52 protein-coding genes, 1 tRNA gene and 1 riboswitch (1 of these 54 cut by a window edge) are annotated in these 55,572 nt (G+C 66.9%); of the genes, 25 read left to right on the top strand and 28 right to left on the bottom strand.

Translation table 11 applies throughout. The features are described from left to right. The 3 genes in view from KQ910_RS09330 to KQ910_RS09340 are tightly spaced (at most 25 nt apart) and all read right to left on the bottom strand, a layout consistent with a single transcriptional unit that may run on beyond the window. On the bottom strand, positions 1-215 hold the 5' portion of the coding sequence (locus KQ910_RS09330; protein ID WP_216958667.1) for a YybH family protein. Its footprint begins 253 nt before the window's first position; only the first 215 of its 468 coding nucleotides appear in the window; its start codon is at positions 213-215; its stop codon lies beyond the left edge, outside the window. Positions 216-227: 12 nt separating this feature from the next. After that, positions 228-1,067: a S49 family peptidase gene (locus KQ910_RS09335; protein WP_216958670.1), complete on the bottom strand. Its 840-nt coding sequence runs from the start codon at positions 1,065-1,067 to the stop codon at positions 228-230. Between the two features lie 25 nt (positions 1,068-1,092). Then, positions 1,093-1,884 (bottom strand): tRNA1(Val) (adenine(37)-N6)-methyltransferase, encoded by a 792-nt coding sequence (locus KQ910_RS09340; RefSeq protein WP_216958673.1) that lies wholly within the window; start codon positions 1,882-1,884, stop codon positions 1,093-1,095. Here KQ910_RS09340 and KQ910_RS09345 point away from each other — a divergent pair. The 7 genes from KQ910_RS09345 to trpA all read left to right on the top strand — a co-directional run bounded on the left by KQ910_RS09345 (position 1,883) and on the right by trpA (position 8,639). Next, positions 1,883-2,902 carry a polyprenyl synthetase family protein gene (locus KQ910_RS09345; RefSeq protein WP_216958688.1) on the top strand — a complete coding sequence of 340 codons (1,020 nt, stop codon included), beginning with the start codon at positions 1,883-1,885 and terminating at the stop codon, positions 2,900-2,902. The genes KQ910_RS09340 and KQ910_RS09345 overlap by 2 nt on opposite strands. Before the next feature lie 121 nt (positions 2,903-3,023). Continuing rightward, positions 3,024-4,508: a glycerol kinase GlpK gene (gene glpK, locus KQ910_RS09350; RefSeq protein ID WP_216958691.1), complete on the top strand. Its 1,485-nt coding sequence runs from the start codon at positions 3,024-3,026 to the stop codon at positions 4,506-4,508. Positions 4,509-4,564: 56 nt separating this feature from the next. After that, positions 4,565-5,317 carry an orotidine-5'-phosphate decarboxylase gene (gene pyrF, locus KQ910_RS09355; RefSeq protein ID WP_216958694.1) on the top strand — a complete coding sequence of 251 codons (753 nt, stop codon included), beginning with the start codon at positions 4,565-4,567 and terminating at the stop codon, positions 5,315-5,317. Between the two features lie 10 nt (positions 5,318-5,327). Then, positions 5,328-5,966 carry a phosphoribosylanthranilate isomerase gene (locus KQ910_RS09360; RefSeq protein ID WP_216958697.1) on the top strand — a complete coding sequence of 213 codons (639 nt, stop codon included), beginning with the start codon at positions 5,328-5,330 and terminating at the stop codon, positions 5,964-5,966. A 12-nt stretch (positions 5,967-5,978) separates the two neighbouring features. Continuing rightward, positions 5,979-6,530 (top strand): RidA family protein, encoded by a 552-nt coding sequence (locus KQ910_RS09365; RefSeq protein WP_216958699.1) that lies wholly within the window; start codon positions 5,979-5,981, stop codon positions 6,528-6,530. 58 nt (positions 6,531-6,588) lie between these two features. Then, positions 6,589-7,803: a tryptophan synthase subunit beta gene (trpB, locus tag KQ910_RS09370; RefSeq protein WP_216958702.1), complete on the top strand. Its 1,215-nt coding sequence runs from the start codon at positions 6,589-6,591 to the stop codon at positions 7,801-7,803. Between the two features lie 2 nt (positions 7,804-7,805). Further along, on the top strand, positions 7,806-8,639 hold the full coding sequence (gene trpA, locus KQ910_RS09375) for a tryptophan synthase subunit alpha (RefSeq protein ID WP_216958705.1): 834 nt from the start codon (positions 7,806-7,808) through the stop codon (positions 8,637-8,639). A 114-nt stretch (positions 8,640-8,753) separates the two neighbouring features. Here the strand turns inward: trpA and KQ910_RS09380 are convergent, their stop codons facing one another. Next, positions 8,754-9,392: an MBL fold metallo-hydrolase gene (locus KQ910_RS09380; protein WP_229600363.1), complete on the bottom strand. Its 639-nt coding sequence runs from the start codon at positions 9,390-9,392 to the stop codon at positions 8,754-8,756. Between the two features lie 53 nt (positions 9,393-9,445). Between KQ910_RS09380 and KQ910_RS09385 the strand changes: the two genes are divergently transcribed. From KQ910_RS09385 to KQ910_RS09395, 3 genes are read left to right on the top strand one after another with little or no spacing between them, the layout of a single operon-like run. Then, a complete protein-coding gene (locus tag KQ910_RS09385) occupies positions 9,446-10,690 on the top strand; it encodes a D-alanyl-D-alanine carboxypeptidase family protein (protein ID WP_216958710.1) in 1,245 nt (414 codons plus the stop codon). A 37-nt stretch (positions 10,691-10,727) separates the two neighbouring features. Then, entirely contained in the window at positions 10,728-11,621 is an 894-nt protein-coding gene (gene accD, locus KQ910_RS09390) for an acetyl-CoA carboxylase, carboxyltransferase subunit beta (RefSeq protein ID WP_216958713.1), read from the top strand. A 13-nt stretch (positions 11,622-11,634) separates the two neighbouring features. Beyond that, entirely contained in the window at positions 11,635-12,933 is a 1,299-nt protein-coding gene (locus tag KQ910_RS09395; protein WP_216958714.1) for a bifunctional folylpolyglutamate synthase/dihydrofolate synthase, read from the top strand. A gap of 12 nt (positions 12,934-12,945) precedes the next feature. Here the strand turns inward: KQ910_RS09395 and trxA are convergent, their stop codons facing one another. From trxA to KQ910_RS09460, 13 genes are all read right to left on the bottom strand, one after another. Next, a complete protein-coding gene (gene trxA, locus KQ910_RS09400) occupies positions 12,946-13,263 on the bottom strand; it encodes a thioredoxin (protein ID WP_068195424.1) in 318 nt (105 codons plus the stop codon). Positions 13,264-13,349: 86 nt separating this feature from the next. Next, positions 13,350-16,865, bottom strand: coding sequence for a double-strand break repair helicase AddA (gene addA, locus KQ910_RS09405; RefSeq protein ID WP_216958717.1), 3,516 nt, complete (start codon positions 16,863-16,865; stop codon positions 13,350-13,352). Next, positions 16,862-19,810, bottom strand: coding sequence for a double-strand break repair protein AddB (gene addB / locus KQ910_RS09410; RefSeq protein ID WP_216958720.1), 2,949 nt, complete (start codon positions 19,808-19,810; stop codon positions 16,862-16,864). The genes addA and addB overlap by 4 nt, the downstream gene beginning before the upstream one ends. Next, a complete protein-coding gene (locus KQ910_RS09415) occupies positions 19,807-20,499 on the bottom strand; it encodes a nucleotidyltransferase family protein (RefSeq protein WP_216958723.1) in 693 nt (230 codons plus the stop codon). The genes addB and KQ910_RS09415 overlap by 4 nt, the downstream gene beginning before the upstream one ends. Next, on the bottom strand, positions 20,496-21,503 hold the full coding sequence (locus KQ910_RS09420) for an aminoglycoside phosphotransferase family protein (RefSeq protein WP_216958726.1): 1,008 nt from the start codon (positions 21,501-21,503) through the stop codon (positions 20,496-20,498). The genes KQ910_RS09415 and KQ910_RS09420 overlap by 4 nt, the downstream gene beginning before the upstream one ends. Further along, positions 21,490-21,933: a tRNA (adenosine(37)-N6)-threonylcarbamoyltransferase complex ATPase subunit type 1 TsaE gene (gene tsaE / locus KQ910_RS09425; RefSeq protein WP_216958741.1), complete on the bottom strand. Its 444-nt coding sequence runs from the start codon at positions 21,931-21,933 to the stop codon at positions 21,490-21,492. The genes KQ910_RS09420 and tsaE overlap by 14 nt, the downstream gene beginning before the upstream one ends. Positions 21,934-21,984: 51 nt before the next feature. Next, positions 21,985-23,376 (bottom strand): adenosylhomocysteinase, encoded by a 1,392-nt coding sequence (gene ahcY, locus KQ910_RS09430; protein WP_216958743.1) that lies wholly within the window; start codon positions 23,374-23,376, stop codon positions 21,985-21,987. 157 nt (positions 23,377-23,533) lie between these two features. Then, complete coding sequence (locus KQ910_RS09435) at positions 23,534-23,845, bottom strand: HPr family phosphocarrier protein (RefSeq protein ID WP_369408311.1); 312 nt, start codon at positions 23,843-23,845, stop codon at positions 23,534-23,536. Then, entirely contained in the window at positions 23,842-24,246 is a 405-nt protein-coding gene (locus tag KQ910_RS09440; protein WP_068189501.1) for a PTS sugar transporter subunit IIA, read from the bottom strand. The genes KQ910_RS09435 and KQ910_RS09440 overlap by 4 nt, the downstream gene beginning before the upstream one ends. Positions 24,247-24,254: 8 nt before the next feature. Then, the gene (gene rapZ, locus KQ910_RS09445; RefSeq protein ID WP_216958746.1) at positions 24,255-25,172 is read right to left on the bottom strand and encodes an RNase adapter RapZ; all 918 of its coding nucleotides are present in this window, start codon (positions 25,170-25,172) and stop codon (positions 24,255-24,257) included. 33 nt (positions 25,173-25,205) lie between these two features. Next, positions 25,206-25,664: an HPr kinase/phosphorylase gene (locus tag KQ910_RS09450; RefSeq protein ID WP_216958749.1), complete on the bottom strand. Its 459-nt coding sequence runs from the start codon at positions 25,662-25,664 to the stop codon at positions 25,206-25,208. Next, entirely contained in the window at positions 25,661-27,457 is a 1,797-nt protein-coding gene (locus KQ910_RS09455) for a sensor histidine kinase (RefSeq protein WP_216958752.1), read from the bottom strand. The genes KQ910_RS09450 and KQ910_RS09455 overlap by 4 nt, the downstream gene beginning before the upstream one ends. Then, positions 27,426-28,121, bottom strand: coding sequence for a response regulator transcription factor (locus KQ910_RS09460; protein WP_369408312.1), 696 nt, complete (start codon positions 28,119-28,121; stop codon positions 27,426-27,428). Before KQ910_RS09460 ends, KQ910_RS09455 begins: the two co-directional genes overlap by 32 nt. A 121-nt stretch (positions 28,122-28,242) precedes the next feature. On the opposite strand from KQ910_RS09460, the gene KQ910_RS09465 reads away from it, so the two are divergent. The 7 genes from KQ910_RS09465 (at position 28,243) to KQ910_RS09495 (ending at position 35,456) form a co-directional block, all read left to right on the top strand. Beyond that, on the top strand, positions 28,243-28,983 hold the full coding sequence (locus KQ910_RS09465; protein WP_216958755.1) for a HugZ family pyridoxamine 5'-phosphate oxidase: 741 nt from the start codon (positions 28,243-28,245) through the stop codon (positions 28,981-28,983). Positions 28,984-29,142: 159 nt separating this feature from the next. Next, positions 29,143-30,750, top strand: coding sequence for a phosphoenolpyruvate carboxykinase (locus tag KQ910_RS09470; RefSeq protein WP_216958757.1), 1,608 nt, complete (start codon positions 29,143-29,145; stop codon positions 30,748-30,750). Positions 30,751-30,801: 51 nt separating this feature from the next. Beyond that, positions 30,802-32,655 carry an adenylate/guanylate cyclase domain-containing protein gene (locus KQ910_RS27180; RefSeq protein ID WP_216958760.1) on the top strand — a complete coding sequence of 618 codons (1,854 nt, stop codon included), beginning with the start codon at positions 30,802-30,804 and terminating at the stop codon, positions 32,653-32,655. Between the two features lie 90 nt (positions 32,656-32,745). Further along, positions 32,746-33,930: a DUF3300 domain-containing protein gene (locus tag KQ910_RS09480; RefSeq protein WP_216958763.1), complete on the top strand. Its 1,185-nt coding sequence runs from the start codon at positions 32,746-32,748 to the stop codon at positions 33,928-33,930. Continuing rightward, entirely contained in the window at positions 33,927-34,856 is a 930-nt protein-coding gene (locus KQ910_RS09485) for a DUF2950 domain-containing protein (protein ID WP_216958766.1), read from the top strand. The genes KQ910_RS09480 and KQ910_RS09485 overlap by 4 nt, the downstream gene beginning before the upstream one ends. A gap of 28 nt (positions 34,857-34,884) precedes the next feature. After that, a complete protein-coding gene (locus tag KQ910_RS09490; protein ID WP_216958769.1) occupies positions 34,885-35,106 on the top strand; it encodes a YMGG-like glycine zipper-containing protein in 222 nt (73 codons plus the stop codon). A 14-nt stretch (positions 35,107-35,120) separates the two neighbouring features. Continuing rightward, positions 35,121-35,456: an HdeA/HdeB family chaperone gene (locus tag KQ910_RS09495; protein WP_216958772.1), complete on the top strand. Its 336-nt coding sequence runs from the start codon at positions 35,121-35,123 to the stop codon at positions 35,454-35,456. Between the two features lie 10 nt (positions 35,457-35,466). Here the strand turns inward: KQ910_RS09495 and KQ910_RS09500 are convergent, their stop codons facing one another. Together KQ910_RS09500 and KQ910_RS09505 are read right to left on the bottom strand one after the other, a co-directional pair. Further along, positions 35,467-36,360, bottom strand: coding sequence for a methionyl-tRNA formyltransferase (locus tag KQ910_RS09500; RefSeq protein WP_216958775.1), 894 nt, complete (start codon positions 36,358-36,360; stop codon positions 35,467-35,469). 6 nt (positions 36,361-36,366) lie between these two features. After that, a complete protein-coding gene (locus tag KQ910_RS09505; protein WP_216958778.1) occupies positions 36,367-37,116 on the bottom strand; it encodes an SDR family NAD(P)-dependent oxidoreductase in 750 nt (249 codons plus the stop codon). 99 nt (positions 37,117-37,215) lie between these two features. Here KQ910_RS09505 and KQ910_RS27185 point away from each other — a divergent pair, with 99 nt between their 5' ends. Together KQ910_RS27185 and KQ910_RS09515 are read left to right on the top strand one after the other, a co-directional pair. Then, positions 37,216-38,574 (top strand): glycosyltransferase family 4 protein, encoded by a 1,359-nt coding sequence (locus KQ910_RS27185; protein WP_216958781.1) that lies wholly within the window; start codon positions 37,216-37,218, stop codon positions 38,572-38,574. Positions 38,575-38,582: 8 nt separating this feature from the next. After that, a complete protein-coding gene (locus KQ910_RS09515) occupies positions 38,583-39,917 on the top strand; it encodes a glycosyltransferase family 4 protein (RefSeq protein ID WP_216958784.1) in 1,335 nt (444 codons plus the stop codon). On the opposite strand, the gene KQ910_RS09520 is transcribed toward KQ910_RS09515, so the two are convergent. Continuing rightward, positions 39,898-40,515 carry a glutathione S-transferase family protein gene (locus KQ910_RS09520; RefSeq protein ID WP_216958787.1) on the bottom strand — a complete coding sequence of 206 codons (618 nt, stop codon included), beginning with the start codon at positions 40,513-40,515 and terminating at the stop codon, positions 39,898-39,900. The two genes, KQ910_RS09515 and KQ910_RS09520, sit on opposite strands and share 20 nt — an antisense overlap. 135 nt (positions 40,516-40,650) lie before the next feature. Next, on the bottom strand, positions 40,651-43,572 hold the full coding sequence (gene polA / locus KQ910_RS09525; RefSeq protein ID WP_216958790.1) for a DNA polymerase I: 2,922 nt from the start codon (positions 43,570-43,572) through the stop codon (positions 40,651-40,653). A 59-nt stretch (positions 43,573-43,631) separates the two neighbouring features. On the opposite strand from polA, the gene KQ910_RS09530 reads away from it, so the two are divergent. Next, positions 43,632-44,549 carry an ABC transporter substrate-binding protein gene (locus KQ910_RS09530; protein WP_216958793.1) on the top strand — a complete coding sequence of 306 codons (918 nt, stop codon included), beginning with the start codon at positions 43,632-43,634 and terminating at the stop codon, positions 44,547-44,549. Here KQ910_RS09530 and KQ910_RS09535 read toward each other — a convergent pair. Next, positions 44,536-45,513 carry a Bug family tripartite tricarboxylate transporter substrate binding protein gene (locus KQ910_RS09535; protein ID WP_216958795.1) on the bottom strand — a complete coding sequence of 326 codons (978 nt, stop codon included), beginning with the start codon at positions 45,511-45,513 and terminating at the stop codon, positions 44,536-44,538. The genes KQ910_RS09530 and KQ910_RS09535 overlap by 14 nt on opposite strands. A 119-nt stretch (positions 45,514-45,632) precedes the next feature. Continuing rightward, positions 45,633-45,740, top strand: a riboswitch (yybP-ykoY riboswitch). A gap of 104 nt (positions 45,741-45,844) precedes the next feature. Here KQ910_RS09535 and KQ910_RS27190 point away from each other — a divergent pair. Then, positions 45,845-46,423, top strand: coding sequence for a TMEM165/GDT1 family protein (locus KQ910_RS27190; RefSeq protein WP_369408313.1), 579 nt, complete (start codon positions 45,845-45,847; stop codon positions 46,421-46,423). A 133-nt stretch (positions 46,424-46,556) separates the two neighbouring features. Here the strand turns inward: KQ910_RS27190 and KQ910_RS09545 are convergent, their stop codons facing one another. The 3 genes from KQ910_RS09545 to KQ910_RS09555 are packed head-to-tail and all read right to left on the bottom strand — an operon-like array spanning position 46,557 to position 49,506. Continuing rightward, positions 46,557-47,438, bottom strand: a complete 882-nt coding sequence (locus KQ910_RS09545) for a fumarylacetoacetate hydrolase family protein (protein WP_229600364.1) — start codon at positions 47,436-47,438, stop codon at positions 46,557-46,559. Further along, positions 47,435-48,604: a CobW family GTP-binding protein gene (locus KQ910_RS09550; RefSeq protein WP_216958801.1), complete on the bottom strand. Its 1,170-nt coding sequence runs from the start codon at positions 48,602-48,604 to the stop codon at positions 47,435-47,437. The genes KQ910_RS09545 and KQ910_RS09550 overlap by 4 nt, the downstream gene beginning before the upstream one ends. A 23-nt stretch (positions 48,605-48,627) precedes the next feature. Further along, positions 48,628-49,506, bottom strand: coding sequence for a CHAD domain-containing protein (locus KQ910_RS09555; protein ID WP_216958804.1), 879 nt, complete (start codon positions 49,504-49,506; stop codon positions 48,628-48,630). A 193-nt stretch (positions 49,507-49,699) separates the two neighbouring features. Here KQ910_RS09555 and KQ910_RS09560 point away from each other — a divergent pair, with 193 nt between their 5' ends. The 4 genes from KQ910_RS09560 to KQ910_RS09575 all read left to right on the top strand — a co-directional run bounded on the left by KQ910_RS09560 (position 49,700) and on the right by KQ910_RS09575 (position 52,940). Next, positions 49,700-50,215 carry a flavin reductase family protein gene (locus KQ910_RS09560; RefSeq protein ID WP_216958808.1) on the top strand — a complete coding sequence of 172 codons (516 nt, stop codon included), beginning with the start codon at positions 49,700-49,702 and terminating at the stop codon, positions 50,213-50,215. A gap of 63 nt (positions 50,216-50,278) precedes the next feature. Then, a tRNA-Gln gene (locus tag KQ910_RS09565) sits at positions 50,279-50,353 on the top strand. 71 nt (positions 50,354-50,424) lie between these two features. After that, positions 50,425-51,429 (top strand): SGNH/GDSL hydrolase family protein, encoded by a 1,005-nt coding sequence (locus KQ910_RS09570; protein WP_216958811.1) that lies wholly within the window; start codon positions 50,425-50,427, stop codon positions 51,427-51,429. Then, the gene (locus tag KQ910_RS09575) at positions 51,429-52,940 is read left to right on the top strand and encodes an SGNH/GDSL hydrolase family protein (protein WP_216958814.1); all 1,512 of its coding nucleotides are present in this window, start codon (positions 51,429-51,431) and stop codon (positions 52,938-52,940) included. Before KQ910_RS09570 ends, KQ910_RS09575 begins: the two co-directional genes overlap by 1 nt. A 197-nt stretch (positions 52,941-53,137) precedes the next feature. Here KQ910_RS09575 and KQ910_RS09580 read toward each other — a convergent pair whose 3' ends face one another. The 3 genes from KQ910_RS09580 to KQ910_RS09590 are packed head-to-tail and all read right to left on the bottom strand — an operon-like array spanning position 53,138 to position 55,445. Then, the gene (locus KQ910_RS09580) at positions 53,138-53,992 is read right to left on the bottom strand and encodes an alpha/beta fold hydrolase (protein ID WP_216958816.1); all 855 of its coding nucleotides are present in this window, start codon (positions 53,990-53,992) and stop codon (positions 53,138-53,140) included. A gap of 5 nt (positions 53,993-53,997) precedes the next feature. Continuing rightward, positions 53,998-54,561, bottom strand: coding sequence for a DUF488 domain-containing protein (locus tag KQ910_RS09585; protein ID WP_216958819.1), 564 nt, complete (start codon positions 54,559-54,561; stop codon positions 53,998-54,000). Then, the gene (locus KQ910_RS09590; protein ID WP_216958821.1) at positions 54,558-55,445 is read right to left on the bottom strand and encodes a LysR family transcriptional regulator; all 888 of its coding nucleotides are present in this window, start codon (positions 55,443-55,445) and stop codon (positions 54,558-54,560) included. The genes KQ910_RS09585 and KQ910_RS09590 overlap by 4 nt, the downstream gene beginning before the upstream one ends. Positions 55,446-55,572 lie beyond the last annotated feature (127 nt).

Here is a 55,572-nt window from a genome sequence, read left to right on the forward strand (position 1 = left end):
TCGCGGATCGTGCCCCACACGTTGCGCCACTGCTTCTGCTCGGCCAGCTCGCGACCATGCATGAAGTCGGTGAAGGTGCCGAAGGCGATCATGTCGTCGGCGAAGATCGGCCGCGCGCCCTCGTAGTCGACGTCGCGGCAGTGCCTCGACAGCGTGTCGAACCACTGGCGCACGGCGGCGAGATCGTCGGCGGTGACGGGGGTACGAAGGTTCATCGCAAGTCTCTCCTAGAGTCCGAAACGCTGCCAGTGCGCCCGCTCTTCCAGGGCGGCGAGCGTAGCGGGTCCGATCATGTCGATGCCGCCGCCGAGCCCACCTTGCAGGCCGAAGCGCGACAGCAAGCGGCGACGCGGACCGATGACGGGCAAGCGCACCTTGTCGCCGTATCGTTGCTGCAAGGTCGCGCGCAACTCGCCGAACCCGTCTACCAGGCCGAGGTCGATGCCGCGCCGCGCCGTCCAGAACTCGCCGCTGAAAAGGGTGTTCTCGTCGCCTTTGAGGAGCCTGCCGCGCCGCTCGCGGACCCAGTCTTTGAAGCCGTCGTGGATCTCCGCCTGGAGGCGCTTGAGACGCACGACATCCTCCGGCTGCTCCGGGCGAAAGGGATCGAGCATCGACTTGTTCTCGCCCGACGTATGGACGCGGCGCTCCACGCCGATGCGCGTCATCAGGTCCTGGAAGCCGAAGCCCGAGCTGATGACGCCGATCGAACCGACGATGGAACTGGGATCTGCGATGATCTCGTCGGCGGCGCAGGCCAGCCAGTAGCCGCCGGAGGCGGCCACGTCCTCGACGAAGGCGATGACGGGCAGGCCCTTTTCGCGGGCGTGCAGCCGGATGCGCTGCGCGATCAGAGCCGACTGGACGGGCGAGCCGCCCGGCGAGTTGAGCGCCAGGGCGACGGCCCGGGCGCCGCGCGTCTCGAAGGCCCGCCTGAGCAGCGGCGCGACCGATTCAATCGACAGGCTGCGGCCTCCCAGCAGGCCGCCGTTGGCGATGACGCCGGAGAGGCGAACGACGGGCACGACCGACCCGCGGCGAAAACGATTCCTGACCCAATCCAACATGGCGGGCACTGTCGCGGCGCCGCCTCTAGAAGGCAAGCGGCCGGCCGTGGCGCAGGATCGCCTCGGCCTCGTCGGTGTAGCCGCCCTCAGGCCGGTGCAGCACCAGCGGTTCGGCCTCCCGCCGGCGCAGGCCCGACCCGCGGCGGGCACGGACCAGCACGCGCGCGGCCGGCGGCAGGCGCTTCACGGTGACATCGCCCCAGCCAAGTCTGGCCAGGATTGCGACGATCTCCTCCAGCCGATCGCTGCGATGTATGGCGAGCAGGGTTCCTGCAGGTTTCAGCGCCCCGGCGGCCACCGTCAGCCACCGGACGAGGTCCGCGCTCGATTCGACGGTCGCCAGGGCCTTGCTGCGATCGGGGGACGGATCGGCGACGGCAGCGGCCAGATAGGGCGGGTTGGTCGTGACATGGTCGAACAGGCCAAGGCCGTCCGGGAGCGGCGCCGCCAGATCGTGAACGAGCGTTCTCACGCGGTCCCCGGCATGGTTGAGTGCAACATTACGCTCGGCCAATGCGGCCAGCTCCGACTGCAACTCTATACCGGTTATCTGGCAGTCCGGCACACGCGCCGCGATGCAAAGGCCGACGGCGCCGACGCCGGCTCCCAGATCGAGCACGCTCTCGCCGGCCTTCGCTTCGGCGGCCGCCGCGAGCAGCACCGCATCCACCGCGATCCGGTATCCGCGTCGGGGCTGCAAGAGTTTGACGCGGCCGCCCATTACCGTGTTTTCGGTCGGCGCGGATTCCATGCTACTCATCTGCTTCGATAACATGTCGCAATAACAGGCTTCATCGGAGAGTTGGTCTCCCGTCATGGCAACCGTCGTCTCCCTCGAAGGCAAGCGCAAGTCGCCCAGCCTCGAACCGCTATTGGCGTTGTGCACCGACGACATGGCGCGGGTCGATCGCGAGATCGTCGCGCGCATGCGGTCGCAGGTCCCGCTGATCCCCGAACTCGCCAACCATCTGGTCGGCGCCGGCGGCAAGCGCATGCGCCCGTTGCTGACGGTCGCCGCGGCGCGGCTGTGCGGCTACAGCGAAGCCAGCGATCGTCACATCAAGCTCGCGACCTGCGTCGAATTCATCCATTCCGCCACGCTGCTGCACGACGACGTCGTCGATGTGAGCGCGCTGCGCCGCGGCAAGCCCACCGCCAACACGGTGTACGGCGACAAGGCCTCGGTGCTGGTCGGCGATTTCCTGTTCACGCGAGCCTTCGAGCTGATGGTCGAGGTCGGTTCGCTCGATGTCCTCGGCGTGCTGTCCAATGCCTCCTCGACGATCGCCGAGGGCGAGGTGCTGCAGCTCGTCAGCCAGCGCGACATCAGTACGCCTGAGGCGACCTATCTCGAGATCATCAAGGCGAAGACCGCCAAACTCTTTGCCGCAGCGGCCGAGGTCGGTGCCATGGTGGCCGGCCGCAACGGCCCCGAGCGCGTGGCGCTGCAGAGTTTCGGCATGAATCTCGGCATCGCCTTCCAGCTCGTTGACGATGCGCTCGATTACTCGGGTCGCGAGGCCAAGCTCGGCAAGTCGGTCGGCGACGACTTCCGCGAGGGCAAGATCACCCTGCCGGTGATCCTGGCCTTCCTGCGCGGCGGCGCCGTCGATCGCGAATTCTGGAAGCGCACGATCGAGAAGCTCGACCAGCGTCCCGGGGACCTCGAACAGGCGTACAGCCTGATCGAGCGCCATGGCGCGCTGGCCGACACGCTGGAGCGGGCGCGCCACTATGGCGCCATGGCACGCGACGCGCTGGGCCTGTTTCCCGGCACGCCGCTCAAGGCCGCGCTGCTCGAAGCGGTCGATTTCGCCATCGATCGCGCGCACTAAAGCGCCTTCGGCGAAGCTGAAGGCGCTGGCGGGCGGCAGCGCTTGTAATCAAGCGCGAGAGCCCGCACGGAACGTACAAAGACGAAGATGCCAGCCAAAAGCTGGTGTGTTCTAATCCGGCATGCCCGTCCGCCACGTCCTCGCCATCGACCAGGGTACGACCAGCACCCGCGCCATCGTGTTCGACGACACGGGACGCCCCGTGGCCTCGGCGCAAAAGGAACTACCCCAGATCTTCCCGAAGTCCGGCTGGGTGGAGCACGACCCGGAAGAGATCTGGTCGGCGACGGTCGAAGTCTGCCGCGGAGCGCTCGCCAAGGCGAAACTCGATCCGAAGGCGCTGGCGGGCATCGGCATCACCAACCAGCGCGAGACGACGATCGTCTGGGACCGCGCTACCGGCAAGCCGATCCATAACGCCATCGTCTGGCAGGATCGTCGCACCGCCGATCGCTGCACCGTTCTGAAGAATGACGGTCACGAGAAGCTCTTCACCGACCGCACCGGCCTGCTGCTCGATCCGTATTTCTCGGGAACGAAGATCGCCTGGATCCTCGACCATGTCGCCGGCGCCCGCGCCGCGGCGGAGAAGGGCGCGCTTGCGGCCGGCACCATCGAATGCTTCCTGCTGTGGCGCCTGACCGGCGGCAAGGTGCATGCGAGCGATGCCACCAATGCCAGCCGCTCTCTGCTGCTCGACATCCGCAAGGGCACCTGGGACGCCGAGCTGATGAAGATCCTCGGCGTGCCGGCCTCGATGCTGCCCAAGGTGGTCGACTGTTCGGGCGAGCTGGGTGTCGCCGATGCGAAGATCCTGGGTGCAGCGGTGCCCATTCTCGGTATGGCGGGCGACCAGCAGGCCGCCACCGTAGGACAGGCCTGCATCAAGCCCGGCATGGTGAAGGCGACCTACGGCACCGGCTGCTTCGCGCTGCTCAATACCGGCAGTATCGCTGTGCATTCGCGGCATCGGTTGCTCACGACGATCGCTTATCAACTCGACGGCCGGCGTACCTATGCGCTCGAGGGCAGCATCTTCATCGCGGGTGCAGCCGTGCAGTGGCTGCGGGACGGCCTGAAGCTCATCGAGAAGTCCTCGGACGTGGAGAAGGTCGCCGCCGCGGCCCGGGATGGTCATGGCGTCTACATGGTGCCGGCCTTCGTCGGCCTCGGCGCGCCGCATTGGGATCCCGAGGCGCGCGCCGCGATCCTCGGCCTGACGCGCGATTCGGGGCCCGGCGAGATCGCCGCGGCCACGCTCGATTCGGTCTGCTACCAGACCCGCGACCTGCTGGAGGCGATGCGCGGCGACGGCGCCCAGATCGACGAGCTGCGGGTCGATGGCGGCATGGTGGTGAACGATCCGCTGATGCAGCGGCTGGCCGACACGGTGGGCACGCCCGTCGAACGACCGGAAGTGACCGAGACGACGGCCCTGGGCGCGGCGTTCCTCGCGGGCCTTGCGGCCGGCCTGTGGCCCTCGCTGGAGGCCCTGTCCGAGACCTGGGTGCTCGACCGGGCTTTCAAACCGGCCGAGGACAGCGCCGCCCGCGACCGGCGCTATGCCGGCTGGAAGGACGCGGTTCGCCGGGTCCGCAGCGGCTGAGCCGCGCTGAATTCCCGATTGCTGGTAGGGGGCGTGGCCATTAGGTTGCGCCCGCCATGAAGACCTGCGCCAATCCCGTCTACTGCAGCATCGACACCACCGATCTTGCGCATGCCACCCGGCTGATCCAGAGCATCGCCGGTGGGCCGAAGCCGGCCGTCGGTGGCATCAAGCTCGGCCTCGAATTCTTCCTGGCCCATGGCGCGCCGGGTGTGCGCTACGCCTTCCCGATGCCGGTCCGCGCGACCGGCGTGGGCTTCTTCCTCGATCTCAAGCTGCACGACATTCCCAACACGGTGGCCGGCGGCATCCGCGCCGTGGTCGAACTCGCGCCGACCTTCATCACGATCCATGCGGGCGGCGGTCGCGAGATGATGAAGGCGGCGGTCGACGAGGCGGGTGCGCAGGCGGCCAAGCAGAACGTCGCGAGGCCGAGGCTGCTGGGCGTCACCGTGCTCACGTCGCTAGACCGGTCCGATCTCGAGGCGACCGGCGTCAACGCCGATCCGTCGGACCAGGTGGTGCGCCTTGCGGCTCTCGCCCAGGAAAGCGGCCTCGACGGCGTAATCTGCTCGCCGCTCGAGATCGAAGCGCTGCGCAAGCGCTGCGGTCCCGACTTCGTGCTGATGGTGCCGGGCATTCGCCCCGTCGGCAGTGCCGCCAACGACCAGAAGCGGGCGATGACGCCGCGCCAGGCGGTCGATCTCGGCGCCACCAACCTCGTCGTCGGCCGGCCGATCTATCAGTCAGCCGATCCGCGCGCCGCCGCCGAAGCGATCGCGCGCGAGGCCGGCGTCAACGACCTGTGATGGTCGGGCCGTGACCGTCGAAGCCAAGATCTGCGGACTGTCGACGCCCGAAACGGTCGATGCGGCCGTCGAGGCCGGCGCGAGTCTCGTGGGCTTCGTCACCTTTCCGCGTTCGCCGCGCCACGTCGAATCGCTCGATCTGCTCGCGGCGCTCGGCAAGCGCGTGCCGCGCTCCGTGATCCGTGTCGGCCTGTTCGTCGATGCCGACGATGCGCTGATCGATGCGCGCCTGGCGACGGGCGCGATCGACATGCTGCAGCTTCACGGGTCGGAGACGCCCGAGCGGATCGCCTCCCTCAAGGCGCGGACGGGCAAGCCGGTGATGAAGGCCATCAAGGTCGCGGTGCCGGCCGACGTCGATCGCGGCATCGCCGCCTATGCCGGCGTTGCCGATCGCCTGATGTTCGACGCGGCCGATGGCACGCTGCCCGGCGGCAACGCAACGGCGTTCGACTGGTCGATCCTGTCGGGGCGCATCGTCCCGGTGCCGTGGTTCCTCGCCGGCGGGCTCACGCCGGCCAATGTCGCCGACGCCGTGCGCGTGACCGGTGCGCCCGCCGTCGACGTTTCTTCTGGTGTGGAATCGAGCCGCGGTGTGAAATCGATTGAACTTATCCGCGCCTTCGTGGGCGCAGTAAAAGCGTTGTAAGGAGCAGGCGGCATGAAGATCGAAGAGCGGCTGAAGGAACTCGGCATCGAGTTGCCCGTGCCGACCACGCCGTTGGGCAGCTACGTCAATGCCGTGCGCACCGGCAACCTGCTCTACATGGCGGGCAAGGGGCCGGGCCTGCCGGGCAAGCCGCTGCCGGTGGGCAAGGTGGGGCGCGACTTCTCGCTCGAACAGGCCAATCGCCTCGCGCGCGACACCGGCCTCAGCATCCTCGGCGCCCTCAAGGCCGAACTGGGCGACCTCGATCGTGTGAAGCGGATCGTCAAGGTGCTGGGCATGGTCAACGCCACGTCGGAATACGGCAGCCATCCCGAAGTCATCAACGGCTGCTCCGATCTCTTCGTCGAAGTGTTCGGCGAGAAAGGTCGCCATGCCCGCTCGGCAGTCGGCATGGGCTCGCTGCCGCGCGGCATCCCGGTCGAGATCGAGGTGATCATCGAGATCGAGGACGATGCTCCGCCGCCGCGGGTCGCCGCCGCACGGCCGGCCGCAAAGCCCAAGGCTGCGCCGAAGGTAAAGGCTGCCAAGAAGAAGAAAATCTAGGGCTTTTGACCGACCCCAGCCGGGACTGCTAAGCCGGCCGCTCCCGACAGGAAGACCAATGCCCAGCGCACCCAACAGTTTCCGCACCGGCCCCGACGAGCGTGGGCATTTCGGCATTTTCGGCGGCCGCTACGTCGCCGAGACGCTGATGCCGCTGATCCTCGATCTGGAGAAGGCCTACAGCGCGGCCAAGGCCGATCCGTCGTTTCAGAACGAGCTCGACTATCTGCTCGAGCACTATGCCGGCCGCCCCAGCCCGCTCTACTACGCCAAGCGCCTGACCGAGAAGCTGGGCGGCGCCAAGATCTACTTCAAGCGCGACGAGCTGAACCATACGGGCAGCCACAAGATCAACAACGTGCTGGGCCAGGTCCTGATGGCCAAGCGCATGGGCAAGACGCGGGTCATCGCCGAGACGGGCGCCGGCCAGCACGGCGTCGCCACCGCCACCGCCTGCGCGCTGTTCGATATTCCCTGCGTGGTCTTCATGGGCGCCGTCGACGTCGACCGGCAGGCGCCCAACGTCGTGCGCATGAACATGCTGGGCGCCGAGGTGCGCGCCGTGACCGCGGGTTCGGCCACCCTCAAGGACGCCATGAACGAGGCGCTGCGCGACTGGGTGGCGACCTGCGAGAACACGTTCTACTGCATCGGCACCGTGGCGGGCCCGCATCCCTATCCGGCGATGGTGCGGGATTTCCAGTGCGTCATCGGCAACGAGACTCGCGTGCAGATGATGAAGGCCGAGGGCCGTTTGCCCGACACGCTGGTGGCGTGCATCGGCGGCGGCTCGAACGCCATGGGCCTGTTCCATCCGTTCCTCGACGACAAGGGGGTTCGCCTCGTCGGCGTCGAGGCGGGCGGCAAGGGTGTGGAGACCGGCGAACATGCCGCGTCGCTCACGGGTGGCCGCCCGGGCGTGCTGCACGGCAACCGGACCTACCTCCTGCAGGACAAGGAAGGCCAGATCACCGAGGCGCATTCGATTTCCGCCGGTCTGGACTATCCCGGCATCGGGCCCGAGCATTCCTGGCTGAAGGAAGCGGGCCGCATCGAGTATGTGTCGGCCACCGACAACGAGGCGCTCGCGGCCTTCCAGATGCTGTGCAAGCTGGAGGGCATCATTCCCGCGCTCGAGCCGGCCCACGCTCTGGGGCATGTGATCAAGCTCGCGCCCACCTTGCCGAAGGACAATCTGCTGGTGATGAATCTCTGCGGACGCGGCGACAAGGATGTCTTTGCCGTTGCCGAACGCCTTGGGATGAAGATCTGACCATGAGCCGCATTGCAAAGCGCTTCGCCCGGCTCAAGGCCGACAAACGTGCCGGTCTCGTCACCTATGTCACCGCCGGCGATCCCAACCTCGACGTCAGCTACCAGATCCTGAAGGGCCTGCCCGCGGCAGGCGCCGATCTCATCGAACTCGGCATGCCCTTCACCGACCCGATGGCCGACGGCCCGTCGATCCAGCTCGCGGGCCAGCGCGCCCTGAAGGCCGGCATCACCGTCGATGCGACCTTCGACATGGTGCGTCGCTTTCGCAAGGAAACCGGCGACAACGACACGCCGATCCTGCTGATGGGCTACTACAATCTCGTCTACCAGCGCGGCCCCGAGCGCTTCTGCAAGGATGCCGCCGCCGCCGGTGTCGACGGTTTCATCCTGGTCGACCTGCCGCCGGAAGAGGCCGACGAACTCAAGCCCTATGCGGTCGCGGCCGGCATCGACACGGTGCTGCTGACGGCCCCCACCACCGACGACGAGCGCCTGCCGGCGGTTCTGAAGTACTCCTCCGGTTTCGTCTATTTCGTCTCGGTGCTCGGCATCACCGGCACCAGTTCGGCGACGGAAGAAGCGGTGCGCACCCATGTCGAGCGGATCAAGCGCCACACCGAATTGCCGATCGGCGTGGGCTTCGGCATCCGCACCCCGGATCAGGCCGCTGCCATCGCGCGTCACGCCGATGCCGCGGTCGTGGGCTCGGCCATCGTCGAGCGCGTGAAGGCGGGCCTCGACGACGAGGGCAAGGCCAAGCCCGATCTCGTCCCCGGCGTGTTCGCCTACATCAAGGCCCTGGCCGACGGCGTGCGCGGCGTGCGGAAGGCCTGAAGCACTCCTGTCATCCTGAGCGAAGCGAAGGATCTCATGCCGGCCAAGGAGTCCTTCGGTCGCTTCGCCTGGTCGTTCGCTGCGCTCAGGACGACAGCCAATCCCTGACCCGTCCTAATCTTCGAAGTTGAGATCGGCGACGTAAGGGTTGGTCTTGCGTTCCCAGCCGAAGGTCGAGGTCTGGCCGTGGCCGGGTACGAAGGTGATGTCGTCGCCGAACGGCCACAGGCGGTGGCGGATCGAATCGAGGAGCTGGTCGTGGTTGCCGCGCGGAAAATCGGTGCGGCCGATCGAGCCCCTGAACAGCACGTCGCCGACGAACGCGACCTTGGACGGCTTGTTCACGAAGACGACGTGTCCGGGCGTATGACCCGGGCAGTGCACCACGTCGAAGGTGACGTTGCCGAGGCTCACCGTCTCGCCGTGCGTCAGCCAGCGGTCGGGCACGAACGGCTTGTAGACCGGGAAATTGTACTTCCTGCCGGAGTCGGGCAGGCCCTCGATCAGGAACAGGTCGTCCTCGTGCGGGCCCTCGATCTTCACGCCGTAATGCTCGGCCATGGTGCCGGCGGCCGAGGCGTGGTCGACATGGCCGTGGGTCAGCAGGACTTTCGTCACCTTTATGCCCTGCTGGTCGATCGCCTGTTTCAGCATGTCGAAGTCGCCGCCGGGATCCACGGCGGTTCCCTCCATGGTTTCATCGCACCAGACGATGGAGCAATTCTGCTGAAACGGGGTGACGGGGGCGATCATGACCTTGAGCATCCCTCCGATCTAATGCCTCCCGCGGGCCGTTGGAAGGGCGTATGCTCGTATCCCCTCCGGCTTCGATGGCAATGAACGTGCGTCTTCTGTTCTGCATTCTGGGCCTGTTCGCCCTGTCGCTGGCCTCCGCCCGGGCCCAGATCGCCACGGTCGCCTCGCCGACCGGACCGGTTCCCGCGGGCCCTTATGTCGTCGTCGACGTGGCGACCGGCGAGGCCCTCATGGACCGCAATGCCGGCGCGCTGTGGTATCCGGCATCGCTCACCAAGATCATGACGATCTACATCGTCTTCGAGGAATTGAAGGCTGGCCGGCTGCAGCTCGCCGCGACGCTTCCCTTCTCGGAGAATGCGCGGAAGAAACCGGCCTCCCATCTCGGCCTGGCGCCGGGGCACACCATCACGGTGGAGCAGGGTATCCAGGCGCTGGTCGCCCGCTCCGCGAACGATGTCGCCACCGCCTTCGGCGAGCAGATCTCCGGCTCGGAGCCGGCTTTCGCCCAGCGCATGACCGAGACCGCAAAGCGCCTGGGCATGACGGCCACGACCTTTCGCAACGCCAACGGCTGGCCCGATCCGGGGCAGGTGACGACGGCGCGCGACATGGCCATCCTGGCGCTCGCGCTCATCAAGGACTTCCCCGAGTATTACGGCTACTTCCGTACCAAGGATTTCATGCTGGGCAAGCAGCGCATCGGGCCCGGCGTGAAGTTCCTCGATCTCTATTCGCCCTATGCCGATGGCCTCAAGACCGGCTTCATCTGCGCCTCGGGCTTCAACATCGTGGGCAGCGCGGTGCGCGACGGCCGGCGGCTGGTCGCCGTGGCCTTCGGCTTCCGCCGCTCCGACCTGCGCGACGAGTTCCTGGTCCGGCTGTTCGACGAGGCCTATGCGCTCAAGACCGGCGGCAGCCGCCAGAAGATCTGGCAGCTGCGCAACGGCGAGGGCGGCCCGGCGACCGTGCTGCCCTACGGCGAATGCGGCACGATCCGCTACGACATGCCGGGCGATGCGGTCTGGCTGGGGACGTTCGGCGACTGGCGCAGCGCCAAGACCGCGTTCGATGCCGGACAGGCGAGACTCTTGGCGATGGGCGTCGCTCAGGCCGGGAAGGAATGGATCCTGCCGGTCGCGTCGAACCAGGTGACGAAACAGGCGGCCATCATCGCCGATCTGCAGCCCGAGGCGGCGCAGAAGCTCTGTGCCGAGTACCAGGCCCGGAAATCCTTCTGCGTCGTGAAGAAACCTTCGGACATGGCGGCCCCCTTTAGCGGGTTCTGGCGCTGACCTTGGCCCGTCCCCTCATTCGTGCGATACCGCGCCCATGAACTGGCTGACCAATTTCGTCCGGCCCAAGCTGCGTGCGTTGGTCGCGCGCAAGGAAACGCCGGACAATCTCTGGGTTAAGTGCCCCAAGTGCGAACAGATGCTGTTCACGCGCGACTGGGAAGCCAACCAGGAGGTCTGCAATCACTGCGGCCACCACATGCGGCTGCGGCCGCTGAAGCGGCTGCCGTTCCTCTTCGACGAGGGCAAGTACGAGCTGCATCCGCTGCCGCGCGTCAATGCCGATCCGCTCAAGTTTCGCGACACCAAGCGCTACGACGCGCGCCTGAAGGAAGCCCAGGCCAAGGCCGAGGGCTCGACCGACGCGCTGGTCGTGGCGAGCGGCCTGATGGGCAGCCGCCTCTCGATCCTGGCGCTGCTCGACTTCGGCTTCATGGGCGGCTCGATGGGCACGGCCGTGGGCGAGGGCCTCGTCATGGCGGCCGACCTCGCGGTCGCGCGCAAGGCGCCGCTGATCGTCTTTTCGGCCTCGGGCGGCGCGCGCATGCAGGAGGGCATCCTGTCGCTGATGCAGCTCACGCGCACGACGATCGCGGTGCGCAAGGTCAAGGAAGCGGGACTGCCTTACATCGTGGTGCTGACCGATCCCACGACCGGCGGCGTCTCGGCCTCGTTCGCCATGCTGGGCGACGTCCATATCGCCGAGCCCGACGCGATCATCGGCTTTGCCGGTCCTCGCGTGATCCAGGACACGATCCGCCAGGAACTGCCGCCGGGCTTCCAGCGTTCCGAATATCTGCTGGAGCACGGGATGGTCGATGCCGTCGTGCATCGCCACAAGTTGCGCGAGACCCTGATCCGCATGGTCTCGCTGTTCATGGATCCGCTCGTCGTCGAAAACCGCCCGCTCGCGGTCTCGACTGCACGCTGAATGGATCGCTGACGTGACCGCGAACGATCCGATCGTTCAGCGTCTGATGAGCCACCATCCCAGGGTCATCACCCTCGGACTGGAGCGCATCGAGAGGCTGCTGAAGCGGCTGGGATCGCCGGAAACGAAGTTGCCGCCGCTGGTCCATGTCGCCGGCACCAACGGCAAGGGCTCGCTCGTTGCCTATCTGCGCGCCATGGCCGAAGCCGCGGGCTATCGCGTCCACGTCTATACCTCGCCGCATCTCGTGCGCTTCAACGAGCGCATCCGCGTCGCCAGCGAGTTGATCGAGGACGACGTGCTCGACGAGCTGCTGACCGAGTGCGAGGAGGCCAACGGCGACACGCCGATCTCCTTCTTCGACATCACCACGGCGCTCGCGTTCCTGGCCTTCTCGCGCGTGCCGGCCGAACTCGGCATCATCGAGGTCGGCATGGGCGGCCGCTTCGACAGCACCAACGTGATCGAGCCCGTTCTGTCGGCCATCACGCCGGTCGGTTACGACCATACGGGCTTTCTCGGCGACAAGCTCGAAGGCATCGCCTGGGAGAAGGCCGGCATCCTGAAGCGCGCGACGCCTGCGGTGATCGGCCGTCAGCGGGAGATCAGTGCGCAGGTCATCGAGACCGAGGCGGCCAAGCTCGCGGCGCCCCTGTTCCGCATGGGCCGCGAGTGGCAGGTGATCCCGCAGGAGGCGGGTTTCCGCTACGAAAGCGATCTGCTCACGCTCGACCTGCCGGCGCCGGCACTGATCGGCGCGCACCAGATCGACAACGCGGCGACCGCGATCGCCTGCATCGAGCGGCTGCGGGCGGCGCGCTTCGACATCGGCGATACCGCAATTCGCACGGGGCTCGCATCGGTCGAATGGCCGGCTCGCCTGCAGCGTCTCACGACGGGCCCGCTGTCGAGCTCGCTGCCGCCCGGCTGCGAGCTGTGGCTCGACGGCGGCCACAACGAGGATTGCGGCATCGTGCTCGGCCGGATGGCGGCGGAGTGGGCGAAGGAACCGGCGGCGCTGCCGCTGTATCTGATCTTCGCCATGCAGACCACCAAGGACGCGTCGGGCTTCCTGCGGCCGCTGGCGCGCTACGCCACGGCGGCACGCGCGATCCCGTTTCCCGAAGGTCATGCCGCCTACACGCCACAGGAGGCCTGTGCGAAGGCCGCCGATGTCGGGCTCGATTGCGCGCCCGCAAACGACATCGGCGCGGCGCTGGAAGACCTGTTGGCCACCCAGCCCGCGCCGATGCGCATTCTCATCTGCGGCTCGCTTTACGTCGCGGGCGAGGTCCTCGTCCGCAACGGCTGAGCCGGTACTGGATCAGACGACGGTGTTGATCCAGCTCACCAGCTTCTGCTTCGGCTCGGCGCCGATCTTGGTGGCGGCGACCTGGCCGTTCTTGAACAGCAGCAGGGTCGGGATCGAACGCACGCCGTAGCGCGTCGGCACCATCGGGTTCTCGTCGATGTTGACCTTCACCACCTTGAGCTTGCCGTCCATCTCCTTGGAGATGTCTTCGAGCGACGGGCCGATCATGCGGCACGGACCGCACCACTCGGCCCAGAAGTCGACGAGGACGGGCGTGTCTGACTTCAGGACTTCCTGCTCGAAGGAAGCATCGGTTGCTTTAACGGTCATCGTGGGTTCTCCCAAAAACACTACAGGCCGGTCGGAGGGACCGGCGCCGCCCTTGCCCCAGAAGCTAGGAACGCACGCCCCCGGAGTCAAGATGTAGCGGCATAAGGCATTGATTTATCTAGGGTTTCTGCAGAAATCTCCATCAGGCGCGGGGCCGCGGTCCACAGCAGGAAAGCCCGGACCGTGCGGCCCGGATAAATCTGCTGGAGCAGCGACCGATAGAGCGCGAGCTGGCGGCGATAGGCCAGTGCCACGTCGGCGGCTGAGTCGGGCGGCGGGCGGTTGGTCTTGTAGTCGACGATCAGGACTTCCGTTGCCGATACGGCCAGCCGGTCGACCTGGCCGCTCACCGTGAAGGTGCCGCGCGCCGTCTTCACCGTGCCGATCAACGGCACTTCGGCGCGCGATCCCTGGGCGAACAGCGCGGCATGAGCAGGCGTTTCGGTGACGGACAGTGCCTCCGCGGCCCAGCTCTCCACGTCCTCCGGCGGGAGCTCGTGCGCGGGCTGGGCGAGGAAGCGGCGGGCCGCGTCGCTGCGCGCCGACGACGGCAGGCCGGGGAGGTGTCGCAGCAGATCGTGCAACAGCAGGCCGCGCCGCCAGCGCTTTGGATCGTCGGCGATCAGCGGACTGTAGGCCCGCGGTTCGGCCGCGGCCTCGTCGGGCAGCGGCTGCGACGGTGCGAGCGGCGCCGGCGGATCGGGCTCCTCGGGCGCCGGCTGGCTCCACCAGTCCGGCAACGGCGCCTCGTCGGCGATCGGCAGTTCGGGTTGCTCCGTCTCGATAATCCGGCCCTGGTTGATCAGCTCGTAGCCATCGCCCTCCCAGCCATCGACTCCGAGAGCCGCGGTGAAGTCGAAGGGCCGCGCGACGGCACGCGCGCGCGCATGCAGCTCGTCGTCGCTGTCTGCCGCCTCGCTGCTGGCCCGCAGGCCGGTCTCGATGCGTTCGTACCAGCAGCCGCGGTCGGGCTTGCGCGAGCCGACCCAGCCGCCGACATAGAGCCGGTCCTCGGCGCGGGTCATGGCGACGTAGAGCAGCCGGTTCTGTTCCTCCAGCGCGCGGTCGCGGGCCTCGCTGCGCCAGGCGCGCGCCGCTTCGTTGGCGTCGTCGGTGCGCGGCAGCCAGAGACGGGCCTCGCCCTCGGCACCCGCCAGCAACCGCTCCGAATCGCGCGGCACGCGCGTCGTGTCGGGCAGGTAGACGATCGGCGCCTGCAGGCCCTTCGATGCGTGTACGGTCAGGATGCGCAGCTCGCGCCGCCGGTTCTGGTCGAGGTCGCGCTTGATCTCGCCGCCGCCGGTCTCGAACCAGCGCAGGAAGCCCTGCAGCGAGCCGCCTTCGATGCCCTGGTATTGCAGCGCGCGCGCCAGCAGTTCGTCGATCGGATCGGAGGCTTCGCGACCGAGTCGCTCCAGCAACCGGCGACGACCACCTTCCGGCCCGAGCACGCGGGCGAAGAAGTCGAACGGCGTTTCGTAGTCGGCGCGACGCAGCCAGTCGGACAGGGCCGCGTAGGCCGCGGCGAACGGCGCTTCGGCACGACGCTCGCGCAGAGCGCGCCACAGATGGCTGGTGCGCTTCCAGGCCAGGGTGAAAAGCTGTTCTTCCTGCAGGCCGATCAACGGCGACTTGAGGAGAGCGGCGAGGTTGAGGTCGTCCTGCGGCAGCAGGACAAAGCGCGCCATCGCCAGAAGATCCTGAATGGCGAGTTCCTGGCCGAGGTTCAGCCGGTCGACGCCCGCCACCTCGACACCCTCGCGCTTCAGCGCGCGCACCAGCGCGTTCACGAACTCGTTGCGTCGTCGCACCAGCACCATGAAGTGGCCGGCATGCAGCTTCTCGCCATCGCGCGCGCGTCGCTCCGTGCCGATCAGGCCCTTGGCATGCACGGCGATCAGCTGGGCCAGCCGCTGGTGGGGCAGGGCGGGCCCACCGCCGCTGCCGGCGCCCACGATATCCGTCGTGTCGGCCTTGTCTTCGCTGCCGACGACCAGCGGCCACAGTTCGACCCTGCCGGGCTCGTTCTTGCGGCTGGGCAGATGGATCACGTCGCCCGGCTCGGCGACACCCTTCGCTGCCTCGATCTCACCGAACACCCAGTCCACCGCATCGAGCACGGCCGGCGTCGAGCGGAACGAAACGTTGAGTTCGACCGGCACGAACATGCGGTCGGCGACGCGGCTGCGTTCGTCGAACCACTCGCGCATCTCCTTCAGCTTGCGCGGATCGGCGCGCTGGAAGCCGAAGATCGATTGCTTGGTGTCGCCGACAGCGAAAATGGTGCGGCTGCGGCCGACCGCGCCGTCGCCCACGAAGAATTCCTCGGTGAGCCGGCGGATCACCTCCCACTGATCGGGATTGGTGTCCTGCGCCTCGTCGACCAGCACGTGGTCGATGCCGCCGTCGAGCTTGAAGAGCACCCAGGCGGCGCTCTCCGCGCTTTCAAGCAGGCGGCGCGTGGCCACGATCAGATCGTCGTAGTCGAGCACGGCGCGGCGGCGCTTGGCGCGGGTATAGCGATCGGTGATGTCGAGGCCGAGGCGCAGAAGGGCAAGCGTGCGCTCGACGAGCGCCGCGCCGTTGATGCGGTCGAGGACCTCCGCCAGCCGCTTGGCTTCGCGCAGCAGCACATCCTCGATACCGAGCATCTCGGCAATCGCGGCCTTGGTCGCGAGTCGCGCCAGGATCTCGCCCTTGGCGGTGAAGAAGGCCCCTGCGTAGTCGGTCAGCATCGCCGGCCGGTCGGTCGAGGCCAGCCATTCCGCCATCACGGCACTGCGCACCTTGTCCTGCTTGCCGCCCTTGGCGAGCGCGCGGGCGGCCTCGCCGAGCGCGGCCGCGTCGAACGCCGCGTCCAGGCAAGCATTGCCGGTCAGGCTCTCGGCCGTATCGTCGACCCCGCAGCCCATCTCCTTCGCCAGTCGTACGCGGACCCTTTGAAGACCAGCCTCGTCGCCGATGCGGGCGAGCAGCCAAGCCCGCTCGCTCAGCAGCCTCGTCATCAGTTCGGCGTATTCCGCGATCGAGACTTTGCCGGCGACGGACGCCAAGGCGGCAGCCAGTGCTGGAGGCGCATCGAGCCGGGCCAGCGCTTCCATCTGCTCGTCCTGCACGCGGCGCAGGATGGTCTGGGCTTCGGCCTCGTCCAGAATCTCGAAGCCCGGTGCGACGCCGGCCTCGAGCGGGAAACGCTTCAGCAGCGCCTGGCAGAAGGCATGGATGGTCAGGATGTTGATGCCGCCCGGCGCATCGAGCACGCGGGCGAACAGGCGGCGTGCAACCACGCGCTCGGTGGCGGTGGGCGCACGGTCGATCAGCTTGGCGATGCCGTCGTCCAGCTTTGCGTCATCGCCCAGCGCCCAGCGGCCGAGCTGGTGCGCCAGCCGGTTGCGCATCTCAGCGGCGGCCGCCTTGGTGAAGGTGAGGCAGAGGATGCGCTCGGGCTTCACGCCATCCAGCAGCAGCCGCGTCACGCGATCGGTCAGCACCTTCGTCTTGCCGGTACCGGCATTGGCCTCGACCCACGCCGAATGATCGGGCGTGGTCGCGCGTCGCTGCGCGTTCGTCGCGATGGCAAGGGCGTCGAGCACGTCGCTCATTCGTCGCCTCCGCCCGCCGTCGACCATTCGGCGACCCGTTCGAGATGGGCGTAGTCGTTGAAGTGCGGGCCGTAGGCGGGCCAAGGCAGCGCGGGATAGGGCGTGTCGGGATTGGCGAAGTGCTCGGCCATTTTCTCGACCAGCACCATCATCTTCGCCACGAGCTCGTCGCTACCCTTGATCTCCGACACCTTGCCACCGTCGCCCAATCCATTGGCCTGCCAGTAGGACAGGTGCACCGTCTCGGCCTTGCCGGTGATCTTCTCGAAACCGCCGCGCTCGGCCATCGCCGCCTCAAGCAGAAGCTGCGGCGCGAACAGCGCGTCGAGCTCGTCCTTGGTCGGCACGCGGCCGGTCTTGTAGTCGATGATCTCCCAGTCGCCGTGCCCGAGCTTGTCGACCCGATCGGCGCGCGCTTCGATGCGCAACGGGTGCGAAGCAGGTCCGACGGTCATCGCGGCGTTGCTCTCGCTGGTCAGGAGCCTGGTGCCGTTGGCGCGACGCGCATTCTCATGGGCAACGAACCAGCGGGCGAGCCGCTGGAAGCGCGGCCACCAGAAGGCGCGCTCCGCCGGCGCGGTCAGGAGATCGGCGAGATGCTTTTCGCCCAACTCTTCGAATTCGCGTACGGCGTCGGGCGGCAGGATGCCTGACGGATGGGCGCGCAAGAATTCGTCGAGTGCGTCGTGCAGGGCGTTGCCGCGATCAGCCGCGCCCAATTCCGCTTCCAGTGGATCGAGTGCCTGCAGTCCCAGGATGCGCCGCGCGTAGAGGCCGTAGGGATCGCGCCGCCACTGCTCCACGCTGGAGACTGAAAGACGCGTGGGTCGCGCCTCGATGGGTGGGCGCGGCTCGGGCCGCAGCCAGGGCGCGTAGTTGTCGGGCCGATCGATCGCTTCGGCCCAGGCGACGAAGCTGCGCCGCCCGCGCAGGATATATTCCGGTACCGGCGCGTTGCCGCCGGGCTCATAGCCGAACAGGGCATCGAGGCGCGCCAGCCAGCGCGACGGCACCGTCGGCGCGCCGCCTTCGCGCTCGGCGCGCGTCAGCAACACCCTCTCGGCGCCCAGGGCTGCCACGAAATCATGTGCCGACAGGCCGATGCGCCGCTCGGGCTGCTGCAGGCCGAGCGCCGCCCGCATCGGTCGATTGATCCACGGGCCGGTCTCGACCGACGGCGGCCACGTGCCTTCGTTCAGGCCACCCAGCACGAGAAGATCGGCGCGCTGCAATCGTGCTTCGAGGGGACCCCAAATGAACAGGCGCGGGTGACGCCCGAAGGCGGGCCGGATGGTCTCGGGCTCGAGCATCGCGGCGAACAGGCCGGGCCACTCGCCTGAAGCGATGGCGGGCGTGCCTGTCCACGCCGTGCGCAGACGGCCGAGCACGTCGGCCAGCGCACTGCCGGCGTTGCCCGACCAAAGCGTCACGGTTGGCGAGAGCTTCTCCGCCGCGGCGACGGTTGCATCGATCAGTGCGTCGGGCGTGGCGTCGCTCTGCATCAGAGCGACGAGCGCCGAGGTAGCTTCATCGAGCTGATCGAGCAGCGTCTGCACGGCCGTGCGGTCGGCGGGATCGCCGAATTTCGCCTCGGCGACGCGCGCGCGAATTGCTGTCAGTCCCGCCGCCGGTTTGAGGCCGCGCAGGCATTTGCGATCGAGGCGTCGCGTCGCGTCCAGCACGAAGGCGCGGTCTTGGCCCAGGGTACACAGCGGATGCTTGAGCAAAGCCAGCAGTTCGACCGGCGCGAAGCCTGCGTCGACCGTGGCGATCAACGCGTGCAGGAGACCGGCAGGGGGCGTGTCGACAAGCGAGGCGCCGGCTGAATCGTCGACGTCGATCTGCCAGCGCTTCAGCTCGGCGGTGACGCGTCGCGCAAGCTCGCGATCAGGCGTCACGAGGGCCGCCGTGCGCGTCGGCGTGTCGAGGACGCTGCGCAAGGCTAGCGCCACGACCAGCGCTTCCTGATGCGGCGTAGCGCAGTCGGCGCGGGTCAGGTGCTCCAGCGAAGCGGCTTCGGGCTTGACCCAGGATTCGCTGGTCTCCGCCGGTCGCATCAACTCGCTGAGAAGGAAATGACGGGCCGAGCCGCCGACGGCACCGGGCCATTCGGCCACGTCGGCGCGTGTCCGTCCGAGCGCGCCCAGCAACTCGTGCAGGCCGTATTGCGGATGCGACGGATCGAGCACGTTCCAGCTCGCCTCGTCCATGTCGCGGTCGAGACCGGGCAGGACCACGGCGCCTTGCGGCAGCTCGGCGATCGTTGCGAGCAGCTCGCGCGTCGCAGGTTGCGAGCCGGTCGAGCCCGCCGCGATCACCGGCGTCGAGGGTGGGTTTGCGCGCCAGCGTGTGGCCTGGTTGCGAATGGCCAGCGTGCGTCGCTCGATGGCATCGATCCGCCCACGTTCGGTCAGAAGCTGCGGCCAGGCCTCACCGACGATCGCGAGAAAACGCAGCGTGCGCTGCCAATGGCTCGCGAAGTTGCCTTCGACCAGCCCTTCGAGTTGATCGAACGACACGCCTTCGATGGCGAGTTCGTCGAGCAACAGGCCAAGCTCACGCGCGAGCTTCAGCGCCTGCGCCGCCGACTGTGCGATGGGATGTCCCTGGTCGTCCTTGAAGGCTGCCACGAACTGGGCGAGCAGCGCCTCGCGCTCCGCCGTGTCGATGGCGGGTGGCAGCGTCAGCGCGTCACCATCACCGGAGGCGATTTCCCATTCGCCGTCATCGACGTCGCCCAGCGGCGCCATGCGCGGCAGGATCGTGGGCGTGCCGTCGGCGGCGCGCAGGAAGGCTTCACGCAAGGCGCGCACCGAGCGTCGCGTCGGCAGTAGGATCAGCACATCCGCGAGAGAAAGCGGATCGCCGCCGTGCTCGGCCAGCACCACCCGCGCCAGCTCGTCGGCGAAACGGCGTTCGGTGCCGATGGTGAAGAGGCCCTTCATCCCAGCACGCGTTCGGCTTCGGCGAGCGCGGCCGGCGTGCCGATATGGAACCAGTCGCCGTCATGCACGACGCCGTAGAGGCGGCCCGCCTGTTGCGAGCGGGTCCACAGCTTCAGCAGCGAGAAGGGACCTTCCGGCGATCCGTTGAACAGGCGCGAGTCGCAGACCGATATGCTGGCAAAGAGATACGGTGCGGTCTCGGCCGAGCCGCGATGGCGGGCGCGACCGTCGGGTTCGAGATAGTAGTCGCCGCGATCCTTCTCTTCGCGGCCGATGGCCTTTGCCAGCGGATGCAGCAGCAGCAGCGCGTCCATGCGGTTGGGATCCCACTTTTCGGCAAGGCGGCCCAGCATCGATTCCGGCCCGTCGCGCCACAGACCGTCGCCGTTCAGCACGAAGAAGGGCGCGTTGCCGAGCAAGGGCAGTGCGTTGCGGACGCTGCCGCCGGTCTCCAGCAACCGGTCCTCGCGAATGATGCGGGCTCGGCCGCCGATCCGCTCGGCAATCTGGTTACCCAGATGATGCACGTTGACGACGACGTTCTGCACGCCGCTGCGATCCAGCCGGTCCATCGTGCGCTCCAGCATCGACCGGCCGGCGACGGGAATGAGCGGCTTGGGAATCGAATCGGTCAGCGGCCGCATGCGCTCGCCGCGGCCGGCCGCCAAAATCATCGCGCTCCTGATCATGTGTCGGCTCCGATGCGTCGCAGTTCGGGGGGCAACAGACGATCGACCCACGCGCGCAGCGGCATCAGTGCTTCGTGCTCCAGCGAGCGTTCGAACATGCGCCAGACCCGCGGCAGGTATTGCAGATAGTCAGGCTTGCCGTCGCGTCGCAGCAGGCGGACGAAAACGCCGATGATGCGGGCATGGCGCTGTGCGGCCATCAGGGCGAAGCCGGTGCGGAAGCCGGCGGCATCGGCAATGCCGGCCTCGCCGATGTAGCGGTCCAGGCACGCGGCATGAACCGCCGGCGCCACGTCGCGGCGGGCGTCCTCGATCAGGGAAACGAGATCGTAGGAGGGGTGGCCGCGCTGGGCGTCCTGGAAATCGAGCAGGCCGCACGCCTTCACGCCCGGCCGCGCGGGCAGCCACAGGAGATTGTCCTTGTGATAGTCGCGCAGCAGCAGCGTCTCGGTCGTGGCGGGCAGGGCCGCCAGGCATTCGCGCCATGCCGCGACGTAGCGCGCCGTCTCCTCGGGGGGAGTGGGCCGGCCGGTCGCTTCCGGCAGGTACCATTCGGGCAGCAGCAGCGCCGCCTCGATCAACGCTTCGCCGGCATAGGCGCCGAGGCCCGGCATCAGGCTGCGTTCGCCTGCACGATAGAGTGCGACAAGCACGTCGGTGGCGCGGCTGTAGAGTTCGCCCTCGTCGCCGCCGGCCTTCAGGACCCGCGCGTAGGTGTCGTCGCCGAAATCCTCCAGCAACAGGAAGCCGTGCTCGACATCCTCGGCGAGGATTTCCGGCGCGCTGAGGCCGAGCCCGATGAGGTGCCGGGCGATCTGCACGAACGGTCGCACATCCTCCTGCGGCGGTGGCGCATCCATCACGACCGCCGAGCCGCGCGGGCGGCTCAGCCTGAAATACTTCCGGAACGAGGCGTCGCCCGCCAGCAGCCGTTCGCCGGCATCGCCCCAGCCGGCGCGGCTCACGAACTCGGCGCGCAGCAGGTCGCGTTCAGTCTTCGCCAAAACGGGAGTCTCCTTGCAGGGTCGCGATCCGACCTTCGCCCACGACGGACAGGCTTATGGTGAGCCGCTCGCGCGGCAGCAGCTTGCCCAGCCGCTCCGGCCATTCGACCAGGGCCACGCCATCGATGCGCGCCTCTTCCCAGCCCAGCTCGAAGACCTGTTCGGGCTCTTCCAGGCGATAGAGGTCGAAATGCCAGAAACTGCCGCGGCTGGTCTCGTAGACCTCGACCAGGGTGAAGGTCGGGCTGGGCACGATCAGCGTGGGCTCGCCCGCGGCGGCGCGCAGGATCGCGCGGGCCAGGGTGGTCTTGCCGGCGCCGAGCCCGCCTTCGAGCGCCACGACGTCGCGCGGCCGCAGGCGGGCGGCCAGGCTCGCGCCCAGCCGCTCGGTCGCGGCCTCGTCGGGAAGGGGCAAAGAAAAAGTCGGCATCTTGCGATGCCGACTTCTTAGCATGAGCCGCTGTGGGCCGTTGCCGGCCGCTTAGTAGCGGTAGAGGTCGCCCTTGAACGGGCCGGCCTCGGGCACGCCGATATACTTGGCCTGGTCGGGGCGCAGCTTGGTCAGCTTGGCGCCGACCTTCTCGAGGTGGAGCGCCGCGACCTTCTCGTCCAGGAACTTCGGCAGCGTGTAGACCTGCTTCTCGTACTTGGTCGGGTTGGTCCACAGCTCGATCTGGGCCAGCGTCTGGTTCGAGAACGAGGCCGACATCACGAAGCTCGGGTGGCCCGTGGCGTTGCCCAGGTTCACCAGGCGGCCTTCCGACAGCACGATGATGCGCTTGCCGTCGGGGAACTCGACCTCGTCGACCTGCGGCTTCACGTTGTGCCACTTGAAGTTACGCAAGCTCGCGATCTGGATCTCGCTGTCGAAGTGGCCGATGTTGCAGATGATGGCGCGATGCTTCATCGCCTTCATGTGCTCGAGCGTCAGCACGTCGACGTTGCCGGTGGCGGTGACGAAGATGTCGGCCTTGGGCGCCGCCTCTTCCATCGTCACGACCTCGTAGCCTTCCATCGCCGCCTGCAGGGCGCAGATCGGATCGACTTCGGACACCATCACGCGGCAGCCGGCCTGGCGCAGCGAGGCGGCCGAGCCCTTGCCCACGTCGCCGAAGCCCGCGACCATCGCCACCTTGCCCGACATCATCACGTCGGTGCCGCGGCGGATGCCGTCGACCAGCGATTCACGACAGCCGTAGAGATTGTCGAACTTCGACTTGGTGACCGAGTCGTTGACGTTGATGGCCGGCCACAGGAGCTTGCCTTCCTTCGCCATGTTGTAGAGGCGATGGACGCCCGTGGTCGTCTCCTCGGTGACGCCGCGGATCGAGGCGCCGAGCTTGGCGTACCAGCCGGGCTTTTCCTTGTTGGTCTTGAGGATCGCCTTGTAGAGGACTTCCTCTTCCTCGTTGGTCGGCTTGGAGACCAGCGAGGGATCCTTCTCCGCGCGCGCGCCGAGATGGACCAGCAGGGTGGCGTCGCCGCCATCGTCGAGGATCATGTTCGGCTCGCCGCCGTCATGCCATTCGAAGATCTTGTGGGTGTAGTCCCAGTATTCCTCGAGGCTCTCGCCCTTGATGGCGAAGACCGGCGTGCCGGCCTTGGCGATCGCGGCGGCGGCATGGTCCTGCGTCGAGTAGATGTTGCACGAGGCCCAGCGGACGTCGGCACCCAGCGCCTTCAGCGTCTCGATCAGAACGCCGGTCTGGATGGTCATGTGCAACGAGCCCGCGATGCGCGCGCCCTTCAGCGGCTTCTTCGGGCCGTATTCCTTGCGGATCGACATGAGGCCCGGCATCTCGGTCTCGGCCATGTCGAGTTCCTTGCGGCCCCAGTCGGCGAGTCCGATATCCTTGACGATGTAGTCGGCCATTTGGCGCTCCTTGGCTGTGCCGGTTCCGGCATGCGGCGAATTGCGAAAGCGGGCGTGTTCTATCAGCGGCGCGGAACAGCCTCAACGCGCCGGATCAACATATAAGCAATAATTTATGTCGATATGCCCGAGTCTTTATGCCGGGCATCGCCGCTGCTCAATCCTCGCCGAATTTTCCTTCGACGAGCGCCGAAATGGCGGCCATGGCGTCCGCTGCCTGCCGGCCGGAGCACACCACCTCGACGCTGCTGCCGATCCCGGCGGCGAGCATCATCAGGCCCATGATCGAAAGGCCGGAGACTTCCTGCCCCTTGAAGGAGACGCGCACGACCGCGTCGAACTGGCCCGCCGTTCGGACGAACTTGGCGGCCGCCCGGGCATGCAGTCCACGCTTGTTGCCGATGGCGAGGCTGCGCTTCAGCGCGCCAATACCGGCGTCGGCACTGGATCCCGGCAGGGTGTCGCTCACGAGGCTTCCTTCGCCAGGATCCGTGAGGCGACGGTGATGTATTTGCGGCCGGCTTCCTGCGCCATGCGCACGGCCTCCGCGATCGGCCGCGTGCGCACGCTGGCGAGCTTCACCAGCATCGGCAGGTTAACGCCGGCCAGTACTTCGACCCGCGCCTGCTCCATGATGGAGATCGCGAGATTTGACGGCGTGCCGCCGAACATGTCGGTCAGCACGATGACGCCTTCACCCGTCTCGCAGGCCCGAACCCGCTCCAGGATTTCCGCGCGTCGCTTCTCCATGTCGTCGTCGGCGCCGATGCAGACCGTGGAGAGGCACTGCTGCACTCCGACGACATGCTCCAGCGCGGCCTTGAATTCCTGCGCCAGATTGCCGTGAGTCACGAGTACGATACCGATCATTCTTTGCTCTACCCTGCGCCACCGGCCTCCCCGGCCGCCCCAACGTCCCGGTGCGAGAGAGTGACGGAGCGGCCTGCGCTTCGCAACCAGTCTGCAATCTCCTCGGCCAGCGCCACAGAGCGGTGTTTGCCGCCGGTGCAGCCGATCGCGATGGTCAGATAGCTCTTGCCCTCCGCGTCGAACCGGGGCAGCAGCGGCCCGATCAGGCCCTGCAGGTTGTTCACGAACGGACGGTAGTCGGGGTCGGTTGCGATAAACGCCGCCACGGCCGGATCGCAGCCGGTAAGCGGCTTCAGAATGGGGTCGTAATGCGGATTCTTGAGGAATCGCGCGTCAAAGACCAAGTCCGCCTCGCGCGGCAGGCCGCGCCGAAAGGAAAACGACATAACGGAAATTCGGGTGCCGACGCTGCGCCCGCGGCCGAAATAACCGGCCAGCAACTGCTTGAGGCGGTGGGGCGACAGCGACGACGTGTCGATCGAGAGGTCTGCCGCGTCGCGCATCCAGCCGATCTGGCGGCGCTCTTCGGTAATGCCGTCGATGACCGGGCGGTCGGGCGCCATCGGGTGAGGCCGGCGCGATTCCGTGTAGCGCCGCTGCAGGGTTTCCGTATCGGCCTCGAGGAACAGCAGCCGCACGGCGAGGCCCGGATGCTCGCGAAGCTCGGCGACCTGCTCGACGAGAGTTCGCGCGTTGAAGCCGAAGGTGCGGGTATCGACACCCAGGGCCAGAGGCGGGGCCGTTTCACCGGGCGCACCGCCCGTCGATCGCATGAGGTCGTGAAGCAGCGGCAGAGGCACATTGTCGACGGCGACATAGCCCAGATCGTCCAGCACGTTCAGTGCGGTTCCCCGGCCGGCGCCCGACAGGCCGGTGACCACGACGAAGGGCCGACGGGCATCTTGCGTGGTCGCGGGGTCGGGCAAGGCAGGGCTGTCTGGCATAGCGGGCTGTTTCGATCATGCCGCCGGGATTTGCGCCAGAGCAAGGCGCAACTTCGCAGAGGCGGAAGCTTCGAAAGGTGTCAGCCTGACGACTGGCAATTCGGTACCCAGCAGTTCCTCCCGGGCCGGCTCCGGCATACGTTCTATTTTCTCCGGCGGCACGAGATCGACCAGCAGGGAGATCGGGACCTGCGCGAGAAGCCGTGGACGGCCAACCTTCACGATCCCGATTCCGCGGACTTCCAACAGGCCGGAGATCGTGCCCGGCGGTGCGGCGATGAGAGATGGCCCCCGCCTGAACAGGGCGGTCTGGTCGTCCGCCACGAGCCTGGCGCCCGCATCGACGAGACGAAGCGCGAAGTCCGATTTGCCGGCGCCCGACGGCCCCCGCAGCAGGACGCCGCGCCAGCGCCTGCCGCCCGCCTGCAGCGCGACGCAGGTCGCGTGAACGAAAGTCGTTACCGTGACGGTCACTTCCGCCCGCTGGCCGACGGCAGCCGGACCGTGAATCGGGCACCCAGGATCCTGCCGTCCGGCGCGCGCCGGTTGCTCGCCGCGATCGTGCCGCCGTAGGTCTCCACGATCTGGCGGCAGATCGACAGGCCGAGGCCCGAATGCTGGCCGAAATGCTCGGTCGGGCGCTCGGAATAGAAGCGCTGGAAGATCGATTCGAGATTGTCCTCGGGTATGCCCTGACCCTCGTCGTCGATGGTGACGACGAACGGCCCGTTGCGCGGTTCGCGGCTCAACTCGACGACAATCTTCGAGCCCCTGGGCGAGAAGGAGATCGCGTTGTCGATGACGTTGCGGAAGACCTGGCCGTAGCGGCCGTCATGGCCATGCGCCACGAAGGGCGGATTGGCGGCCACGCGATACTCGACTTCGACGCCCGACTTCTGGTTGGCCGTTACCGCGTAGTGATGGACCATGTCGCGCAGCAGCCTGTCGAGTTCGACCGGTCGTACCTCGCCGCGCATCAGCTCGGCATCGAGGCGCGAGGCGTCGGAGATGTCGGAGATCAACCGGTTGAGGCGGTTGATGTCGTCCATGACGATGTCCATCAGCTTGGCGCGCCGCTCGGCATCGAGGTTGGGATGGCCCGCCATCTCGATCGCCGAGCGCAGCGACGTCAGCGGATTCTTGAGTTCGTGCGCCACGTCGGCGGCGAAGCTCTCGATCGTGTTGATGCGCAGCCACAGCGCCTCGGTCATCGAGCGCAGCGCATCGTTCAGGTCGCCGATCTCGTCGCCGCGCTTGCCGAGATCGGGGATCTCCGGCCGACTCTCGCGGGCGAGGCGGACCTCGTCGGCGGCGCGGGCCAGGCGCACGATCGGCTGGGTGATGGTGCCGGCGAGATAGAGCGACAACAGTACGGTGATGCCGAGCGCGGCCGCGGCGATGGTCAGCATGTCGTAGCGGACCTCGCGCAGCGACGCGGCGATGGCACGGTTGTCGCGGGTCAGCAGCAGGGCGCCCAGCACCTGCTTGTAGCGCTGCACCGGCACGGCGGCGCTGAGCATCAGCCGCCCGTCGCCGGCGCTGCGCACGGCCGAGGCATTGAAGCCGCGCAACGCGCTCGCCGCCTCGGGAAAGTCGCGCAGCGTCGGCACCGGCTTGTCGATGTACTCGGGATAATGATCGACCCTCGAGAGCTGGCGGGCGATCCAGTCGCTGATGCGGTCGCCGAACTTCGTCTCGGTTTCGATGGTGGCAACCGGCATTTCCGGCGGCGGCAGGGGCACGACGTGGATGCGGCCGACCTCGTTCAGCATCGCCGAATCGCCCAGCAGTTCGCCGGTCTCGCTGAAAAGGCGGGCGCGCACGCCGGTTGGGCGGACGAGGCGCGTGAGCAACTGCCGCGCGGCGTCGGCGTCCATGCGGTTGACCGTCGTCTCGCCGCCGACCACCGCGACCTCGCCGATGCCGGCGGCCACCATCTCGCCCTGCACCAGCAGCGAGGCGAGTTCGGTGTCGATCAGCTCCTCCTCGTAGTCGCTGAGGTAAACTGCGCCGAGGGTGAGCAGCGCCACCGGGATGAGGTTGAGCAGCAGGATGCGCCGGGTCAGCGGCGAGTGGCTGCGATCGACACTGCGCCGTCGGCGCAGCAGCGACGGCGAGTCGGCAGCGCCCGTCGCCTGCGGCGGTGCCTTGCGCACCGCACGCGGAAACAGGCGGCCGAGCGCCGTCGCGATCCGGGAACTTAAAGTCGGTGACCCGAGCGGACGCGGCGCGGGCTCAGGAGTCGCGGTATCGGTATCCGATGCCATAAAGCGTTTCGATCTGCTCGAACTCGCCATCGACCTCGCGGAACTTGCGGCGGACGCGCTTGATGTGGCTGTCGATGGTGCGGTCGTCGACGTAGATCGTCTCGCCGTAGGCCGCGTCCATCAACTGATCGCGGTTCTTGACGTGACCGGGCCGCTCGGCGAGCGACTTCAGGAGCAGGAACTCGGTGACCGTGAGGTGCACCTCCTTGCCCTTCCAGGTGCACTGGTGGCGGCTGGGGTCGAGGACCAGCTCGCCGCGCACGATGCGCTCGGCGGCGGCTTCGCCCTTGCCACCGCCCACGTCGGCGCGGCGCAGCACGGCCCGGATGCGCTCCAGCAGAAGGCGTTGCGAAAACGGCTTGCGGATGAAGTCGTCGGCCCCCATGCGCAGACCCAGCACCTCGTCGATCTCCTCATCTTTCGAGGTGAGGAAGATGACGGGGAACTGCTGCGTCTTGCGGATGCGGTTCAGGAGCTCCATGCCGTCCATGCGCGGCATCTTGATGTCGAAGATGCCGAGGTCCGGGGGCGCCTGGTTCAGGCCTTCCAAAGCCGACGCTCCGTCATTGTAGGTCTTGATCTGGAACCCTTCGGCTTCGAGCAGCATCGACACCGAGGTGAGGATGTTGCGATCGTCGTCGACGAGGGCGATGTTCTTGCGCACGGCGTGGCTTCTCCTGCAGCGGACAACGGCAATCTGACCATGCTATCACAGACCGGGCCGTCGCCGCCGCCTTCCCGGTCCACAATACTCAACGAATAATTGCGGCTTTTTTGAACCGAAAATGACCCAAGACGACATGCCTCGCACCGTGCGCGCCCTGCTGCGCGGCCTCGATCGGGCGTCCCTGGCCACGTTCCTGCCCGCCGAACCGGCCGGCTGGCCCTATGCATCGCTGGTTCTGGTGGCGGTCGATCACGACCTGACACCCATCCTGCTGCTGAGCGATCTTGCAGAGCATACGAAGGCAATCCGGGCCGACGGCCGGGTTTCCCTGCTGTTCGACGGGACGGCGGGCCTCGACCAGCCCCTGACCGGACCGCGCGTCACCGTGCTGGGGCGTGCCGAACGGACCGACGACGAACGTCTGAAGCGGCGTTTCCTGGCCCGGCATCCCGATGCGGCCCTTTATGCCGGCTTCAGGGACTTCGGATTCTACCGAGTTTCCGTGGAGCGCAGTCATCTGGTGGGCGGTTTCGGCAAGATCCGATGGATCGACCGGACTGGGCTGGCGGCCCCCGAGGCCGAGGGCCTGGCGGCGGCCGAACAGGGCATCGTCGGCCATATGAACGAGGACCATGGCGATGCGGTCCAGCTTTATGCCGAGAAGTTGATCGGCCGGACCGCCGGCGGGTGGACGATGACGGGCATCGATCCGGAGGGCCTCGATCTGCGGCGGGGCGGAGAGACCGCGCGGCTCGACTTCGACGCTCCGCTTGGGGCGGCCGGCGACGCGCGCAAGGTTCTGGTGGCTCTGGTCGCCCGGGCCCGGACCGATCCTCCCGCGAAACCGGAAGAAAGGTGATTCCGCGACGCGACATTTATTTCGCGGTTGCGAAGTCCGATCCACATGATCCTCGACACTAACTTGTCGCAGGCACTTGCCACCCTATAGCCCTGCCAGTAGCGCATAGGGCAATAACACCTTCGCCATTCGGATTAGCCGGAAAGCAGGAGAAACGCTGTGCATCAGGCGGGCTTCGTCGTACCGAAACTTGGACTGGAAACACTCGGGCTCAAGAACCCGGGGAACGTCTACTGGAACCTCCAGGTTCCCGCGCTCTACGAGGAGGCGGTCCGCCGCCGCGAAGGTGTCGTGGCCGATGGCGGCGCGCTGGTCGTCCGCACCGGCGTCCATACCGGCCGCTCGCCCAACGACAAGTTCATCGTCGAGGACTCGGAGAGCAAGGGCCGGATCGACTGGGGCAAGACCAACAAGCCCATCACCCCTGCTGGCTATCGCGCGCTCTACAACCGCATGATCGCCTATGCGCAACGCCGCGATCTGTTCGTGCGCGACTGCTGGGCCGGCGCCGATCCCGCGCATCGCATCGGCGTGCGCGTGGTCAACGAGACGGCGTGGCACAATCTGTTCGCCCGCAACATGTTCCTGCGGCCGCGCCCCGAGGAACTCGAAGGCTTCAAGCCCGAGTTCACGATCCTGAACCTGCCGGGCTTCCAGGCCGATCCGAAGCTCGACGGCACGGCGTCGGACTGCGCCATCCTGGTGAACTTCACCGATCGCGTCGTGGCGATCTGCGGCACCTGGTATGCCGGCGAGATCAAGAAGTCTGTGTTCACGATCCTGAACTACCTGCTGCCGGACAAGAACGTGCTGCCGATGCATGCGTCGGCCAATCTCGGACCGAAGGGCGACGTCGCGGTCTTCTTCGGCCTGTCGGGCACCGGCAAGACGACCCTGTCGGCCGATCCGACGCGCACCCTGATCGGCGACGACGAGCATGGCTGGGCCGAGGACAGCCTCTTCAACTTCGAGGGCGGCTGCTACGCCAAGGTGATCAAGCTCAGCCGCGAGGCCGAGCCTGAGATCTATGCCACCACCGGCCGCTTCGGCACGGTTCTGGAGAACGTCGTGATCGATCCGGCGACCGGCCGGCTCGACCTCGACGACGGCGCCTACACGGAAAACACCCGCGCGTGCTATCCGCTCGACTTCATCCCGAACACCTCGGCCACCGGCATCGCCGGCACGCCCGAGAACATCGTGATGCTGACGGCCGATGCGTTCGGCGTGCTGCCGCCGATCTCCCGCCTGTCGCCGGAGCAGGCGATGTACCACTTCCTCTCGGGCTACACGGCGCGCGTCGCCGGCACCGAGAAGGGCGTGACCGAGCCGCAGGCGACCTTCTCGACCTGCTTCGGTGCGCCGTTCATGCCGCGCCATCCGACGGTCTACGCCAAGATGCTGGGCGAGAAGATGGCCCGCCAGAACGTGAAGTGCTGGCTGGTGAATACCGGCTGGTCGGGCGGTGGCTTCGGCGTCGGCGAGCGCATGTCGATCCGCCACACGCGCGCGATGGTACGCGCGGCCCTCGACGGCACGCTGGCCGGTGTCGCCTCCTCGACCGATCCGCACTTCGGCATGCAGGTGCCCAGCGCCTGCCCCGACGTGCCAGGCGAGGTGCTCAATCCGAAGAACACCTGGAAGGACAAGAAGGCCTACGACAGCGCCGCGCGTGACGTCGCCCAGCGCTTCGAGAAGAACTTCCAGCAGTTCGAGAGCCACGTCGACGACAAGGTCAACAAGTCGGCCATCCGCGCCGCGGCCTGAGGCCAGCGCGACATCGCTTCGGCGCGGCGGACATCCTATGATGTCCGCCGCGTGAGCCCTTCCGAGACACCCCCTCCTGTCGCAGCGGCAGCGGCCTTGCGCCGGCGCTGGCGGCTGCCGCTCGTCGCCGCTCTGGCGCTTGCCTTCGTCTCGCTCGCGCTGATTTCCGGCATCGCCTACATCGTGGTTCTGGCCGGGGCGACCGGTACCGCGGACCGACTGCTGGTCGACCGCGCGGCCCGCGTGGTCGATGCCCAGGTGGCGCTGGTGCGCAGCCGGCTCGATCCGGTGGGCGAGCAGCTCGAACTGATCGCCGCGCTGGCGGCCGGCGGGCGCATCGACATCGAATCGCCCGTCGCCGTGCGCGAGATGCTGGCGGTCATGATGCGCCAGGTCCCGGCGGTGTCGGCGATCGGCTTCGCCACGCTCGATCTCCAGCTGCATCGCGCGCTCCGCGAGCCCGACGGCACGATCGAGCGGGAAACCATCTCGCTGGTCACCCAGCCGCAGGGCATGGAGCGCTTCCGTCAGCTCCAGACGGCGCAGCAAACTTTCTGGGGCGCGCTCTTCTGGAGCGAGACGATCAAGCAGCCGGTGGTCAACGTGCGCACGCCGGTGCGGCGCATCGACAACGCCTTCATCGGCGGCCTGATCGCCACGGTGGCGGTCGGCGATCTCTCCTACCTCATCGGCAATCCGAGCCGGGGCGGAGACGGGCGATACTTCATCCTCGTCGGCCGCGACCAGGTCCTGGCGGCGCGCCGGCTGATCGACCCGCGCGGACTGGGCCTGTCGGAACAGCGGCCGCTGCCGACGATCAAGGAAGTCGACGATCCGGTGCTGGCCAAGATCTGGGACCCGCCGGTGCGCTCGCCGCAGATCGACCGGGCGCTGGGCTCGCTCGGCCATGTCGTCGAGGAAGGCGGCCGGCGCTGGGTGTTCGTCTATCGCGAACTCAGGCTGTTCGGGCCGGAACCCTGGCTGGTCGGGCAGTACTTTCCGATCGAGGACGCGACCGGCGACCTCAACCGGTTGACCAACGGCGCGATTGTCGGCGGCATCACGCTGGCCATCGCTGCGTTGCTGGCGCTGTTCATGGGGCTCAGCATGGCGCGCTCGATCCGCACGCTGACGTCGGCCGCCGAGTCGATCGAGCATCTCAAGTTCGATCAGCCGTTCCATCGCCGGTCGCGCCTTCGCGAGATCGACGATGCCGGCCACAGTCTCGACAAGGCGCGCGGCGCGCTGAAATGGTTCGGCGCCTACGTGCCCCATCGCCTGGTCTTCCGGTTGATGGAACTCGGCGAGGACGCGGTGGCGTCGCGACGCCGCACTGTCACGGTGATGTTCACCGACATCGTGGGCTTCACGCCGCAGGCCGAGGATCTGCCGGAGCAGGAAACGGCCGACATGCTCAACCATCATTTCGCGCTGCTGGGCGCCTGCATCGAGAACGACCAGGGCGTGATCGACAAGTACATCGGCGACTGCGTCATGGCCGTGTGGGGCGGCCTTTCCAAGATGGACGACCATGCCGATCGTGCGGTGCATGCCGCGCTGGAGATGGGCCGTGTCCTGCAGGAGGACAACCGCCAGCGCGCCGCGTCGGGCAAGGCTCCGGTGCGGTTACGCATCGGTATTCACTCCGGGCCGGTGGTCGTCGGCAACATCGGCGCACCGGGACGGGTCAACTACACCGTGGTCGGCGACACGGTGAACGTCGCGCAGCGCTTCGAACAGCTCGGCAAGGAGTTCATGCGCGACGACGAGGATGTGATCGTGCTGGCGAGTGGCGATACGATCGCGGCGATGAATCACCCGGAAGTGCTGGGCGTTCTGCCGACTCCGGAATTGCGGCACGTGAAGGGCAGGGACGAGCCGGAGCAGGTCTATCGCCTGATGTGAGCGAAGCGGCCCTGCGCTGGACGGGATATGGTCTTCGCCGGTACTGTGCCGCCGTTCTTTTCGTCGGCATTTTCAGGGAACGAGCAGCACATGGAACGACGCAAACTTCTTGCATTGTCGACGGCCATGCTGGTCCTGGCTCCCTTCGCCGCGCGCGCCCAGGATTCCAACAAGCCGTTCACGACCGAGCAGCTCGACCAGTTGCTGGCGCCCATCGCCCTCTATCCCGACGCGCTTCTGTCGCAGGTGCTGATGGGTGCGACCTATCCCCTGGAGATCGTCGAGGCGGCGCGCTGGTCGCAGGCCAATCCCAACCTCAAGGGCGATGCTGCCGTTGCGGCGGTGAAGGACAAAAGCTGGGACGTCAGCGTGAAGTCGCTCACCGCGTTTCCGCAGACGCTGCAGATGATGAGCAACCAGCTCGACTGGACCCAGAAGCTGGGCGACGCGATGATCGGCCAGCAGAAGGACGTCGCGACGGCGGTCCAGCGGCTGCGTGCCAAGGCGGAGGCGGCGGGCAACCTGAAGTCGACGCCGCAGCAGAAGGTGACGACGCAGTCGAGCGGCGGTGCCAATGCGATCGTCATCGAGCCGGCCAATCCGGAAGTCATGTACGTGCCTTACTACAATCCGGCCTGGGCCTACGGCCCGTGGCCCTATCCGGCCTATCCGCCGCCCTATTATCCGCCGCCGCCCAATTACGGCGCGGCGCTTATGACCGGCATGATGTTCGGCCTGGGCGTTGCCGCCGGCGCGGCGATGTTCGGCGGCTGGCACTGGGGTTACGGCGGCGGCGGCTGGGGCAACAGCTATACGACCGTGAACGTCAACCGGGCGACCAGCATCAGCGCCAACAACTTCAATGCCGACCGCTATCGCAACGGCCAGTGGAACCACGATCCGGCGCACCGCGACGGCGTGCCCTACCGCACGCCGGCCGAGCGCCAGGCGTTCGGCCAGCATCGTCCCGATTCGCAGCAGCGCGAGCAGTTTCGCGGCCAGCTCGACGGACGCGGCAACTACACGCAGCGTCCCGGCGAGAATCGGCCAGCCGAGAATCGTCCCGCGGAGAACCGGCCGGCGGAGAGCCGCAACCTGGAGAATCGTTCCGCCGGCGAGCGCGGCGCGTTCGGCGACATCAACCGCGGCGGCAGCGCCAACCGCGACTTCGAACGCGGCAGCCAGTCCTGGGGCAACCGGAGCTGGGGCGGCGGCGGCGGCGGTGAGCATTTCGGCGGCGGTGGCGGCGGCAGGTTCGGGGGAGGACGGCGATGAACGGCACGATGTTCAGGCGCGGTCTTCTCGCCCTTGTCGTGTTCGTGGGCCTTGCAGGGGGCCTGGCCGGCGGCGTGATCGCCCAGCAGGCGGCGAAGGTGCAGGGATACCCGACCGCCGAGGCGGCTGCCAACGCGTTCACGGACGCGGTGCGCAAGATGGATGCCCAGAGGCTGGGCGCTTTGCTCGGGCCCGAGTGGCGAGAATTCGTGCCGGCGACCTCCGAGCAGGTCCAGGCGCGCCGCGCGGCCTATCTTGCCGCGTGGGACGAGGGTCACGAGGTCAAGGTTTCGGGCGACAAGGCGACGATCGTGGCCGGCAAGGCCGGCTGGACGCTGCCGATTCCGATCGTGAAGGACGGCGCGGAGTGGCGTTTCGATGCCGTCGCGGGCTGGCGCGAAATGCGCCTGCGCCAGATCGGCCATGACGAAGCCGCTGTCATCCAGACGATGCTGGCGATCGTCGACGCCCAGCGGGACTACGTCGCGCTCGATCCGATGAAGACGGGCTCGCCGGTCTATGCGCGTCGTCTGCTCAGCTCGCCCGGCAGCAAGAACGGTCTCTACTGGGAAACCACGCCCGGCGAGCCGCAGAGCCCGCTGGGGCCGGCCGTCGCCCGTGCCCAGGTCGACGGCAAGTCGCCGGACGGCCACTACGGCTACTATTTCCGGCTTCTCTATGCGCAGGGGCCCGCGGCGCCCGGCGGCGCCCGCGACTACATCGTGAACGGCCGCATGATCGGTGGCTTCGCCGCCATCGCCTGGCCCGTTCGCTACGGCGTGACCGGCGTGATGACTTTCATCGTCGACTACAAGGGCGAGGTCTTCCAGCAGGACCTCGGACCCGATACGGCGCAGCGCGCCGGGATGATGACGACCTTCAATCCTGATAAGGGTTGGGTGAAAGCGGACATGACGCCTCCGTGACGGAGGCGTGCTCAGGGGGAGAAGTGCGATGAAGACCAAGGTCCTGACGCTGCTGTTGGCAGCCGGTTTCCTGGGTGGCTGCAACATGAACAACCTGTCCGACGGCCAGACCGGCGCGCTGGTCGGCGCGGCGGCCGGCACGGGCATCGGCCTGGCGACCGGTGGCAGCTTCGGCGCGGTGGTTGGCGCGGGCCTGATCGGCGGCGCGGTCGGCTATCTCGGCGGTACCGCCATCGGCAACAGCAAGTAAGCGCGGAGCTTTCCATGATTTCCAGGTTCATCGTCGCGCTCGGTGCGGCCCTCGTCGGCCTCTCGGCGTCGGCCCAGGCCCAGATGCCGCCGCTCAATTTCGACCAGGCCGCCTACATCACCTGCAGGGAAGCGCATGCGATGAACCCCGAGGCGCGCAAGGCGCTGGCGGTGTTCCTCGCCGAGCATTCGGCGCGCGTGCGCGGCGTGGTGATCCCCGATGGCGAGCAGGGCGCCCAGCTCGCCCATCTGGTGCGCGGCGGCTGCACCCTGTCGCCCGACGCCTACCTGTTCACGGTGGTGGACCGCGCCATCCTGGCCGAGAGCTCGAAGCTCCCGAAGCGCCGCTAGTTACTTCCAGCTACGGCTTCCAGCGGGTCACGCCGAGAGCTGCCGACACCAGGTGGGCGGCGTGACGCAGGCGGCAGAGGCGAAGTCCTGCGCGCCGGAAGTCTTTCATCTGGAGCGCCGTCGGATATCCCAGATACTGACCGTCCGAGAGCCGCTGCGGTTGTCCCGCGCTCCTGTCGGCCGAGAGACGCGCCAGTACAGCCGGCAGGGCGCGCGCGCCGGCGGAGAAGAATTGCGTCGTCAGTTCGCCGACCGACGTTGCGCCATCGATCGGCACTTCGACCTGGGCAATGATGCGGCCGGCGTCGATCGTGCGATCTTCAATCGCGTGAACCGTGGCGCCTGAAATGCGCTCCTGCCTCGCTCGCGCCCACAGCACGGGGCAGGGGCCGCGCAGTTTTGGAAGCAGGGACGGGTGAACATTCAACGCAGCCACCTTCGGCAGAGCGATCAGAGAGGGCTGCAGGATCTGGTCAAAATTCATGACGACGATGAAATCGGGAGCGCAAGCCTGTATGGCGGCAAGTGTCTCGGCGGAATTGACGTCGGATGTTTCGACGAACCGCGCACCATAGTGCCGCGCCAGTTCGGGCAATGTCGCCAGTGCCGGGGGTCGTCCGGTGATCCGCGAAAGCCAGCGCGCGAAAAAGGCGACGATCGGTACCGATATCAGGTCGAAGCCCAGCCAGAGGTTGAGTGGGATGCCATAGCGCCGGAAGCCAGCGGTGGTTTGCTCCCAGAATGTGCCGTGACTGGAGCCGAACCGCCGCGAGGAGAGGACGAGACCTATGTCGTTTCCGAATTCCGCGAACACCGCGTTCAATGCCGGGAGGCAACACAGGCTGTCGATATGGCAAAATACGATGGTACGCGTCTTGGGCCTGTTCTCCGTAGCGGACGGCATGCGGCCCTACTCCTTCAACATCCGCGCACTCAGCCAGACGGGAAGCAGCGCCGTAAACCAGACGCCGACGGTGAGGCCAAAGGGGAAGGCGATCCGCGGTCTGTTGCGGGCGAGGCCGTGCCGGATGATCTGCGAGGCTCGCCCGGTGCTCATCGTTTTCGGTCTGGGATCGGCGATCGCATCGGTCATGCGGCTCGTTACATAGCCCGGGCAGACGACGCTTAATCCGACATTGGCTTTTGCGAGGGGGAAGCGAAGGCTCTCTCCCCAGACGCGTATCGCCGCCTTGCTCGCGTTATACGAAGCGGATCGCGGGCGGCCGAAGAAAGCCGCAAGGGACGAAATCACGCCAACTTGTCCTTCGCGTCGGGCCATGAGGCGATCAATCAGCGGCTCGACAGTGTTCAGTACACCCGTGATATTGACCGCGATGGTCCTGTGGGCCGAATCGAAGGGTTCGACTTCCAGGTTGTTCTGGTCGAGCGATATCCCGGCGTTGGCAATCAGCAGGTCGACTGGATGAGCGTCGTCGAACGCCTTCAACCAGAGCGCCATTGCGGTTCGATCGGTGGTGTCGACGGTGTCGGCAAGCACCGTCGCGCCCCTGGTTCGGCAGGCATCCGCAACCGCGGACAGACGCCTGGCGTCACGGCCCGTCAGGCCGAGAACGACGCCAGGAGCAGCATAGTCGATGGCCAGCGCCTCCCCGATGCCACTCGAAGCGCCAGTGATGATGATGTGGCGGAATGTTTTCATGTTGGGGCAGATGTATTGAAATGATAGTGACCTTGCGAGTGCTGGACCACGCATTTATGTTGGCCGACAGCGCATTGACCGATGGTCGAAAGTCGGGACGTGACCCGTAGATTTCTCTTCGACGTCAGCGGGCTGCTTCACTGGTATGCCTTCTTCCCGAATCCCTCTGGCATCCAGAGGGTGGCTGAAAAGCTGCTTACCTCGACGGTAGTTCAGCGTAACAAGCACGTGGAGTTCGTGGCGCGCGCTCTTGGCGGCGATGAACTCTACAGGGTGGATGGCCGCACATTGCGTGATCTCCAGGATCCGCTGCGGCGCAGGGCGGCGATAGCCCGCCTGCGCGCCCTCTTCACGATGACGATGCGACAGGTACGGCGCGGTGGCCCCTTATCGGACATGGCCATTGTCCACGCTCCCTACTTCCTCCTCGGTCATGCTCGTCTGGCGCCATTGGTCGAGGCCTGGTTCGGCAGGCGATTGCCGACCGCCTTGCCGCCACTGGAAGTCGTGCGGGAGCCCGGGCCGCAGGATACGTTTTTCAACCCAGGGGATTTGTGGTGGCAGAATTACTACGCCCCGTTCGTGCTTCGGCTCAAAGCCCGCACAGGGGTGAGGGTCGTGCAGATGATCCACGATCTTTTCTTTATCGAACGGCCTGACTGGGCCTCGCCAACCTTCGTGCGCACATTCACGTCCACCTTCAGCGAGGCTGCACCTGGCGTCGATCGTTGGCTGACCAATTCGGTTTTCGTGAAGGAACAGCTCGGGGTTTACATGGGGAGCCACTCGCTGCCTCCGCGACCTGTCGAGGTCCTTCCCATGGGCTGGGATAGTTTCGCGGTTTCAAGGGGGGAGGATCGCCCCGGCGCTGGGATGGCGCTCCGCCGCTCCGGCATCGTCGGTCAACCCTTTATCCTGTTCGTCGGAACCGTCGAGCCGCGCAAGAATCTGGCCATGCTACTCGATGTCATGGAGGACTTGCGCCGGGATCTCGGTGAGCGTGTTCCAGACTTGGTGGTCGTGGGCGGTTACGGGTGGAGCGCGAAGGGTCTTGCGGCGCGCCTGTGGCGCACCCCGCACACCAGGTGGCTGACCAGGGTTCGCGACGCCGATCTGTCTGCCATCTATCGCGCCGCGCTCTTCACTGTGTCGCCCAGTTATTCCGAGGGATGGGGACTACCGGTGCAGGAGAGCATCGCCCATGGCGTGCCCTGCATCGCCTCGACCGGCGGAGCGCTGCGTGAGTCCAGTCGTGGCCTTGCGGTTCATTTCGATCCTTTGGATCCTGCGAGTTTGAAATCTGCGATGGCCCATTGGATCACCGATGGCGCCGCCCTTCAGCGAGAGCGGGCGAGAATTGCCGAGGCCCTGGACTCGGAGCATTTCCCCACCTGGAACGATGCGGGGCAGGTGTTGTTGAAGCAGGCGAGCCTCGACGGAAGCGGACGCGACCCGTGAGTGCGCGGTTGCTCTACGATCTGACGGGACTGGTGCATTGGTATGCCTACTTCCGGCATCCCGGCGGTGTGCAGAGGGTTATCGAGAAAGTGGCGTCCTCGGACGTCGTCCGACAATCGTCCACGGTCGAGTTCGTGGTGCGTATACTCGGTAGCGATCGATTCTACAGGATCGAACCCGAACTGATTGCCAACCTCGGTAGCGGACGCTCCTCGGCAATCTCGCGCCTGCGGCGTATTCTGGCGCAGGGATTGCGATTGGCGACACTCCCGGAAATGCTGTCCGAAGGTCGATACTTCCATCTGCCGTATCTAGCAGCCGGGCTGACCCGAATGGAAGGTCTCATCGAGGCCTGGACGGAAGGAGCCGCGCGGCGGTCATTGCCGACGCTCGATATCGTCGCGCCGCCCGGCTCGCAAGACGCGTTGTTCAATCCCGGCGATCTCTGGTGGCAGAAGAAGTACGTCGCGACGGTCGCTGGTCTGAAGAAGCGAACGGGCGTGCGGGTCGTCCAGATGATCCACGACCTCTATCTCATCGAGCGGCCGGAATGGACTCCCGCCGGCGCCGTGCGGGTTTTCGCCGAGCAGCTTCACGGGATCGCCCCGAGCGTGGATTGCTGGCTGACCAGCTCGCAATTCGTCAGGCAACAGGTGCAGCGCTATCTCGCCGACCGGTCGGTACCGGAAAAGCCGATCGCTGTCTTGCCGATGGGCTGGGACAGCTTCGATGCCTTGCGCGACGCGGGCCATGATCGTCTTTCCGACCGCCTGGTCCTTGGGCGTCATGGACTGATCGACAAGCCGTTCATGCTGTCGGTCGGCACGATCGAGCCACGCAAGAATGTCCCGGCGCTGCTCGATGCGACCGATGAGCTTCGGGCGCGGTTTGGCGACGCTGTCCCGCGTCTGGTGATCGTCGGTGGTTACGGCTGGAAAGCGGCCGAGGTGCGCGCCCGGCTGGCATCGGGTTCCCGCAACGGCAACCTGCTCTGGCTCGAAAATCTTTCCGACGGCGATCTCGGGGTCCTCTACAGGAACGCTCTTTTCACGGTCATGCCGAGTCACGGTGAAGGCTGGGGGCTGGCGGTGCAGGAGAGCCTTGCCCTCGGGGTGCCCTGCATCGCCTCGAATGCCGGAGCGACGCGCGAGGCCGGCCTCGATCTCGCAACCTACTTCGATCCCGCGAGTCCCGAAGCGTTGACGCGGGCGATGGCCGCCTGGATCTCCGACGGAGAGGCTCTGGCGGCCGCCAGAGACAGGATCGCGCGCGCGCTGGCGACGCGGAGGTTTCCCAGCTGGAACGACGCCGGAAGCCTGCTGCTCAGGTCAGCTTTATCATGACGTGCCGGGCATAGGCCGGGCGCGTCGTGAGCCGCTCGTACCACGCCCGGACGTTCTTCAGGTCCGGGCGTTCTATTTCCAGCGCGTACCAGCGATGGATGAAGCAACCGACGGGGATGTCGCCGATCGTGAAACGGTCGCCCGCGACGTAGCGCTTGCCGGCGAGCCAGCTGTCGAGCCGGCCGAACAGCTTGCCGGCCTCCTGAGCCGCTTTCCCGATCGCCGCCATGTCGCGCTTTTCCGGCGGCGTGCGGATCAGGCCCCAGAAGGCGATGCGCATCGGCTCGGCGATGGTGCTGAGCTGCCAGTCCATCCAGCGGTCGGCCTCGCTGCGCTGGCCGGGATCGGTGGGCCAAAGCGAGCCCGCGGCATACTTCGCCGCGAGATAGCGCACCGCCGAGTTGCTCTCCCAGATGATGCGCCCGCCATCGTCGATGGTCGGAACGACGCCGTTGGGATTCATGTCGAGGTACCATTTCTGGTCGTTGCCACCGAACGCGCCGCCGACATCGTCGCGCTCGTACTTCACGCCGCACTCGTCGGCGCACCACAGCACCTTCATCACATTGATCGAATTGGCGCGGCCCCAGATCTTCATGGCGTTCCTCAATTTTGTTTCGATGCAGGAAACGGTGTCATCCCGAGCGCAGCGAGGGATCCTTGGTAGGCGTCGCTAAGGATCCCTCGCTGCGCTCGGGATGACACTGGTGTTGTGGTCGGGTTTCGAGCCGCATCAATGGGCGGCCGCCCAGTTGTCGCCGACGCCGGTGTCGACGACCAGCGGCACGGTGAGCGAGGCGGCGCCTTCCATGATCTTGCGGGTCACGTCCCTGGTCTTGTCGAGCTCCCTCTCGGGCACTTCGAACAGCAGCTCGTCGTGGACCTGCAGGAGCATCTTGGCCTTCAGCTTGGCGGCGGTGAGCGCGCCGGGCAGGCGGATCATCGCGCGCTTGATGATGTCGGCGCCGCCGCCCTGCAGCGGCGCATTGATCGCGGCGCGCTCGGCGAAGGCGCGCATGCCCTGGCTCTTGTCGTGGATGAAGCGCAGGTGGATCTTGCGGCCGAACGGCGTCAGCACGTAGCCGTGCTTGCGCGCGAATTCCTTGGTCCGTTCCATGTAGTCGCGGATGCCGGGATAACGCTGGAAGTACTTGCCGATGTACTCCTTCGCCTCCTGCTGGCCGATACCGAGCTGGTTGGCGAGGCCGAAGGCCGAAATGCCGTAGATGATGCCGAAGTTGATCGCCTTGGCGCGGCGGCGCATCAGCGGGTCCATGCCCTTGACCGGCACGCCGAACATCTCGCTCGCCGTCATCGCGTGGATGTCGTCGCCGCGCGCGAAAGCTGCTTTCAGTTCGGGTATGTCGGCGACATGCGCCAGCAGGCGCAGCTCGATCTGCGAATAGTCGGCGCTCAAGAGCTTGTGACCGGCCTCGGCAATGAAGGCCTGGCGGATCTTGCGACCTTCCTCGCTGCGCACCGGAATGTTCTGCAGGTTGGGATCGGTCGAGGCGAGGCGGCCCGTGGCGGCGCCGGTCATGTGATACGAAGTGTGGACGCGGCCCGTCCTGGCATCGACCTGGCGCATCAGTGCGTCGGTGTAGGTGCCCTTGAGCTTGGCGAGCTGGCGATGCTCCAGGATCTTCACCGGCAGCGGATGGCCTTGCGCGGCGAGATCGTCGAGCACCGAGGCGTCGGTCGCCCACGAGCCGTTCTTGTTGCGCTTGCCGCCAGGCAGCTTCTGCTCGTCGAACAGGATTTCGCCCAGCTGCTTGGGCGAGCCCACGTTGAATTCGCGGCCGGCGATCTTGTGGATCTCGCCCTCGAGTTCGGCCAGCCGCTTCTCGAAGTCGGCGCTCAGCCCCTTGAGCTTGAAGGCATCGACCTTGATGCCGGCGCTTTCCATCGAGATCAGCACCGGGATCAGCGGTCGCTCGATCGTCTCGTACATCGAGGTGACGCGCTCAGGGACGAGGCGCGGCTTGAGGCGTGCCCAGAGCTGCATGGTGACGTCGGCATCCTCGGCGGCGTAGTCGCGCGCCTTGTCGAGCGGCACCTTGTCGAAGGTCACCTGCTTGGCGCCGCTGCCGGCCACGTCGGAGAACTTGATGGTCTTCTGGCCGAGATGCAGCTCCGCCAGCTCGTCCATGCCGTGGTTGTTCTTGCCGGCGTCGAGGACGAAGGAGATCAGCATCGTGTCGTCGACCGGTCCGATCTCGATCCCGTGCCGGCGGAACACCGCCATGTCGTATTTGATGTTCTGGCCGACCTTGAGCACGGCGGGGTCTTCCAGCAGCGGCTTCAGCTTCTCGATCGCCGTCTTCAGCGGGATCTGGCCGTCGAGCAGCTTGCCGGCATCCTTGTCGCCACCGTCGCCCAGAAGATCGAGCGCGCCCTGCACGGCGGCGCCGGGGACGCGATGCATCAGCGGCAGGTAGGCCGCCCGGCGGCGCGTCGAGTTGACGTCGCCCCACGGGCCTTCGAGCAAGGCGAGGGAGACACCGACCAGGCCGGCATTGTTGGAATCGAGTCCGTCGGTCTCGCAGTCGAACGCGACCGTGCCGGCGCGCGTCGCTTCGGCGATCCATTCGTCGAGCAGCTTCTCGTCCTGGATCAGCTCGTAGTCGGCCGTCGTGAAATCGCGATTGGGCTTCTTCGACGCGGAAGTGGCGGGCGCGGGCGTCGGCTCGGCCTTCTTTGCGGGCGCGGGCCCGGAGGCCGGCCCGATGGGCGCCGTCGCTTCGCCCAGTTCGCCGGTAAAGCGTTGCAGCAGGGTCCTGAACCCTTGCTTCTCCAGCCACGGCAGCAGCACGTTGGGATCGGGCCGGCGCTTGTCGAAGGAATCGGGATCGGCCGGTGTCGGCACGTCGTCGCGCAAGGTGACGAGCTGCTTGGAGATGCGGATCAGCTCGGCATTGTTCTCGAGCGATTCGCGGCGCTTGGGTTGCTTGATCTCCTTGGTGCGCTCGAGCAGCGCTTCGAGGGTGCCGTACTCGTTGATGAGCTGCGCGGCGGTCTTCACGCCGATGCCCGGGGCCCCCGGCACGTTGTCGGTCGAATCGCCGGCCAGCGCCTGCACGTCGACGACCTTGTCCGGCGTCACGCCGAACTTCTCCATCACCGCCTCGGGCCCCAGCTTGATCTTCTTGATCGGGTCCATCAGCTCGACGCCCGGCCGCACGAGCTGCATCAGGTCCTTGTCCGACGAGACGATGGTGCAGGTGCCGCCGGCCTCCAGCGCCAGGCGGGCATAGGTCGCGATCAGGTCGTCGGCCTCGTAGCCGTCGAGTTCGCACACCGTGACGTTGAACGCGCGCGCCGCTTCGCGGATCAGCGGGAACTGCGGGATCAGGTCTTCCGGCGGCTCGGGGCGGTTGGCCTTGTACTTGTCGTAGATTTTGTTGCGGAAGGTGACGCTGCCGGCGTCGAGGATCATGGCGATGTGATCGATCTCCGGATTGTCCAGCAGGTCGGCCACCAGCATGCGGCAGAAGCCGAACACCGCGTTGATCGGCGTCCCGTCGGGCCGATTCATCGGCGGCAGGCCGTGATAGGCGCGGAACAGGTAGCCGGAGCCGTCGATCAGATAGAGGTTGCGGATCGGCTTGTTCTCGCCGTCCGCCGGGGTCGTCGCGGGAGCCTTGGATTTCGCCATGCCCAAGGCCTAGCACGCGGCGCCCTGCGGTGGGAGATGCGCCGTGATAGGATCGGTGCATGGCTATCGTGCTTTCGGAAAATTTCCGCGCCCTGTTCTACGCGCCCTTCTACGCGGCCCATGCCACGGGTGCCTTCGCGCGGGCGGGTGTCGAGGTCGAGCTGCGGCCCTCGCCCGATCCGCTGGCGGCCGCCGCGGCACTGCGGGCCGGCGAAGTCGACGTGATGTGGGGCGGACCGCTGCGCGTCATGATCGCCCGCGACACCGACCCGAAGTCGGACCTGGTCTGCTTCTGCGACGTCGTGGCGCGCGATCCGTTCTTCGTGATCGGCGCACGGCCGCGTCCCGACTTCAGGTTCGCCGATCTCCTGTCGATGAAGCTCGCGACGGTCTCGGAAGTGCCGACGCCCTGGGTCTGCCTGCAGGACGATCTGAGGCGCGCCGGCGTCGATCCCGCGAAGGCCGATCGTGTCACCGACACGAGCATGGCGGAGAACGAAGCGGCGTTGCGTGAAGGCAAGATCGACGCCGTGCAGGTCTTCCAGCCCTATGCCGAGCGGCTGATCTCGACGGGCGCGGGACACGTCTGGTACGCCGCCGCCGATCGCGGCCTGACCGCTTACACGACGCTGGTGACGCGACGCGGGCTGCTCGAGAGCCGCGCGGACGAACTCTCGCGCATGATCCGCGGCATGGACGCGACCCTGAAATGGTTCGCCACGGCGCCGTCGTTCGACATCGCCGATACGGTGCAGTCGTTCTTTCCCGACGTTTCGCGCGACCTGTTCGCGGCCTGCATCGACCGCTATCGCGCGCTGAATCTCTGGGGGCCGGATCCGGTCATTCGCCGCGAGGGCTACGACCGGCTGCACGCTGCCATGCGCTCGTCCGGTATCCTGTCGGGCGACATCGCCTTTGAGGACGTGGTCGACACGAAGCTCGCATCGGCCGCCATCGGGAGCGTCACTCGGGCTTGATGCCCTTGTCCTGGATGATCCTGCCCCAGCGCGCGGATTCGGCGCGCACGAAGGCGGTGAACTCGGCCGGCGTGTTGCCGCCGGGCTCGGCGCCCAGCGCCGCCATCTGCTCCTTCACGCTGGCGCTGCGCAGGGCCTTGGCCACCTCGTCGTAGAGCTTGCCGGCGATGGCGCGTGGTGTGTCCCTGACCAGGAAAAGCCCGTTCCAGCCGACCACCTCGTATCCCGGCACGCCGGATTCGGCGATGGTGGGAATGTCCGGTGCGAGCGCCGCGCGATGGCCGGTCGTGACGCCCAGCGCCTTGAGCTTGCCCGACTTCACCAGCGGCAGGGTGCCCGGCATGTTCTCGATCATGAAGCTGAGCTGGCCCGCGACCAGATCGGCCAGGGCCGGCGCGCCGCCGCGATAGGGAACGTGGGTCACGTCGATGTTGGCCATCGAGCGGAAGAGTTCAGTGGCGAGGAACGGGGTGCTGCCCACGCCACCGGAGCCATAGTTCAGCTGGGCGGGCTTTGCCCGCGCCAGCGCGATCAGCTCCTCCACGGAGTTGGCCGGCAGCGAGGGATGCGCGACCAGCAGCAGCGGTGCCGTGTTGACCAGGGTGAGCGGGATGAAGTCCGTCATCGGGTCGTAGGGCATCTTCGCCATCAGGAACGGGTTCACCACGAGCGACGGATTGCCCATCAGCACCGTGTAGCCGTCGGGCGGCGCCTTCGCGACGACGTCGGCGCCGATCGTGCCGCCCGCACCGGGGCGATTGTCGATCACGATCTGCTGGCCGAGTGCGGGGCCGAGATGCTGCGCCAGCAAGCGCGCCATGATGTCGAGCACGCCGGCACCGGCGGGGAAGGGAACGACGATGCGGATCGGCCGGTCTGGCCAAGTCTGGGCGAATGCGGCGCGCGCAAGCGGCGCGGCGAGCAACGAGAGAGCGAGCAGGCGACGCTTCGACAAAGACGGCATCAGGCACCTCGAACCAGTCAGGCGACTTTAGGGCAATGCGCCTTTCATGCCAGTACACGTTGCGAGGGGTTCGCAAAAACCCGCGACGTTCGGTGCCTTGCGAGCGCCCGAGCAGGCGGCTAACTGTGGCTCGTCATCGGGGAGTAGCCGGCCTCACCCCAGAGGCGGATGTGTCAACAGACTTGGTTCTTCGGAGCCATGGCCCATCCGGCGACCGACGGTCCTTCGGACCGCGCTTGGCGAGACCTTTGGCTTCCAGCACTTTCACCCGCGGGATCGGGCAGTGCGGGGAGTCATCGGTTCGTGCTCGGTCCCGCTATGTGTGTCCGCCGTGGAAGCCTTTCTTGTTTCAACAGGACTCGTTGCCGTCGCCGAGATCGGGGACAAGACGCAGCTCCTGGCGATGATCCTCGCCACCCGCTATCGGCGGCCGGTGCCCATCATCCTGGGCATCCTGGTCGCGACGCTTGCCAACCACGCGCTCGCCGCCTGGGCCGGCGCCGCGGTCGCCGCCTGGCTGGGACCGGACGCCATGCGCTGGATCCTCGGCGTCATGTTCCTCGCCATGGCCGTCTGGTGCCTGATCCCCGACAAGGCCGACGAGGGCCCCAAGGTCGCGGGCGCCGCCGGCGCGTTCATCGCCACGGCGGTCGCCTTCTTCCTGGTCGAGATCGGCGACAAGACGCAGATCGCCACCGTGGCGCTGTCGGCGCGCTTCAACGATCTCGTCGCCGTCACCGCCGGCACGACCTTCGGCATGATGATCGCCAACGTACCGGCCGTGCTGTTCGGCGACGTCCTCTCGCGCAAGGTATCGCTGAAGCTGGTGCGCTCGCTGGCGGCCAGCGCCTTCGTCGTGCTGGGCCTGATGGCCCTGCTGAAGCTCGACATGGGCCTGCTGGGCGGCTGACCCGGACAGACTGGGGAGGGTAAAGGTCCCTCACTGCGTTCGGGACGACACCGTTTGTGTGACGGGCGCACTGCGCAGATCCCAGCAAAATAGTCATCCCGAGCGTAGCGAGGGACCTTTCGTTGGGCGGCTTCTACGCCACCATATTGGACAGCCGGCCCAACCCGTCGATCTCGATCGTGACGCGGTCGCCGCGCTTCAGGAACTTCGGGGGCGTGAAGCCGATGCCGACGCCGACCGGCGTGCCGGTGGCGATCACGTCGCCGGGCTTCAGCGTGATGCCGGCGGAGATCGTCTCGATCAGGGTCGGGATGTCGAAGATGAGGTCGCGCGTGTTGGCATCCTGTCGGAGCTCGTCGTTGACCCAGCACTTCACGTTGAGGTTTTCCGGATCGACCTCGTCCGACGTCACCAGCCACGGGCCCATCGGGCAGAAGGTGTCGAGCGATTTGCCGAGGAACCACTGCTTGTGCTTGCCCTGCAGGTCGCGCGCCGTCACGTCGTTGATGATCGTGTAGCCGCAGATGTGTTTGTAGGCATCGGCCTTGGTGATGCCGCGGCCGCCCCTGCCGATGACCAGGCCGAGCTCGGCCTCGTAGTCGACGGAATCGCTGACGCCTTCGGGATAGCGGATGTCTTCGCCGTCGGCGATCACGCAGTCCGGCGCCTTGGTGAAGATGATCGGCGCGGTCGGGATGGCGTCGGCCGCGGAGCTGGCGCTGCTGTCGAAGCCCGAGCGCGTGAACTCCTTGGCGTGCTCGTGATAGTTCTTGCCCACGCACATGACGTTGCGTGCGGGGCGCGGGATCGGCGCCTCGATCTTCACGGCCGAGAGCGGGAGGACGGCGCCCGCCGGTTTCAGCTTCGGCTTGATCGCGTCGAGTTCGCACGCGATGGCGCCGAGATCGGGAACGGCGCGGCCCAGCATCCCTTCCAGCGGCCAGAAAGTCTTACCGTCGGCGGCGACCAGCGCGGCCTTGGTGACGCCGCCGTGCGTGATGGTCGCGAGTTTCATTGCGCCTTGGCCTGCTCGCCCGCGTCCTTGCCCCAGCCCTTCTTCTCGGCATCGAAGAACGAGGCGAAGACCTTGCGGATCGTGCTCTCGCCGATGTCGCGCGTGATGAACACGACGCGGCTCTTGCGATCGTCGCCCTCGGGCCAGGCATCGAGCGTGGCCGGCGGATGGAAGACGTGCTGCACGCCGTGGATCACCACCGGCTTGTCGGTGTCCTTGACGTTCAGGATGCCCTTCATGCGCAGCAGGTCCGGGCCGCGATAGGTCACCAGCGCGTCGAAGGCGGCGGCCACGGTCGACCAGCTCATCGGCTCGTCGAAGGTCATGCAGAAAGAACGGATGCGGTCGTCGTGACGATTCACGTCGTGCGGATCCTGTTCGCCGTGGCCGTGAGTGTCGTGGGAATGCCCGTGATCGTGCCCGTGGTCATGGCCGTGATGATGGTGCCCATGCCCATGATCGTGGCTGCCTTCATAGGCCTCGGCCTGCAGCCACTTCTTTACGTCGGCGCTCTTGGTCTCTGGATTGTAGAGGCCGGCATTGAGGATCTGGTTGGGATCGATCTCGCCGGTGGCGACCGTGTGGAACGGCGCACCGGGATTGAGGTGATGCAGCCGGTGCTTCAACTCGGCGAGCTTGGGCGCGTCGGCGATGTCGACCTTGGTGAGCAGGATGCGGTCCGCCACGGCAGCCTGCTTCACGGCCTCCTCGTGATTGTCGAGCGTGCTGGCGCCGTTCACGCCGTCGACCGTCGTCACCACGCCGTCGAGGCGGTAGCGCGAGGCGAGCAGCGGATCGGTCATCAGCGTGTGCAGGATGGGGGCGGGATCGGCGAGGCCGGTCGTCTCGACCACCATGCGCTTGAACGGCGAGACCTCGCCGCGCGAGCGCTTCAGGAACAGCTCGCTCATCGTGCGCACGAGATCGCCGCGCACCGTGCAGCACAGGCAGCCGGAATTCAGCGTCACCATGCCTTCGTCGTCGGACTTCTCGACCAGCAGATGGTCGAGGCCGATCTCGCCGAACTCGTTGATGATGACGGCGGTGTCGGCCAGTTCCGGCCGGCGCAACAGCTTGTTCAGCAAGGTGGTCTTGCCGCTGCCGAGGAAGCCCGTCAGCACGGTGACGGGAATACGCTGCTCGGCGGCGTTCTGCGGGTCGCTCATTGGGGAAATCCTGTGTTCTGGCTTCACGCCCGCCAGAAGCGCCCGACCTTCCTGAAATCCTTCCAGGCCCGCTCGAGCTTGCGGCGGCGGCGCTTTTCGCCGCTTGCCGCCTGCCTGGCGAGGACCTTGAGGGGTGCGGCCGTGTCCTCGGTGGGACGGGCGGCCGTGGCGATGTCGGCCAGCATGCGGGCCGCCGTCGCCCGATCGTTCAAGGCGCCGAGCGCGCCCTGCAGGCGCACCGTTGCTTCGATATAGGGCTTGGCCGCAGGCGACGCAAAGGCGGGCGCCAGGTAAGTCGCGGCATAGCGCAGTTTCTTGATGCCGATGCGCAGGCGATGGAGTTGCTCCTCACCCAGCCGGTCGAACGAGCGGCCGCGGCGCAGGACCTTGCCGTGGCGGGCATCCAGTACCGTGCGCCCGAACGTGTCGAGGCGGGCGGCTTTGGCTTCCGCGGCCGGTTCGGCCTCGGGCGTGCCGCCCGCGAAGGCCTGGAGCCGTTCGTCGAAGGCCGAATAGCGGGCGCTGGAGAGGGCGGCCCGGGCGCGCTGCAGATGGCTGGACGCCAGCCGGGCGGCCACGCGCTTCACGACCGGCGGGACGTCCGTGACGCTCTCGGTCAGGAAAACATGCAGGTCGCGTGCGGGGCCGCATTCGCCCGCCAGCCACCTGGCTTCGGCGGACAGGGCCCGCACCTCGGGCCCGTCCACGGCGGGGCGGAAGACGCTGAAAGCCGCCCGCAGGCGCCGTAGCGCGACGCGGGCCTGGTGGATGCCGATGGGCCGGCGGCTCTGCAGGACGATGGCGCGATACCGGGAAAGGTCGGCCCGGCAGGCCGCCGCGATGTGCCGCAGTGCGACGTCGGGGGCTGTTTCGGCGGCGATTCGGGTCCCGGAGGCAGGCATCGCTCCGACCGTAGCGACCGCAAGGGAGGGGGCAACCTCAAAGAACGACGGTCTGATGAAGGTTTTATTGCAACACGGAGGCTGTAGATTTTGCGGGATTCCGCCGATTTCGCTGGCCGGCCGCTGGTTTAGCTGATGCGTCAGCCGCCGTTTGCAGTGGCGGCAGCCGCCCGGCGTGGCCTAGAGTCACGCCATGAGTATCGATGCGGCAGCCTTCAAGAAGGGCATGCGCCACCTCGCGGCGAGCGTAACCCTGATCACCACCAAGCTTCAGGACCAGCGGGGCGGTCTCACCGCCACGGCGGTCTGTTCGGTTTCGGCCGAACCGCCCCAGATCCTGGTCTGCGTCAACAAGACCGCGAGCGCCCACGATCCGATCGGCGAGGCCGGCTTCTTCTGCGTCAACATCCTGTGTCCCGAGCATCGCAAGCTGGCGGAACGGTTCGCCGGCATGGACGGGATCGAGGGCGACGATCGCTTCAACGACCTGGGCGAATGGACGACGCTCACGACCGGCGCGCCGGTGTTGAAGGGCTGCCCGGTTTCGTTCGATTGCAAACTCGTCACCGAACTCTCTGCCGGGACGCACACGATCTATATCGGCGAGATCGTCGACGTGGCGTTGCATGAGACGGCATCGCCGCTGCTCTATGCCGACGGGGCGTTCGTTCACGGCGCCGCGCTCAAGAAGGCCGCCCAGGCCGCCTGACGCAGCGGGGTTGCGCCTCCGCGCCAACCCACTATGTTCCCGCCCGCCCGAACGAGCGCCTGCTGGGGCGTCGCCAAGCGGTAAGGCAGAGGATTTTGATTCCTCCATTCCCAGGTTCGAATCCTGGCGCCCCAGCCAACGCGCTCCGTCCGAGGGCTTGGACGTCCGTCCGCGTGCTTTCTGGATGAACCGCTCGAGCGACAAGGTCGATGAACTTTCTCAAGAATACGCTTCTCGTCGTGATCCTCACGGCCGTCTGTGCTCTCTGCCTCGAAGGCATGACCCGGCTGTTTCTCGACAACGGCATGCTCTACGAACTCGAGATGTGGCGTTACGCACGCGACGTGAAGGTGCGCGACATGCGGCCCGATCTCGGCCATCGCCATCGGCCCAATGCCGAGGCCCAGCTCATGGGCGTAAAGGTAACGACCGATTCACACGGTTTCCGTTCGTCGGAGATTCCCGAAAAGGCGCCGGCCGGCGTGGCGCGCATCGCCTTTGTGGGCGATTCGACGACCCTGGGCTGGGGCGTCGCCCAGAACGAGACCGCCGCGGCCCGCGTCACCGCCGCCCTGGTCAAGCAAGGCCGCAAGGTCGACAGCTATAATCTGGGCGTGGGCAACCACAACACGCTGCAGGAACTCACGCTGTTTCGTGACTCCGCCGCGAAGCTGAAGCCCGACATCATCGTGCTGAGCTACTTCATCAACGATGCCGAGCCGATGCCGACCTACAACCAGACCTCGTGGCTCGACGAGCATTCGGCGGCGTGGGTCGTCTTTAAATATCGCCTCGATTCGCTGATGCGTCAGTTCGGCGAGGCGCCCGACTGGAAACGCTACTACCGCGAACTCTACAAGGACGATGCGGCCGGCTGGCAGCAGACCCGCAAGGCCATCCAGGGCTTCGCCACGACCGCGCGCGAGATGGGCGTCAAACTGGTCGTATTCAACATTCCCGAACTGCGCGAATTGAAGCCCTATCCCTTTCCCGAGGTCACCGCCAAGGTGAAGGCCGACGTCGAGGGGCTGGGCGTGCCGTTCTTCGACATGTTGCCGACGGTACAGAATCTCGATCCGGCGAGCCTCTGGGTGACGGTTCCCGATCCGCATCCCAATGGTGCCGCGATGGCCGCCTTCACCACGATGATGGTGCCGGAACTCGACACGCTGCTGGACGGTCTGTGCAAGGATCAGGGCAAGGGCTGCAGGTAATGCGCTTGATCAAGGACGCGCTTCTCTTCCTGGTTTCGATCTCCCTGTGTGTGGTCGTTGCCGAAGGCGTCATCCGCTACATCGACGGCTACACGATCTTCTACATGCCGCTCAGCGAGCCGACCGGGCTCGCGAGCGTTAAGCAGGAGTCCGTCGACAAGGTGCCGCGCGCACCGGGCGTCGCGCGCGACTGGTTCTCCACCGAGCCCGCGCCGCTGCCCAACAAGCGCGCCGTCCCCGAGGACTGGGAGCGCCTCTATCGCTTCGTCGAGGCCAACCCCGTCGGCGGCATGTGGTTTCGTCCCTCCGATGCCTTCAAGGTCTGGAACACCAGCTTCTCCGGCGATCCGTGCAGGCACTGGTTCCTGCGACATGCGCCGGGACAGCTCTTCCTCTACGACGCGCCCGATGGCCAGGACCGGCCGCCCTACCGGTTCCTGCCTGACGTCACGATCCCGAGCGGCCTCACGACCAACCAGATCGGCTGGCGCGGCCCGCCCATCGAGAACCCGCGGCCCGAGAAGACGGTGCGCATCGTCTTCGTCGGCTCCTCGACGGTCGTCGAGGCGCACCACCTTCCCTTTTCCTGGCCGGAGTATGTGGGCCACTGGATGAACATGTGGTCGAAGGCCAAGGGCCTCGGCATCAGGTTCGAAGTCCTGAATGCCGGCCGCGAGAGCATCATCTCCGACGACATCGCCGCCATCGTGCGCAACGAAGTGTTGCCGCTGCGTCCCGATCTCGTCGTCTATCACGAGGGCGGCAACCAGTTCCGGCCCGCCTCGATCGTCGAGAACGTGCCCACCGACCCCGTCGCCCGCCCGTCGAATGCGCAGGAGCCGGCGGCGGTGGCCTGGCTGAAGGAAGGCGCACGTTATTCCGCCCTGATCGGTCGCATCCAGGCGGCCTTCGCCATCGCGGGCGCCGGAACCGGCGGCGGCGGCGAATGGCCCAAGCCCGACTACAAGGTGATCTGGCCGGAAGGGCTCGACGAGATGTCGCCGCAACTCGACTTCGCCAAGCTGCCGGTCAGCCTCAACCTCATCCGGTGGGACCTCGACCAGATCCGCGGCGATCTCAAGTCGATCGGTGCCGACATGGCGCTCGCGTCGTTCTTCCTGATGGTGAAGGACGGACTGGTCGTCGATCCGGTTCGCCACAAGTACATCATCGAACAGCTCAACGCCGCCAACTGGCCATACCGCTATCGCGACCTCGAACGGCTGGCGAAGTTTCAGAACCGGTACTTCGCGAAGTATGCCGCCACGCACGGCATCGACTTCCTCGATATCGTCGGCAACATGCCGTTCGACCCGGACCTGTTCACCGACGCCGTCCACACCAACTATGCCGGCACGCGCATCCGCGCCTGGACGGCCTTCAACCTGCTCGTGCCGATCGTCGAGAAGAAGCTCGCCGACAAGGCCTGGCCGCGCGCCTGGCCGGCCGACGCCTCGACGGCGCTTCCGACCTTCACGCCGCGCCTCACCAAGCTCGAGTGCAAGCCTTAGCTTAAAGCCGTCGTACTGACCCACTTGCCTCATCCTGAGGAGGTCGCCCCTCGAGTACCTCGGGGTAGACTCCACGACCGTCGCGAAGGATGGGCAGCAGACGTGGTGCTCGTGCCCACCCTTCGAGACGCTCACTGCGTTCGCTCCTCAGGGTGAGGTGAGTGACTTAATTTAGATGGATCAAGATGACCCTGATCCTAGGCCGCGTGACGGCCGAGATGCTCCAGTAGAAGCTCGTTCACGCGCGCCGGCCTCTGATCGGCGGCGTAGTGGCCGACGCCCGGCAGCACTTCGAAACGATAGGGCGCGTCGATGAACTCGCCCGTGCCTTCGGCCGCGGCACGCCCGACCGTGTCGTCTGCATCGCCCCAGACATAGAGCGTCGGCACCTTGATGGGCCCGAGAAGCATCCGCTCGCCGCGGGCGCGATACCAGGCAAGCGCGGCTTCCATGGCCGACGCGTTCCCGAGCACGGAGAGATGCAGGTCGATCGCTTCCATCGGCACGCCTTCCTTGGCGTGCCGCTTGCGCAGCCAGGCGCAGTCGTTCTCCAGCAGCTTCGGCACGGCATCGGGCTCGAGGAAGGCTTGATGGTGGCCGGAGCGACGCTTCTGTTCGCCGTCGGGCATCGCCAGGGCGCGCGCGAACGACATCGGATGCGGTCGCGAGAGGATGGTGAGCGAACGCAGCTTCTCAGGGCTACGGAAGGCGATGGCCCAGGCCAGGCTCGCGCCCCAATCGTGGCCGACCAGATGGAAGCGCTTGTTGCCATGCCCAACGGCCGAGACGATGTCGAGCGCATCGCCCGTGAGCTTGTCGAAGCGATAGGAATCGAGATCGGCCGGATCGGGTCGCGCGCCGGCCGAATAGCCGCGCTGGTTGGGCGCCACCGCGAAGTAGCCCGCCTGGCCCAGCGCCGGCACCTGCGCCTTCCAGAAATGCCGCGACACGCCGAAGCCGTGCAGCATCAGGACCAGCGTGTCGTCGTCCTTGCCGGCCACCGAGGCGTCGAACACCAGGCCGGGCGCGGTTTCTATCTCGCGGACTTCCATTTCCGTCATTCTCCTTCGCCAGTGCCGGCGCGACCCCACTTCGTCTCGAGGCGGCGCCATGCACGAGCCAGTCGCGCGGCGCGATCCTCGAACAGGTCGGGGGCGGCTTCCTTGCCCAGCAACACTTCCTCGACCGCATGATGCGGCTGCGTACCGCCATCGGCCAACAGGTGCTCGATGGTGACGCCGCGCTCTGCGAGACGACGCGACAGCAATACCGTGCGATGGCAGTCGAGTGGCTCCTTCTCGGCGCACATCAGGCACAAGGTCTTGCCGTCCGCGCCCTCGATCACGCGGTCGAGGCCGGCCTTGAAGTCGGGTCGCGCGGCAAGCTGGTCGTAGCTGCCGCCGGCCGCGGGCTTTCCGCCCAACGCCGCGCCTTCATGCACATAGGCGATGCCGGCTTCGGCCAGCGACTTCGCGAGCTTCTCCCGGCCGAACTGCGGATGACGGCGTGACCACGGCGTGGAGCGCACGTCGACCAACCGATCGACGCCGCCGGCCTTCAGGAGTGCCACGAAGCGCTCGATCGGATGGTTGGAGTGGCCGATGGTCTTGACCGATTTCATGCGAGGTGTCGGACCTGATCGATGAACGCGAGCGTCGCGGCCGATGCTTCGTCGCGGCGATAGGCGAGGTTGAGCGGCACCTTCAAGGCGGGCCGTCCGGAGAGCGGGCGGTAGGTTACACCTTCCAGCGGCAGGCGGCTCAGCGACGCCGGTACGATGGTGATGCCGAGGCCGGCCGCCACCAGATTCAGGGTCGAGACGATGCGCGGCGCCTCCTGGCTGACATGCGGATTGAAGCCGGCCGCGCTGCAGGCCGCGATGATGGCGTCGTAGAGGCCGCGCCCGTCGGCCCGGCGATAGAGGATGAAGTCTTCGGCCGCGAGATCCTTGAGCGTGAGGGTCGGGCGCCGCGCGAGCCGGTGGCGCGTGGGCAGGGCGGCCGCCATCTCCTCGTGCAGCAGGGCGTGCATCGCCAGCCCCTGCGCATCGGTGAGGCCAGAGCGGATGAAGGCGATGTCGAGCCGCTCGTCGCGTACCGCGGCCAGCAGGTCGCCCGAGCTGCTCTCTTCCAGCACGAACGAGATGTCGGGTCGCTCGCGGCGGAACTCGCGGATGGCGCGTGCGACCAGGGGATGGAACGGGGCCGACGTCGTGAAGCCCACGGCGATGCGGCCGGTCTCGCCGCGCGCGGTGCGGCGGGCCTTCACGGTGGCGCGTTCGACCGACGCCAGGATTGCCTCGGCATCGGCCAGGAAGGAACGGCCGGCATCGGTCAGGCTGACGCCGCGTGGGTGGCGCAGCAGCAACGGCGCGCCGATCTCGCGCTCCAGCGCGCGGATCTGCTGGCTGAGCGGCGGCTGCTGCATGTGCAGCTTCGCGGCCGCCCTCGTTACATGGCCTTCATGCGCGACGGCCACGAAGTAGCGGAGGTGTCGCAGTTCCATCTGGATATCCAGTAAGTATCGAAGACATCTATATCATATATTTGAACACTGCATAAGTTGACCTTAGACAAACCCTCGTCCTCACCCTGAGGAGCGCGCAGGGCGCGCGTCTCGAAGGGTGGGCAAC

The sequence above is a fragment of the Reyranella humidisoli genome (genome assembly GCF_019039055.1).
In the GTDB taxonomy this organism is placed as follows: Bacteria; Pseudomonadota; Alphaproteobacteria; order Reyranellales; family Reyranellaceae; genus Reyranella; species Reyranella humidisoli.

Excerpts from the sequence above, each read along its gene's own strand:
- KQ910_RS09335 (WP_216958670.1), bottom strand. The coding sequence starts at position 1,067 with ATGTTGGATTGGGTCAGGAATCGTTTTCGCCGCGGGTCGGTCGTGCCC.
- KQ910_RS09345 (WP_216958688.1), top strand. The coding sequence starts at position 1,883 with ATGGCAACCGTCGTCTCCCTCGAAGGCAAGCGCAAGTCGCCCAGCCTC.
- KQ910_RS09340 (WP_216958673.1), bottom strand. The coding sequence starts at position 1,884 with ATGACGGGAGACCAACTCTCCGATGAAGCCTGTTATTGCGACATGTTA.
- glpK (WP_216958691.1), top strand. The coding sequence starts at position 3,024 with ATGCCCGTCCGCCACGTCCTCGCCATCGACCAGGGTACGACCAGCACC.
- pyrF (WP_216958694.1), top strand. The coding sequence starts at position 4,565 with ATGAAGACCTGCGCCAATCCCGTCTACTGCAGCATCGACACCACCGAT.
- KQ910_RS09365 (WP_216958699.1), top strand. The coding sequence starts at position 5,979 with ATGAAGATCGAAGAGCGGCTGAAGGAACTCGGCATCGAGTTGCCCGTG.
- trpB (WP_216958702.1), top strand. The coding sequence starts at position 6,589 with ATGCCCAGCGCACCCAACAGTTTCCGCACCGGCCCCGACGAGCGTGGG.
- trpA (WP_216958705.1), top strand. The coding sequence starts at position 7,806 with ATGAGCCGCATTGCAAAGCGCTTCGCCCGGCTCAAGGCCGACAAACGT.
- KQ910_RS09380 (WP_229600363.1), bottom strand. The coding sequence starts at position 9,392 with ATGATCGCCCCCGTCACCCCGTTTCAGCAGAATTGCTCCATCGTCTGG.
- KQ910_RS09385 (WP_216958710.1), top strand. The coding sequence starts at position 9,446 with ATGCTCGTATCCCCTCCGGCTTCGATGGCAATGAACGTGCGTCTTCTG.
- accD (WP_216958713.1), top strand. The coding sequence starts at position 10,728 with ATGAACTGGCTGACCAATTTCGTCCGGCCCAAGCTGCGTGCGTTGGTC.
- trxA (WP_068195424.1), bottom strand. The coding sequence starts at position 13,263 with ATGACCGTTAAAGCAACCGATGCTTCCTTCGAGCAGGAAGTCCTGAAG.
- addA (WP_216958717.1), bottom strand. The coding sequence starts at position 16,865 with ATGAGCGACGTGCTCGACGCCCTTGCCATCGCGACGAACGCGCAGCGA.
- addB (WP_216958720.1), bottom strand. The coding sequence starts at position 19,810 with ATGAAGGGCCTCTTCACCATCGGCACCGAACGCCGTTTCGCCGACGAG.
- KQ910_RS09415 (WP_216958723.1), bottom strand. The coding sequence starts at position 20,499 with ATGATCAGGAGCGCGATGATTTTGGCGGCCGGCCGCGGCGAGCGCATG.
- tsaE (WP_216958741.1), bottom strand. The coding sequence starts at position 21,933 with ATGCCGACTTTTTCTTTGCCCCTTCCCGACGAGGCCGCGACCGAGCGG.
- ahcY (WP_216958743.1), bottom strand. The coding sequence starts at position 23,376 with ATGGCCGACTACATCGTCAAGGATATCGGACTCGCCGACTGGGGCCGC.
- KQ910_RS09440 (WP_068189501.1), bottom strand. The coding sequence starts at position 24,246 with ATGATCGGTATCGTACTCGTGACTCACGGCAATCTGGCGCAGGAATTC.
- KQ910_RS09455 (WP_216958752.1), bottom strand. The coding sequence starts at position 27,457 with ATGGCATCGGATACCGATACCGCGACTCCTGAGCCCGCGCCGCGTCCG.
- KQ910_RS09465 (WP_216958755.1), top strand. The coding sequence starts at position 28,243 with ATGACCCAAGACGACATGCCTCGCACCGTGCGCGCCCTGCTGCGCGGC.
- KQ910_RS09480 (WP_216958763.1), top strand. The coding sequence starts at position 32,746 with ATGGAACGACGCAAACTTCTTGCATTGTCGACGGCCATGCTGGTCCTG.
- KQ910_RS09485 (WP_216958766.1), top strand. The coding sequence starts at position 33,927 with ATGAACGGCACGATGTTCAGGCGCGGTCTTCTCGCCCTTGTCGTGTTC.
- KQ910_RS09490 (WP_216958769.1), top strand. The coding sequence starts at position 34,885 with ATGAAGACCAAGGTCCTGACGCTGCTGTTGGCAGCCGGTTTCCTGGGT.
- KQ910_RS09495 (WP_216958772.1), top strand. The coding sequence starts at position 35,121 with ATGATTTCCAGGTTCATCGTCGCGCTCGGTGCGGCCCTCGTCGGCCTC.
- KQ910_RS09500 (WP_216958775.1), bottom strand. The coding sequence starts at position 36,360 with ATGCCGTCCGCTACGGAGAACAGGCCCAAGACGCGTACCATCGTATTT.
- KQ910_RS09505 (WP_216958778.1), bottom strand. The coding sequence starts at position 37,116 with ATGAAAACATTCCGCCACATCATCATCACTGGCGCTTCGAGTGGCATC.
- KQ910_RS09520 (WP_216958787.1), bottom strand. The coding sequence starts at position 40,515 with ATGAAGATCTGGGGCCGCGCCAATTCGATCAATGTGATGAAGGTGCTG.
- polA (WP_216958790.1), bottom strand. The coding sequence starts at position 43,572 with ATGGCGAAATCCAAGGCTCCCGCGACGACCCCGGCGGACGGCGAGAAC.
- KQ910_RS09530 (WP_216958793.1), top strand. The coding sequence starts at position 43,632 with ATGGCTATCGTGCTTTCGGAAAATTTCCGCGCCCTGTTCTACGCGCCC.
- KQ910_RS09535 (WP_216958795.1), bottom strand. The coding sequence starts at position 45,513 with ATGCCGTCTTTGTCGAAGCGTCGCCTGCTCGCTCTCTCGTTGCTCGCC.
- KQ910_RS09545 (WP_229600364.1), bottom strand. The coding sequence starts at position 47,438 with ATGAAACTCGCGACCATCACGCACGGCGGCGTCACCAAGGCCGCGCTG.
- KQ910_RS09550 (WP_216958801.1), bottom strand. The coding sequence starts at position 48,604 with ATGAGCGACCCGCAGAACGCCGCCGAGCAGCGTATTCCCGTCACCGTG.
- KQ910_RS09555 (WP_216958804.1), bottom strand. The coding sequence starts at position 49,506 with ATGCCTGCCTCCGGGACCCGAATCGCCGCCGAAACAGCCCCCGACGTC.
- KQ910_RS09560 (WP_216958808.1), top strand. The coding sequence starts at position 49,700 with ATGAGTATCGATGCGGCAGCCTTCAAGAAGGGCATGCGCCACCTCGCG.
- KQ910_RS09570 (WP_216958811.1), top strand. The coding sequence starts at position 50,425 with ATGAACTTTCTCAAGAATACGCTTCTCGTCGTGATCCTCACGGCCGTC.
- KQ910_RS09575 (WP_216958814.1), top strand. The coding sequence starts at position 51,429 with ATGCGCTTGATCAAGGACGCGCTTCTCTTCCTGGTTTCGATCTCCCTG.
- KQ910_RS09580 (WP_216958816.1), bottom strand. The coding sequence starts at position 53,992 with ATGGAAGTCCGCGAGATAGAAACCGCGCCCGGCCTGGTGTTCGACGCC.
- KQ910_RS09585 (WP_216958819.1), bottom strand. The coding sequence starts at position 54,561 with ATGAAATCGGTCAAGACCATCGGCCACTCCAACCATCCGATCGAGCGC.
- KQ910_RS09590 (WP_216958821.1), bottom strand. The coding sequence starts at position 55,445 with ATGGAACTGCGACACCTCCGCTACTTCGTGGCCGTCGCGCATGAAGGC.